Source organism: Vibrio paucivorans (assembly GCF_054053395.1).
Map to the genome: position 1 here is coordinate 1034359 of NZ_CM133230.1, position 57671 is coordinate 1092029.

The window sequence follows — 57671 nt, forward strand, 5'->3', positions numbered from 1 at the left end:
GTGATCATTCTAGGCGGTATCTACGGTGGTATTTTTACTCCGACTGAAGCTGCCGCGGTTGCTGCTGTATATTCGTTCTTCATAGCGAACTTCATTTACAAAGACATGGGGCCGTTTGCCGATAAGCAAAACACCAAACCTATGTTGGTAAAAGTATTCGAGACTTTTATTCACAAAGACACCAAGCACACCCTATATGAAGCAGGAAAGCTTACCATCATGCTGCTGTTTATCATTGCTAATGCCTTGATCCTTAAACATGTGCTGACGGAAGAGCGTATTCCGCAAATGATCACTGAATCGATGCTGTCAGCAGGTTTAGGCCCTATCACTTTCCTCATCGTGGTGAACTTATTGCTTCTGATTGGTGGTCAGTTTATGGAGCCGTCTGGGCTGCTCATCATCGTTGCGCCATTGGTGTTCCCAATAGCAATCGCACTTGGTATCGACCCAATTCACCTAGGCATCATGATGGTGGTGAACATGGAAATAGGCATGATCACACCGCCAGTGGGCTTGAACTTATTTGTGACGGCCGGGGTCGCGAAGATGTCTATGATGCAAGTGGTCAAAGCGGCGCTACCATGGGTAGGTGTGATGTTCCTGTTCTTGATTATCGTAACCTACGTACCATGGGTATCAACTTGGTTACCGACGACCTTGATGGGACCAGAAATCATTACTAAGTAACGGTATCAATCTATATGAAAGGAGCAAATGGTATGGTGCCATTTGCTCCTTTTTATGTATGGACTTACCTAAAAACTACAGCTCAGAACATTGGTAATAGCCCGCTTTCACAAATTGCGGGTTCCAGTTTACCGAGAAAGTTGTAGTGGTGCCTTTGGAAATCAGGCCGTAAGTGTCAACTGTAGAAATCTCCATTGACGGAGAAAACTTTTCAATAGTCGTAACTTCAATATAGTTCGCATCATACTTTGCAGAAGTATTGGCAAACTTCTCTGCATTCACGACATATTGGTCGTATTCAAGCTGTGCTTGGTCTTCGAATAAGCCAGCTTTTGGTTTCGGTATCTTATAATATTCGGTCTCGTGAACCATTTGACAACCGAGTTTGTCGTCTGGTGCAAACTGGCTGTAAGTCACCTCGTTTCCTTCTGGTGTCAGATATACGTTTTGATCCATCGAACTACACGCCGACAGCGCGATTGCAGTTCCCACTGCGAGTGACAGTTGAGCAATTTTCATGGTTGTTCTCTTAGTTATTATTAAGTTAGCAATATGCAAACGAAGGTTAATAAAAAAACAAACCGTAACAAAAGTAACCTGATGATTTGAATGGTATTTTTGGAATATCGCTTATTCCAAATAAAGGTTCTAATTGGAAAGGTAGGGATGAACTATAGTTAGAGAGTGTAATGGCAAACAGGATATTGGTTATGGAGCGTCATCAACACTCAATCCCTGAATTGTTTAAACAGCTTGGTTTAGGCCATTCTACTGAAGAAATTGCAGATTTCATTAATCAGCACAATGGACTCGTAGTGGGCACCTCTATCCATGAAGCGATATTTTGGTCGTCTTCACAGGCCGCTTTTCTCAAAGAGGCCATAGATGAAGATGCCGACTGGGCTGAGATTGTCGATCAACTTGATACGATGCTACGAAGCTAGTCTGCTTTGTAGTTATCTTTGTCTAGCCCGTAGCGCTGCATTTTGTCGTAAAGGGTTTTGCGCGCAACTTGCAGAACTGACATTGTGTCGTTGATGCGACCTTCGCACTCTATCAGCGCTTGTTCAATAGCACTTCGTTCAAATTCGGCTACTTGTTCGGCCAAGCCTGCTGAAGAGGGTGCTGTGTTTGTAGAGTCGTTCAGCTGCATCAATTTTCCAAGTAATACAAAGCGCTCTGCAGCGTTACGCAACTCGCGCACATTACCCGGCCAGTCATGGCTCAACAAAGTTGCAAGGTCGCTAGCGGGTAGAGAGGTTGCTGCTTTGCCATAGCGAGAGGCTGCCACAAGTAAGAAGTGGTGGAATAGAGCCGGAATGTCTTCTTTTCGTTCGCGTAGCGGTGGTAAATCTAGCGTGACAATATTGAGGCGGTAATATAGGTCTTGGCGGAAGGTGCCCTGTTGGGCGGCCAGTTTTAAGTCGACTTTGGTTGCGGCAATAACTCGGATATCGAGCGCATGTAGCTCGTTAGAGCCGACACGTTCGAAGTGACGCTCTTGAAGTACTCTAAGTAATCGAATCTGAGCTTGTATTGGCATTGACTCTATTTCATCCAGAAACAGCGTTCCGCCTTGGGCATGTTCCAGCTTACCAATTCTGCGACTTTCGGCGCCGGTAAACGCGCCTTTTTCATGCCCATACAGTTCACTTTCAATCAAGTTTTCAGGAACAGCGCCGCAGTTAATCGCAACGAAATTATGTTCCCGCCGCTGGCTCTGTTCGTGTAGAGAACGAGCAACTAACTCTTTACCTGTTCCTGTTTCGCCGAACAATAGAATATCGGCATCGGTATCGGCGACGTGGGTGATAGTGTCACGTAATTGTTGGATACTAGCCGTATCTCCAATGATTCGTGGGCCTAGAATCTGGCTGGCTTTGAGGTTTCTCTTGAGTTGCTGGTTTTCCAGTACCAATGTCTGTTTTTCTATGGCGCGATATACGGTTTCGATTAGCCTTTCTGGTGGAAAGGGTTTCTCTATAAAATCGTAGGCGCCGTTGTGCATCGCGTTGACCGCCATGCTGATGTCACCGTGCCCAGTGATCAAAATGATTGGGATATCATCGTGCTGGTGCATGACGGTAGTAAGCAAGTTCTCTCCCGACACACCAGGTAAGCAAATATCCGTTACTATAACTTTTGGTAGGCCATCCTGTTTAATAGCGAGTAAGGCATCTTCAGCCGAAGAGAAGAATCGCGCATTAATGTCTTCTAATTCGAAGCTTTGCTCAATTGCGATACGAATATCACTTTCATCGTCGATAAAGAAAACATCGCACATACATCATCCTTGCGTATAAATTGGTAACGATATGGAAAAGCAGGCCCCACCGAGATCGCTTGTTGACACTTCCATATGGCCTCCCATTGCAAGCAGGATTTGTTGCGAGATGGAAAGCCCAAGTCCAAGGCCGTTTTTCTTAGTGGTATAAAATGGTTCAAATAGGTGAGGGATTTTATCGCGCTCAATGCCCGGTCCATTGTCGGAAATACTGATAATCAGTTGTCCATCACACTCTTTAGTAGTGAGATCTATTCGTTTGTAGTCTTGCCCGTCCATAGCCTGAATCGCATTGGTGATCAGGTTAATTAGAACTTGTTCCATTTGGATTGGGTTAATCTCAACCACTGGGCTTGAAGACGCCAGTTGTATCTCAAGTGTCACCATATTTGATTTCAACTGAGCGGCCATTAACTCGTGTGAATAGCGGATAATGGAATCGACTTGAGTTACTTGAGTATCTTGGCTGTCAGATTTTCGTGCAAACGATTTAAGTTGCTCACTGATTTTCGCCATTCGCTCCGTTAAAGAGGAGATGCGTTCTAGGTTGTCGTCGACCCTTTCATATTTTTCGAGGCTTAAAAAGCGGCGACCATTATCAGCAAAGCTGCGAATGGCGGCTAGTGGATTATTGAGCTCGTGGCTGATACTTGCAGACATTTGCCCGAGCACCGCCAATTTAGCCGCTTGAATTAGCTCATCCTGGGTTTGTCTAAGCACTTGCTCTGTTCGACTACGCTCATCAATTTCGGCGTGCAATTCAGCGGTGCGATCCATAACCAAAAACTCTAATTTTTGTTTCGCTTCGGATTGTATCCGCTCGAGTTGGCGATGTTTTTGCCTACGGTGATACATAAGTAAAAAGGCCAGATAAAATATGGTGAATACCAAGCCCAAGATGACGACAAAACCAAATACACGCCAAAACAGCGCTATTTTGGGTGACAATACTCGGATATCTAGCGGTAGTAGGTCGAGCTTGCGTGATGACACTAAGAAATCACCTTTAATCCAACCCTTAAATGGGTTTTGGAGTTCGCTATATGGCTGGGAAAGATCGCCAGTCAAACCGAGTGAGCGAATATTGGTATCGAGATACTGGCGACTATTGAGGACTTCATTGCGCTGAGCATTGGTGAGTGTCGACAAGCTCTTGAATAGCCACTCTGGCTTACTCGACATGAAAATGACATTATTTGGGTCGGTGGCGACAAAGTAGCTTTGTTTGCTTTTCCAGTTCTCTTCTATCGCGGACAAATCCATTTTGACCACAACAACACCCATGGTTTCGGCCGCGTACTCAACTGGATAGGAGTAATAGTAGCCTCTTAGACCAGACGTTGACCCTAGGGCAAAATATTGACTTTCATTGCCCTCGATGGCTTGTTGGAAGTATGGACGCCAAGCAAAGTTCCGTCCGATAAATGAGCGGGAAATATTCCAGTTACTCGACGCAATGGTGTTACCTTCGCGGTCGATGAGGTAACTGTCAGCTGCTTGAATCACGGAGTTAACCTTTTCAAGGTAGCGGTTAGTGATATCTATTTGAGCTGGATTGTCTGGAGAGCGAAGGGCGTCAATCAGTTCGGTATCTTTTGAAAGAAGCCTAGGGATATGGGCGTACTTATCAAGTTTGCTTGAGATATGATCGGCGAATCGATCTAACTGCGCTTGGTGTTCAGTTCGCACTTGCTGGTAGTGGTTGTCCCAAACTAAATGAGCGCCTATTACCGAGATAAAGGTAAAGGACAACAAAAAGAGCAGGTTAATACGTCGAATTAGCAACTTCAAATATCCTCTGGGTCTCTATTTGTAGCGTAAATGTTTCAACACTTTTCTGGGCAAAAAGATAAGAAATATGAGGGGTAAAACAGGAGCGAGATCTCTTTTTATACATTCAGACAAAAAAAAGCATCGACTCCCTTGAAATAGCCGTTATTGTCCCCATTTCATCGAATACCATCGCTAATATGGTGGATTTTGTAGCAGTTAGACAAGATTTTGGAAATCTGGGCACCTGATAACGGTGTACGGGTCGACAGCATTGTTTCAGCTCGTTAGAATGCTGCGTCTAAAATTTTGTCCTGAGGCTAATCGGAGATACCTTTCGCTTTTAATCGCAAAGATATCGCTGATTAGTCCGGTTCCAGTTTTGGCTGGGCCGATGCTCAATTTAACAACGTGCCCACGGTGCGGAACAAGGATGCAGCCACACAATATTGTTATTCGTGGTGGCTCACATGCTCAGGTTACTGAGCCATTTTTGAGGTTTAAAAATAATGCAAGTTACTGTTGAAACGCTAGAAGGCCTAGAGCGCCGTCTTAATATTACTGTTCCTGCTGCTAACATCGAAGACGCTGTTACTGCAGAACTACGCAACATCGCAAAAAACCGTCGTTTCGATGGTTTCCGTAAAGGCAAAGTGCCTCTAAAAATGGTTGCTAAGATGTACGGCAAAGCAGTACGTCAAGACGTGATGGGCGAAGTAATGCAACGTCACTTCATCGAAGCAATCGTAAAAGAAAAGATCAACCCAGCGGGCGCTCCAACTTTCGCTCCAGTTGAAAGTAACGAAGGTGCAGACCTAGTTTTCAACGCTACTTTTGAAGTTTACCCAGAAGTAGAACTAAAAGGCCTAGACAGCATCTCTGTTGAGAAGCCAGCAGTTGAAGTAAACGACGCTGACGTTGAAGAGATGATCGAAACTCTACGTAAGCAACAAGCAGCTTGGGCTGAAGTTGACACTGCAGCTGAAGAAGGCACTCGTGCAACTATCGACTTCGTTGGTTCTATCGACGGTGAAGAGTTCGAAGGTGGTAAAGCTGAGAACTTCCCACTAGAAATGGGTGCTGGTCGTATGATTCCTGGTTTTGAAGACGGTATCACTGGTAAAACAGCGGGTATGGAATTCGAAATCGACGTGACTTTCCCAGAAGATTACCACGCAGAAAACCTTAAAGGTAAAGCAGCTAAGTTCGCAATCAAAGTGAACAAAGTAGAAGCTCGTGAACTTCCAGAAATCAACGACGAGTTCGTTGCTAAGTTTGGTGTTGCTGAAGGCGGTGTTGAAGCACTTAAAGCTGAAGTACGCAAGAACATGGAGCGTGAGCTTAAGCAAGCTGTTAAGAACCGCATCAAAGAGCAAGCGATCGACGGTCTAGTTAAAGAAAACGACATCGACGTACCAGCTGCACTTATCGACCAAGAAATTGGTACTCTACGTCAGCAAGCTGCACAGCGTTTCGGTGGTAACCCTGAAGCAGCAGAACAGCTTCCTCGTGAGCTATTCGAAGAGCAAGCTAAGCGTCGCGTAGTAGTTGGTCTTCTTCTTGGTGAAGTAATCAAGTCTGAAGAGCTAAAAGCTGACGATGAGAAAGTTAAAGCGCTTATCGAAGAAATGGCTACAGCATACGAAGATCCATCAGAAGTGATTGCTTACTACGAGCAAAACGAGCAAATGATGAACAACATGCGTAACGTTGCTTTAGAAGAGCAAGCTATCGATGCGATCATTGCTAAAGCTCAGGTTTCTGAAAAAGAAGTTAGCTTCAACGAGCTAATGAACCAACAGCAGCCAGCTCAATAAGCAATATATTGCGTAGGTAGTTGACTTAGCGTTAACTATTCTGCTAACAATGGTCCGTATGATGCTAATCATCCGGACCATTTATTTTAGGGACATAAGAATATGAGCTATCAAGAAAAAAATGCAATGTCGCCGATTTTAGACGCGTTAGTACCTATGGTGGTTGAGCAAACTTCCCGTGGTGAACGTTCTTACGATATTTATTCTCGTCTACTCAAAGAACGCGTTATTTTCCTTACCGGTCAAGTGGAAGACCACATGGCGAATCTCGTCGTGGCTCAACTTCTTTTCTTAGAGTCTGAAAACCCAGACAAAGATATCTTCCTTTACATCAACTCACCTGGCGGTAGCGTAACAGCGGGTATGTCTATCTATGACACAATGCAGTTCATCAAGCCAAACGTGAGCACAGTATGTATGGGGCAGGCGTGCTCAATGGGCGCATTCCTACTAGCTGGTGGCGCACCAGGTAAGCGTTACGCGCTACCAAACTCGCGCGTAATGATTCACCAACCGCTAGGTGGATTCCAAGGCCAAGCGTCTGATATCCAAATTCACGCACAAGAAATTCTATCGATTAAGCAAAAGCTTAACTCGTTACTTGCTGAACACACGGGTCAGCCATTAGAGATTATCGAGCGTGATACTGATCGTGATAACTTCATGTCATCAGATCAAGCTGTAGAATACGGTTTAGTGGATGCAGTTTTGAACCACCGCGGTGAGTAAATCCATACGGATTGTCTAACGCAATTTGGTTTAAATTGATATACACTCAAACATAAAGAGTAAAGGCTAAGAGGTTAGCGAATGACAGACAAAAGCAAAGAGAGTGGTAGCAGCAAATTACTGTATTGCTCTTTCTGTGGCAAAAGCCAGCACGAAGTTCGCAAGCTAATCGCCGGCCCTTCAGTTTACATTTGTGATGAATGTGTCGACTTATGTAACGACATCATTCGTGAAGAAATCAAAGATGTTCTGCCTAAGAAACAATCTGAAGCGTTACCAACGCCTAAAGAAATTCGTGAACACCTTGATGACTATGTAATTGGCCAAGATTACGCGAAGAAAGTGCTCGCTGTTGCGGTATATAACCACTACAAGCGTTTACGTAACGGTGATACAACGAGCGAAGGGGTTGAACTTGGTAAGAGTAATATCTTGCTTATCGGCCCAACAGGTAGTGGTAAGACACTCCTTGCAGAGACGCTCGCTCGTTTCCTAGATGTACCTTTCACTATGGCAGACGCAACGACGCTTACTGAAGCGGGTTATGTTGGTGAAGATGTAGAAAACATCATTCAGAAGCTGCTGCAAAAGTGTGACTACGACGTAGCGAAAGCAGAACGTGGTATTGTGTACATTGATGAAATCGACAAGATTTCTCGTAAAGCGGAAAACCCATCTATCACACGTGACGTATCGGGTGAAGGTGTTCAACAAGCACTACTTAAACTCGTTGAAGGAACGGTAGCTTCAGTTCCACCTCAAGGTGGCCGTAAGCATCCTCAGCAAGAATTCTTGCAAGTTGATACTTCTAAGATTCTATTTATCTGTGGCGGCGCATTTGCTGGCTTAGATAAAGTGATAGAGCAGCGCGTTGCAACCGGTACAGGCATTGGCTTCGGCGCGGAAGTTCGTTCTAAAGATGAAACTAAGACTGTTGGTGAACTGTTTACTCAAGTTGAGCCAGAAGATTTGGTTAAATATGGCCTTATTCCTGAGTTTATTGGTCGTCTTCCGGTTACTACAACGCTGACAGAGCTCGATGAAGAAGCACTGATTCAGATTCTTTGTGAACCAAAGAACGCTCTGACGAAACAGTATGGCGCACTCTTCGATTTAGAAGACGTTGAACTTGAGTTCCGTGAAGATGCCCTACGCGCTATCGCTAAGAAAGCGATGGAGCGTAAAACTGGTGCTCGTGGTCTGCGTTCTATCTTAGAAAGCGTGCTTTTAGAAACCATGTATGAACTTCCATCAGCGACGGACGTAAGTAAAGTCGTTATTGATGAGACGGTGATTAATGGTGAGTCGGAACCATTACTGATCTACAGTAACACCGATAATCAAGCCGCTGGCGCTGAGTAAAAATAATCAAAATGTTCAAAGGAGGTATTAAATACCTCCTTTTTTTTATTCTTTCATTGAATCCAATGGATTAGCCCCCATATACTGCTTAACAAGTTATGCGTTAAACATGAAAGCGGAAGAGAGAAATATATGAACTTGGAACGTTCCGAGCGTATCGAGATCCCCGTACTGCCACTACGTGATGTGGTCGTTTATCCTCATATGGTTATTCCTTTGTTTGTTGGTCGTGAAAAGTCTATTAGCTGCTTAGAAGCGGCGATAGATAACAACAAGCAAGTCCTTCTAGTTGCTCAAAAGCAGGCTGAAACCGACGAACCAACTCAAGATGATTTGTTCGAAGTCGGGACAGTCGCAACGATTTTACAGTTGCTGAAATTACCTGATGGCACAGTTAAGGTACTCGTCGAAGGTCAACAACGTGCCAAGATTACGCAATTTAAAGAGAATGAATTCTTCTTGGCGGATGCAGAGTTCCTGCAAACTCCCGAGCTCGACGACAAAGAGCAAGAAGTGGTTGTGCGCAGTGCGATTAACCAGTTCGAAGGTTTCATCAAGCTAAACAAGAAAATCCCACCAGAAGTACTGACATCTCTTAATGGTATTGATGAAGCGGCGCGTTTGGCGGACACCATCGCAGCGCACATGCCCCTAAAACTTGTTGATAAGCAACAAGTGTTAGAAATCCTAGATGTAACCGAACGCCTTGAGTTCCTGATGGGACAAATGGAGTCAGAAATTGACATCCTTCAAGTTGAGAAACGCATCCGTGGTCGCGTTAAAAAACAGATGGAAAAATCTCAGCGCGAGTATTACTTGAATGAGCAAATGAAAGCCATTCAGAAAGAGCTTGGTGAGACTGAAGATGGCGTTGATGAATTCGAAGTTCTTAAACAGAAAATCGAAGAGTCAAAGATGCCTCAAGAAGCTCGTGAGAAAACTGAGCAAGAGCTGCAAAAGCTTAAAATGATGTCACCGATGTCTGCAGAAGCAACTGTGGTACGCAGCTACATCGACTGGATGGTCGGCGTCCCTTGGGCAAAGCGCTCGAAGGTGAAAAAGAATTTAGCTAAAGCAGAAGAGATTCTGAACGAAGACCATTATGGCTTAGAGCGTGTTAAAGAACGTATCCTAGAGTATTTAGCGGTACAAAATCGTATCAACAAATTGAAAGGTCCAATCCTTTGTCTTGTTGGTCCTCCAGGTGTAGGTAAAACATCTCTGGGTCGTTCTATCGCTGCAGCAACGGGCCGTAAGTACACTCGCATGGCACTAGGTGGCGTGCGCGACGAAGCTGAAATCCGTGGACACCGTCGTACTTACATCGGTTCACTACCGGGTAAGCTGATTCAGAAAATGTCGAAAGTCGGGGTTAAAAACCCATTGTTCCTTTTGGATGAAATCGACAAGATGTCTTCAGATATGCGTGGTGACCCATCTTCAGCGCTGCTTGAAGTATTGGATCCAGAACAGAACAATGCATTTAATGATCACTACCTAGAGGTGGATTACGATTTATCAGATGTTATGTTCGTGGCGACATCTAACTCGATGGATATTCCAGGCCCACTACTAGACCGTATGGAAGTGATTCGTCTGTCTGGTTACACCGAAGATGAAAAACTGAACATTGCGAAGCGTCACCTTGTGGATAAGCAAGTTAAGCGCAACGGTCTGAAGCCAAACGAAATAACCATCGAAGATTCAGCGATCATCGGCATCATTCGTTACTACACGCGTGAAGCGGGTGTGCGTAGCTTAGAGCGTGAGATTTCTAAGATCTGTCGTAAAGCAGTGAAGAACATTCTGCTTGATACAAGCTTGAAGTCTGTAACAGTCACGATGGATAACCTGAAAGAGTATCTAGGTGTTCAACGTCATGACTTTGGTAAGGCGGACGACAGCAACCGTATCGGCCAAGTGACAGGCCTAGCTTGGACACAAGTAGGTGGTGACTTGTTGACCATCGAAACAGAAGCGATGCCTGGTAAAGGTAAGCTGACGCAAACGGGTTCTCTTGGCGACGTAATGAAAGAGTCGATCCAAGCGGCAATGACTGTTGTTCGTTCACGTGCTGAAAAGCTGGGTATTAACTCAGATTTCTATGAGAAACGTGATATCCATGTCCACGTTCCGGAAGGTGCAACACCTAAAGATGGCCCAAGTGCAGGTATCGCAATGTGTACAGCGCTTGTTTCTAGCCTTACAGGTAACCCTGTTAAAGCAGAAGTAGGCATGACGGGTGAAATTACCTTACGTGGTGAAGTTCTACCTATCGGTGGTCTAAAAGAGAAATTACTCGCGGCACACCGTGGTGGCATCAAAACGGTATTGATTCCGAAAGACAACGAACGTGATTTGGAAGAGATTCCAGACAATGTTATTGCTGACCTAAAAGTAATTCCAGTTCAATGGATTGATGAAGTTCTTAAAGTTGCACTAGAGCGAGACCCGTCAGGGGTTGAGTTTGTCGCTAAAAAATAGTGATGTGCAGCAAAAATAAGTAAAAGATTACGCTGATTCGCCCAAAAAGGCTTGTCAGCGTTTTTTTTGGGCGCTAACGTTACCGACTAAGGCTGAAGCCTTTTGTAACAAGGCTTCAGCTAACATGAAACGTAAATGGAACGAAAGCTACCTTTAAAAATAATAAATCGGTAGCACAAAGGGGAATCACAGTGAATAAAACACAATTAGTAGAAAAAATTGCCGAGAACGCTGACATTTCTAAAGCATCAGCAGGCCGCGCTCTAGACGCATTCATCGAAGCAGTAGGTGACACTCTACAATCTGGCGATCAAGTAGCGCTAGTTGGTTTTGGTACTTTCAGCGTACGTACTCGTGCTGCACGCACTGGTCGTAACCCAAAAACTGGTGAAGAGATCCAAATCGCAGAAGCTAAAGTACCAGCATTCAAAGCAGGTAAAGCGCTTAAAGAATCTTGCAACTAATCAAATAGGTTGCGCATTGATTAAAAATGCGAACTTATTTCGAACCTTTTTAAATTATGCGCATCATACTGATGCGCATTTCTTTTTCTGGTATTATCGCGCAATAGATTTTTGTTGTAGAAGTACAATGCTTCATTTGTGGAGAACAGTTAAATTATGATGGATCGATTACGCGAAGGCGTGAACAGCATCGCGGTCAAAATTATCCTAGGATTAATCATCCTTTCTTTCGTATTTGCCGGTGTTGGTAGCTATATCGTTGGTGGTAGTAATAACGCAGCGGCAAAAGTTGGCAATACTGAAATCGCACGTGGTGAGTTTGAGCAAGCGTACCAAAATGAGCGAAATCGTATGCAGTCTCAGCTAGGTGATTATTTTTCTAACCTACTGGCAGACCCATCGTATGTTGCATCATTTCGTAAATCTGTTCTTGACCGTATGGTTAATGACGTGCTTTTAGAGCAGCATGCTGAGTCTTTAGGTCTTCGTGTAAGTGATGCTCAAATCCGCACCATGATTCTTGAAATGCCTCAGTTCCAAAGTGACGGTAAATTCGATCAAGAAATCTATCAAGCAGCACTGCGTCGTGCAGGCTTCTCGGCTGAGAGCTTTGCTCAGTATTTACGTAAAGATCTTGTCCGTAATCAGTTACTGACAGCTCTACAGGGCAGCGACTTCTCCCTTCAAGGTGAGATTGACTCTCAAAGTAAGCTAATTACTCAGACTCGTGATATTCGTACAGTAACTCTTTCTCTTGAAGAATTTGCAAACAAAGTGACGCTTGATGACGCGCAGATTGAAGAGTATTACAAACAAAACCCTGAGCGCTACACTCGTCCAGAACAGGTGAAAGTCGCTTATGTTGAATTATCTGCTCAGCAGTTAAAGCAGCAAGTCGCTATTAGCGATGAACAGGTTAAGCAATACTACCAAGAGCACCTTGATAAATATTCTTCGGAAGAGCAACGAAAAGTTAGCCATATTCTAATTCAAGGTGAAGACGAGTCAAAAGCACAAGCGATCTTGGATGAATTGAATTCAGGTGCTGACTTTGCAGCTTTGGCCGAAGAGAAGTCAGAAGACCTTGGTAGCTCAGAAGAAGGTGGTTCACTGGGTTGGATTGAACGCGACGTAATGGACCCAGAATTTGAAAAGGCAGCATTTGCTCTGAAAAATGTTGGTGATGTTACTGGTTTAGTTAAGTCTAACTTTGGCTACCACATCATTAAGCTTGACGAGCTGAAAGATTCAGTAGCGAAACCTTATGAAGAAGTTGCCGCTGAAATTAAGCAAGAGCTGACTGATCAAGAAGCGATTGACCAGTTTTACGAGTTGCAAAGTGAACTTGAAACGGTTGCTTTTGAATACCCTGACTCACTTGACGATGCAGCGAATGCCGTAAGCCAGAAAATTCATACTACAGACTTTATATCTCAGCAAGATGCGCCAGATGTACTGAAGACGCCTGCCGTTCTTCAAGCTATCCTAAGCCCAGAAGTGAAAGAAGATGGTTTGAACTCAGAAGTAATAGAAATTGCTCCTGAGCACGTGATTGTTGTGCGTGTCGAAGATGCACGTGACGAAACGGTTCTGCCTCTGGAAGAAGTTCGAGAGCAAGTTGTAACACAGTTAGCTAAAGTGAAAGGTGAGCAACAAGCTATAGAACTTGCTGAGACGGTTATTGACGGCCTTAAGTCGGGTGATGTTTCTGTTCTAGAATCTAACTCACTGGAGTTTGGTGAGACAGAAACTATCGATCGTAGCTCAGCATTCGCTGACACTGTATTTGCTTTAGCTAAGCCAGAAGCAGGTAACTCTGTTTATGCTCAAACTAAAGATTTCGAAGGTAATATCGTATTGGTATCACTGGATAAAGTTGAAGCGAAAGTAGACTCTCAATATGGTGAGCAAATTGGTACTCAGCTAACACAGTTGAACTCGCAACAAGATTTGTCTGGTGTGTTGAGCATTCTTCGTAGTAGTACAGATATCGAATATTACGCAGTGAGCCAATAACACGCTTTAGTGTAATTTATATAACTATTAAAAACGGACTGCCTATGCAGTCCGTTTTGTTTTTACGCTCTGCCAGGTTATTAATCAGAGTAATGGATTTACAGTAAGCCTTTTCAATCAAAAGGAGGTTTTATGTACTTTAAATCTATTGTTCTTGCTGCCTTGTTAATGATGGGCGTGTCGAGTGGGTTGGCGGTTGCGGATAGTGACCAATACGAAGGTATCGAAATTACGGTCAATATCAACCAAGCGAACGCCGACGAATTGGCTACGTTGCTAAAAGGCATCGGAATCAAAAAAGCACAAGCGATAGTGGATTACCGAGATAATAACGGAGACTTTAAGTCTGCAGATGAGCTGGTTGGTGTTTCTGGAATAGGTCAAACAACGGTAGATAAGAACCGAGAACGCATACAACTGTAAATGTAATATTGTGCCGCTTAACTCAAAAGCCAGCTGAACCGGGATTGAGTAAGCGGTACTTTCGTTTTTACTCCTTACTTAAGTATAACGAATCATCGCTAGCAGGATTCATCTAGAAGCATTATAATTTTGCGCCGATAACAGCCAAGGCATACGTATCTTGGTTTGAAACCACGTGGAGTAAAACATGTCCTCTCAAACACCGGTGATAACCGTTGATGGACCTAGTGGCGCCGGTAAAGGCACACTATGTATGTTACTGGCTAATAAATTAGGTTTTAGTCTTCTTGATTCCGGAGCAATTTATCGTGTGCTTGCCTTGGCTGCAATCCACCATGGTGTCGATACCGAATCAGAAGATGGACTCGTTCCGCTTGCTACACATTTAGATGTTCAGTTCATCGCAGAGGGTGACTTGGTAAAAGTTATCCTTGAAGGTGAAGATGTTTCCCAAGAACTAAGAAAAGAACAAACAGGGATGGCTGCATCTAAAGTTGCGGCTTTGCCGCGTGTACGTGAAGCATTGCTTCGTAGACAAAGAGCATTCTCCGAGGGAAATGGCCTAGTTGCCGATGGTCGTGACATGGGTACTGTCGTTTTCCCATCTGCAGAAGCAAAAATCTTCCTTGATGCGAGTGCTGAAGAGCGTGCTAACAGACGCCTTAAACAGTTGCAAGGCAAGGGGTTAGATGTTAAATTTGACGACCTTTTGAGCGAGATCCAAGAGCGAGACGATCGAGATCGTAATCGCCCAGTGGCGCCTTTGCGCCCTGCTGAGGATGCGCTGGTGCTTGATTCTACGTCGATGGGTATCGACGAAGTTGTCGAAAAAGCACTACAATATATCGAATCAAAACTGATTAAGTAAACTATACTCAATCAGCTGAGAACGTTGGTCGCAAGGATGATGACCGGCGAATTTAATAACCCCATGTGGTAGGAAACCCGTGGACGTTTAATTTATTGAAGATTAAATAAATGACTGAATCTTTTGCCCAACTCTTTGAAGAGTTTCTAAACGAAACAGAATTCCAACAAGGCAGCATCGTTAAAGGTACTGTAGTAGCTATCGAGAACGGTTTCGTTCTTGTTGACGCTGGTCTTAAGTCTGAATCTGCTATCCCTGCTGAACAGTTCAAGAACGCTGCTGGCGAACTTGAAGTTGAAGTTGGCGCTGAAGTAGACGTAGCTCTAGACGCTGTTGAAGATGGTTTCGGTGAAACTCAACTTTCTCGTGAGAAAGCTAAGCGTCACGAAGCTTGGATCGTTCTTGAGAAAGCTTACGAAGAAGCTGAAACTGTTGTTGGTATCATCAACGGTAAAGTTAAAGGCGGTTTCACTGTTGAACTAAACGGTATCCGTGCTTTCCTTCCAGGCTCTCTAGTAGACGTACGTCCTATCCGTGACACTGCTCACCTAGAAAACAAAGAGCTAGAGTTCAAAGTTATTAAACTTGACCAAAAGCGTAACAACGTAGTTGTTTCTCGCCGTGCTGTTATCGAATCTGAGAACAGTGTTGAGCGTGACGAGCTTCTAGAAACTCTACAAGAAGGTTCTGAAGTTAAAGGTATCGTTAAGAACCTTACTGACTACGGTGCATTCGTTGATCTTGGTGGTGTTGACGGTCTTCTACATATCACAGATATGGCTTGGAAGCGTGTTAAGCACCCATCTGAGATCGTTAACGTTGGTGACGAGATCCAAGTTAAAGTTCTTAAGTTCGACCGTGAGCGTACTCGCGTATCACTAGGTCTTAAGCAACTAGGCGAAGATCCATGGGTAGCTATCGCTAAGCGTTACCCAGAAGGTCACAAGCTTTCTGGTCGCGTTACTAACCTAACTGACTACGGCTGCTTCGTTGAAATCGAAGAAGGCGTTGAAGGTCTAGTACACGTTTCAGAAATGGATTGGACTAACAAGAACATCCACCCATCTAAAGTTGTTAATGTAGGCGACGAAGTTGAGGTTATTGTTCTTGAGATTGACGAAGAGCGTCGTCGTATTTCTCTAGGTCTGAAACAGTGTAAAGCTAACCCATGGCAGTCATTCGCTGAAGCACAAGCTAAAGGCGACAAAGTTACTGGTAAGATCAAGTCTATCACTGACTTCGGTATCTTCATCGGTCTTGACGGCGGCATCGACGGTCTAGTTCACCTATCTGACATCTCTTGGAACGTTCCAGGTGAAGAAGCTGTGCGTGAGTACAAGAAAGGTGACGAGATCTCTGCAGTAGTTCTAGCTGTAGATGCAGAGCGTGAGCGTATTTCTCTAGGCGTTAAGCAAATGGAAAACGACCCGTTCAACGCATACGTTGCTGACAACAAGAAAGGTACTCTAGTAAACGGTACTGTTACTGCAGTTGACGCTAAAGGCGCAACTATTGAACTTGTAGATGGCGTTGAAGGTTACATCCGCGCTTCTGAAGTTTCACGTGACCGTATCGAAGATGCATCTCTAATCCTAAGCGTTGGTGACAGCGTTGAAGCGAAGTTCACTGGTGTAGACCGTAAGAACCGCGTAATCAACCTATCTATCAAAGCGAAAGATGAAGCTGAAGAGCAAGAAGCAATGGCAACTCTGAACAAAGCTGAAGAAGGCGCGTTCGGTAATGCTATGGCAGATGCATTCAAAGCTGCTAAAGGCGAATAATAGTTTCTCGATAAGAGATTAATAGCTATTAGCTAAGAAGGGAGCCGAAAGGCTCCTTTTTTTTTGCTTATTTTCTTGATAGGTCTATAATTTCTAAAAAGAAACCAATGAGGGAAACTATGACTAAGTCTGAACTGATTGAACGACTATGTGCCGAGCAAACGCATTTATCCGCCAAAGAGATTGAAGACGCTGTGAAAGACATACTAGAGCACATGGCTTCAACACTTGAAGGTGGTGACAGAATCGAAATCCGTGGGTTCGGTAGCTTCTCTTTGCATTACCGTGAACCTCGTGTTGGTCGTAATCCTAAAACGGGTGACAAAGTGGAATTAGAAGGCAAGTATGTCCCTCACTTTAAACCTGGCAAAGAATTACGTGAACGTGTAAATATCGGTTAACCTCGATCTTACAAGAACAATAAGAAGCGGCATACTTTATCGTATGCCGCTTTTTTAAAGCCACAATATTTGCAATAGCCATGGTTTGTAAGCGTGTTTTCCTGCATAATCGTACCTGCCATTAATATTAGGGGTAGTGGATTATGAAAATTATAAAAATCGTTCTGGTACTGGCTCTGTTTCTTATTGCGCTTGCGTTAGGCTCTCAAAATCAAGCGGTCGTAACATTTAATTATTTGCTCGCACAGGGTGATTTCCATCTTTCCACACTACTTGGTAGCGTATTTGTTGTAGGCTTCGCTGTGGCGTGGGCTATTTTTGGCAGTTTGCATTTGAAATCTCGTCTTGAAGTTAGGAAGTTGAACAAACAACTGAAAAAGCTAACACCAGTGACGGATACCACAGAAGTAAAGTCTTAGTTTAAACGGTAGATTTTTAATGCTTGAGATACTCTTCTTGTTACTCCCTATTGCCGCCGCTTATGGCTGGTACATGGGTAATCGCAGTGCGAAACAAGACAAGCAAAAACATTCCAATCAGATATCTCGTCAGTATGTGACTGGCTTGAACTTACTGCTTTCCGATCAGTCTGATAAAGCGGTCGATCATTTTATCGAACTGTTGCAAGTCGATGATGAAACCATCGATACTCATTTAGCCCTCGGTAATCTATTTCGCTCTAGAGGTGAAGTAGACCGCGCCATTCGTATTCACCAAAATTTGATCTCTCGTTCAGGGTTGACCATCGACCAAAAGAACATCGCGCTTCAGCAACTAGCAAAAGATTATATGGTTTCGGGTTTTCTCGATCGCGCTGAGAAGATTTTTGAACAATTGGTCGATGAGCCCGATCACAAGGAAGCAGCACTACAGCAGTTGGTAGCGATTTACCAACAAACGAGAGAGTGGAGTAATGCGATTCATTATGCGAGCTTGCTGGTAAAACTGGGTCGCAAAAGAATGAAATCGACAATCGCCCACTTTTGGTGTGAGCTTGCGATGCAAGAGAAGTCCGACGGACAACACGGCAAAGCAATTCAGTATTTTCAGCGCGCGCTCTCAGAAGACCCGAAATGTGTTCGAGCAAGTATTTCCCTTGGTAAACTTTTTCTTGAAGCAGAAGATTACGCAAAAACCGCCCAATATATGGAAATGGTGCTAGAGCAAGATATAGACTTTATTGGGGAAGTGCTTCCAACTCTCGCAGATTGTTACCACCATCTAGGGCAAGAAAGTGGTTTAGTTGAGTTTCTAAGGGAATGCATCTCTCGTAAAGCCGGTGTATCTGCCGAATTAATGCTAGCCCAGTTAGTCGCTCAGCACGATGGCGTTGGAGCGGCGCAGGAGCTGTTGACTCGTCAGTTGGTAAAAAACCCGACGATGAAAGGTTTTTACCGATTAATGGATTATCACCTAGCGGATGCAGAAGAAGGGAGGGCGAAAGCCAGTCTGAGCACGCTACAAAAGCTTGTGGGTGAACAGTTAAAAGTTAAGCCTCATTATCGATGCCGTAAATGTGGGTTCTCTACCCACTCTATGTATTGGCACTGTCCTTCCTGTAAGGGGTGGGGAACCATTAAGCCAATACGTGGGCTAGATGGTGAGTAAAGTATTGATTGGCTATGCCAATCCAAATTTAGCAGCGGCGATCCCGCTGCTTTTTTTCGAGTTTCAAAAAGTAATTAGGAGATGAAATGATCGACCAAAAAGTTATTGTAGCGCTGGATTACGACAACCAAGCTGACGCACTCGCTTTTGTTGACAAAATTGACCCGTCGTTATGTCGGCTTAAAGTGGGCAAGGAGATGTTTACGCTATTTGGTCCTGATTTCGTTAAAGAGCTTCACAAGCGTGGGTTTTCAGTGTTCCTAGACCTAAAGTTTCATGACATTCCAAACACGTGTTCTAAAGCGGTACGTGCTGCAGCGGAAATGGGCGTGTGGATGGTGAATGTACATGCAGGTGGTGGAGAGCGTATGATGAGCGCTTCACGAGAGATTTTAGAGCCATACGGAAAAGATCGCCCACTCCTTATTGGTGTAACCGTACTGACCAGTATGGAACAAAGTGACTTAGCTGGGATTGGCTTGGATATCGCTCCACAAGAGCAAGTTATTCGTCTCGCTAACCTTACTAAGAACTCTGGTTTAGACGGCGTAGTCTGTTCAGCGCAGGAAGCTTCAATGCTTAAACGTGAACTGGGTAAAGAGTTTAAACTTGTTACACCTGGCATCCGTCCTGCGGGCGCAGCGATGGGTGACCAGAAACGTATTATGACGCCAGTTGATGCGATTCAAGCGGGTTCTGACTATTTAGTGATTGGCCGACCTATCACACAAGCTCAAGACCCTGATTTAGTGTTACGTGAGATCAACCTGTCGCTAAGTTAATGATTTATTAAACCTAAAATAGCCAGCACTTGCTGGCTTTTTTTTGTGTTTGATTTGCCTTGTTACTGGTGATTAACACTTTTTTTCTATTAGGTTTGTATATGGTAATAACAAAACTATAAATAAGGATGTTTTTATGCCGCACCAAGGTAGCGCAGCAGAAAGTGAAGTTTTGTCGTCTCCTGCGAGCAAAATGGTTAGTGCAGGTGATGTAGCTAAAATTAAATCAGAAGTGTTGAAGAGAATTAATCAATCGACCCATTTATCTCAGGGCTTTCGATTGGTGAACCAGAAAGAGTATCAATCTAGCCTTGCCGAATTGAAAGGAATGCTCAAATCCAAGAGTTTACTCGATAGCGAAGAAGGGAAAATGTGCAAGCTCATGCACGATATTCTCACTGATGACGCGCACTTAGTCGAGTATCTTGATGAAGACTTAGCCAAGTACTTGGAGAGTAATGCTGCTGGCAAGCAAGTGCTTAACACCAAGGCGATGAGTTTTAAAGAGAAAAGCCAAGTAGCAAATGCAAAGCTCAAGCGTAAGCAGCTGTTTTTAATGTTCAAGGAGATCATTCAAGCGCAGGTAGAGCTTAACCAGTTTGCAGAGCAACTGCGGGCTGCATTTGGAGCTGAAATTAGCTTTCCTCCCGGGGCCTATGGTGGCATAAAGAGCTACAGTGGCGCTCTGGCAAAGATTACTACGCGAGTTCGTAACAATGACGTAGGGGATTTAAAGGATTGTGCCCGTATTACTGTAAAAGTGAAAAGCTTTAAAGAACTACAGAGTGCGAAATTATTCATTTGTAGCACTAAGGAGTTTCGTGCGGTATCCACTTATCAAAAAGCGTTAAAAGATCGATATCAACTCGCGGCGGTGGGGAGTGGGCTGGAACAATTTAATGTTGCCGCCGACGACAGTGGTTATAAAGATATCAAATTTTTCTTGAAGATGAATAACGGTCAGATAGCAGAGCTTCAACTCAACATTCCGGGCATGCTGGTTGCAAAGAAAAAAGCGCACATAATTTATGACATTGCACGGACTAATCAAGACGCTTTCGACAACCGCCAGCAATTCCAAGTGATGAGTCAGGAAGTGATCGAAAAAGTTAAACGGAAAATGGATGATGATTGGTTTGGTTTCATTCGGGAAAAGCTCCCGGAACTGGGCAATGACACTAACTGTATTGAAGCTATGATGGACGTTTTAAAAAGCAAAGGCACTCTAGTAATTGGCCCAAATGAAGCGGAAGCGCTTAATCGAGTCAGCAAGAAATTGTATGCATCAGGTCTAGGTTCTGCTCTGTTGGACTCTAAGTAAACTAAAGTAAAAAGGATGCTAAAGTGCATCCTTTTCAATAAATGCTATAGGGTAGGGATACCGCTATGGAACTTAAAGTCTGAGTCTGGAGAGGATATCAACTCAGCTTCTAATTGCCCAAAAAAGTGAACTCGTTCGCTAATATCACATCCGGCAACTTGTTCGGCCAACGCAAGGTAATCTTGGTAGTGACGTGCTTCTGAACGCAACAACGATACGTAGAACTTACCTATATCGTCATCGAGGTGAGGGGCAAGCTTAGCAAATCGTTCACAGGACCGCGCCTCGATATACGCTCCGATAATGAGCTTATCTACCAGAGTTTGAGGTTCATAAGTTGCCATGTGAGACAACAACCCTTTTGCATAGCGACTAGCTTGGATTGGCTCATAGTCGATGCCGCGTGCGTCCATAATCTCAAGCACTTGATAAAAGTGGTGAAGCTCCTCTTTGATAAGCAACACCATTTTGTCGATCAGATCTTGACTATAAGGGGAATCAGATTTCGCCATTATGGATTTGGAAATGTTGCTTTTCCCTTTGAGTGTTTCTAACGAGCCAGTTTTACGATAGGCAAAATCTTCATAAGGCTTAAACCAGTCGAGCAAAGCATGAGCGCTACTTTTGTCGACCGCGTATTTACGAATCAGGTACATTGCAGATTGCCCTGCTTTCAGTTCACAAAGCAGGTGGTCGAGTAAGATCGTTTTTAAGTTCTCTGGCTTTTTAGCCTCTGTTACCCACTCATCCGGAGTGTGGCACTGAAGGAATTGATAAATGGGCTCGAGGAGTTGTTGGTATTCTTGTAGTTGTTTCATTTTCGTTTACACATAAATAAGGCCGCATTAGCGGCCTTAATTTCATAATTCAATCGTGGCAGTTTACCACTTTTTCTTCTGACCAAAGAGTGCTTCCATATCGTCGTCGCGCTCTTTTTCTTCCATTTGCTGTAAGTCTTCTGCTGATTTGCTTTGTCGCTTTTGCTCCAAGTCATCAAACATTGATTTAAGTTTCTCACGGGCCTGATTGGAGTATGCGTCGTTTTTGGTCGTCAACGCATCGATGCCTTTACGCAATAGTTGGACTGCTGTACCAGGTTGCCCACGAACGATAGCATCGTTGGCACGTTTAATTACGTTCTCGATATTGATTCGAACTTGAATGGTCTCAAGACGTGCATTTTCTGCCACAAAGGCTTGGGTTTCAAAGCGACCTTTGTTGTGCTCACTGCGAATGGTATCGCGTAGGCGTTTAACTAACTTAAGCATGACAATTGCTTGTTTGTCACTACTCGGTACTTTGAATGTTGTGCTTTCCCCACCTTGGTAGTTATCTTTAAGCTGGGTAATCTGCTGCTTCATGTTTTCGATACGCTGAGCGAGTTGTTTGTTCTTGGGATCAAGCTCATACATACTCTCCAGAGCATCAAGAATCCGACCGTTAAGGCAAACAAGCAAATCCTTACTGTAAGGCATATGGTGCGCATTACCGATCAGCTCTTCGGTAGCATCAATAATGGCAACGTGTCGCGCAGACTCTTGCTTCCTAACTGTCTCAACCTTCACTTTGTACTGAAGCATGATGTTGTAGCCAAGAACTAACACCAACAAAATAGCGACAAGAGCAATAATTAAACCAATATTCATAAAATCCGTGTCTTTGTTGTTTCGATGGCTAGCCGATAAGGATACACGATCCCATCAGTTCCCTGCATCAATAATTTGTGTACTTTATTATTCCTTGTTGCCTTTTGATTATTAACCAAAAGTTCGAATTAGCACAGCAATATGAGCTATGGGTTGCAAAATATGCGGTCCTAAAAGCTGTTTATCTTTGATTCCTCGCGGATAACACTGACTTTTTCTACCATTTTGTTTGGAATAACGTTATAACTAATAATTATAAACCATTCTAACCGTCTTGAACGTCGATAAGGGATTACGAGGTCAAAATGAAGCTACAGCAGCTGAAATATATTGTCGAAGTGGTAAATCATAATCTGAATGTTTCTGCTACTGCAGAGAGCCTGTATACCTCTCAACCTGGGATAAGTAAGCAGGTTCGTCTTTTGGAAGATGAGCTCGGTATCGAGATCTTTGAAAGAAGCGGAAAGCATCTTACTCAGGTAACTTCAGCAGGCGAAGACATAATTCGCATCTCGCAGGAAATTTTGGCTCGCGTAGAGAGCATCAAAGCGGTGGCTGGAGAGCACACTCATCCTGAAATGGGGACGCTGAATATTTCGACCACTCACACTCAAGCTCGTTATGCTCTACCTGACGTAATTAAAGGCTTCACTAGCCGATATCCGAAAGTTTCATTGCACATGCACCAAGGCACACCAAGCCAAATGTCTGAGGCGATCGCTAAAGGTACGGCTAACTTTGCGATTGCGACTGAAGCTCTGCATTTGTATCAAGACGCAATTATGTTGCCATGCTATCACTGGAATCGTTCTATCGTTGTGACAAAAGATCATCCATTGGCGCAGAAATCTCATGTTTCGATTCAGGATCTAGCCGCGTATTCATTGGTTACTTATGTGTTTGGCTTTACTGGTCGCTCAGAATTGGATACGGCTTTCAACAAAGTAGGGCTTACGCCTAGAGTAGTATTTACAGCAACGGATGCTGATGTAATCAAGACTTATGTCCGTATGGGGATTGGTGTTGGTGTGATTGCAAGTATGGCGATTGACGAAGGACAAGATTCAGACCTTGTTGCTATCGATGCAAGCCATATCTTTGGAGCGAGTACCACCAGTATAGGGTTCCGCCGAGGCACATTCTTACGCTCATACATGTACGACTTTATGGAGCGCTTTGCACCTCATCTGACAAGACCGGTTGTAGAACAAGCTATTTCCTTGAAATCCAATGCGGAAATTGAAGAAATGTTCAAAGACATCGAACTTCCAGTCCGCTAAATTCCTTTCTAATCTTACTGCTTCCCCCTAAAATAGAGCAATGCAAGGGGGAAGCATGTCGTCTCAATATCTCACTCTATTTAACACTCTCGATACCTTTCTAAATCAGACCCAAGAGTTTTGGCGTTTTGAACCATTTCATCTGAGCTATGCTGACTGTGAGCTTACCGCTAACAATTCATTAGGACGATGGTTGTTTTCCCTGTCAAATCAAGAGATTTGTGAGCTAAAAGAATCTCCAGAATTAGTTACGCAATCTATTTCTCAGTACATTCCTTCCCTTGCTGAAACCATTGTTGATACTCAAGTTCTGAGCCTCAATAGCTCTGAGCTTGAATTACCGCGCGGCGTGTCCGAGGGGGTTCCTGGTAGGAAGTTGGACCAAATTGTTGCTATGGGAAGCGCAGTTTTGGAGCGCCATGTGGGAGAAGAATGGTTAGAGTGGTGCTCTGGGAAGGGCTTTCTGGGCCGGATATTAGCAGGGCAATCAAATCAAAAAGTGACCAGTTTTGAATATCAGCAAGCGCTGTGTGATTCTGGCCAATCCGAAGCAAACAGACTTGAGTTACCGATGGAGTTTGTCCAAGGCGACGCGTTTTGCTCTGACTCTGCTGCCGTGTTTAACGACAAACAGCATGCAGTGGCACTTCATGCCTGCGGTGACCTGCATGTTACTTTACTGCAACGAGCGGTGGCAGCCTCTCTTCCGGCTGTGACATTTTCTCCTTGTTGTTACCACCTGATTAAACATGACAGCTACCAGGCGTTATCATTACCCGCAAAAGGCTCTTTATTGAGGCTAAACAAAACTGAGCTGCGTATCCCCTTGCAGGAAACCGTGACAGGTGGCGAGCGAGTGAAAAGGCATCGTCAAATGGAAATGACTTATCGCTTGGGGTTAGATTATTTGCTTCGTATTGAACTTGGTAAAAACGAGTATGTTCCAATCCCAAGTATCAAGAAATCTTTGCTTTCCGATGGGTTTGAGGCATTTGCTCTATGGGCATTTGAGCAAAAAGGGTTCAATTACTCGGATACTTTCCCGCTAGACAAGTATCTGAAGTTGGGAGAAGAACGCTTCTGGCGAATGGAGAGGTTAAGCCTCATCCAGCAGCCATTCCGTCGTTTGATCGAACTCTGGCTTGCGTTGGATAAAATACTTTATTTGGAAGAGCATGGTTATCGCGCATCGATTCATGAGTTTTGCTCGCGAAGTGCTACACCAAGGAATTTGCTCATCCATGCAGAGAGATAGTCGAAGCTCATTTTTTAGTCAAGCAACCGAACTCTCTTTTTGTTGCTTAAATGTTAAAACTTTCTTCCCTTAGTTCTAAGTAGCTGGTAATAATGGTGCTATGTGTACACAAAGTGCACAGCTGAAAATAACATAACATTCGCATCACCGTTGCTTATATCAAGGAGTTAAGATGAAAGCAGGCAAAGTCATTGCGACCGCTGTTCTAGCGGGCGCTGCATTACTCTCTTCTACAAGTATCATGGCCAAAACGGCAAAAGTTGCTGTCTCTCAGATTGTTGAACACCCTGCCTTGGATGCCGCTCGTCAAGGGTTACTGGATGGGCTAAAAGCAAAAGGTTATGAACAAGGAAAAAACTTAGAGTTCGATTATAAAACAGCACAGGGGAATCCAGCGATCGCGGTACAAATTGCGCGCCAATTTGTTGGTGAAAACCCAGATGTATTAGTGGGTATTGCAACGCCAACAGCTCAAGCTTTGGTTTCCGCAACTCGTTCGATTCCAGTTGTGTTTACGGCTGTAACCGACCCTGTTGGCGCAAAGCTAGTCAAAAAAATGGAACAGCCGGGTAAAAACGTAACAGGCTTATCCGACTTATCTCCGGTGAGCCAACATGTGGAATTGATCAAGGAAATCCTGCCGAATGTTAAGTCGATAGGTGTGGTATACAACCCAGGAGAGGCCAACGCGGTAACACTTGTCGAGCTACTCAAAGAAAGTGCAAAAGCGCAAGGTATCGAGGTTGTTGAGGCAACGGCTCTTAAAAGTGCTGATGTACAGTCTGCGACTCAAGCGATTGCAGCGAAGTCTGACGTGATTTATGCACCGACTGACAATACGGTCGCGAGCGCGATTGAAGGTATGATTGTTGCTGCTAACCAAGCGAAAACTCCTGTTTTAGCAGGTGCGACTTCTTATGTAGAGAAAGGAGCGATCGCAGGACTTGGTTTCGATTACTACCAAGTTGGTGTTCAAACAGCGGATTATGTAGCCGCAATTATTGAAGGCAAACAGCCAGGTGAGTTAGATGTGAAAGTTGCTAAGGGTTCTGACTTAGTAGTGAATTCCGGTGCTGCTGACAAACTTGGTGTGACGATTCCGCAATCTGTATTAGACCGCGCTACAAGCGTTAAGTAATAACTCAAGCACAGCCAGCAAGATTCTTGCTGGCTTTTTTCCGAGCAGAAAAGGAGTAGTTATGTCTGCTTTTGCATTTTTTGGTGCACTGGAAATTGGTTTATTGTACGGGCTCGTCGCGCTTGGAGTTTATCTGACTTTTCGAGTACTGGACTTTCCTGATTTAAGCGTCGATGGCAGCTTCCCTATGGGGGCTGCGGTTGCAGCGACCGCCATTGTCGCTGGGATTAACCCGTGGTTGGCGACCGGAATGGCAATCCTTGCTGGGGCCGCTACCGGTTGGGTAACCGCATTCTTAGCAGTAAGGTGTGGGATTTTGCACTTGCTCGCTTCTATTCTCACCATGATTGCTGCGTTTTCCATCAATATTCGAATCATGGGGCGCCCCAATATGGCGCTGTTGGGAGAGGAAACGATACTGACACCATTTGAAGCAGTGGGGGATGCGATGTATATCCGTCCACTAGTGGTCGGGATACTGGTTCTGATTTCAGCATGGTTTATCGTTCGCTTGCTTAACAGCGATTTTGGACTCGGGCTAAGAGCGACAGGTGTGAACGCGCGAATGGTCTCCGCACAAGGTGGAAGTACTGCATTCTATACATACTTTGGTTTGGCTTTGTCCAACGGCTTTGTCGGCTTTGCAGGCGCACTGTTTGCACAAACAAATAGCTTTGCAGATGTGACATCCGGGGTTGGTACTATTGTTGTCGGCTTAGCTGCGGTGATTCTAGGCCAAACGCTTATTCCAGGTCGGAAAATTTGGGTGGCGGTGACTGCTGTTATTGTGGGTTCGGTGTTGTACCGATTAGCCGTTGCATTCGCCTTGAGTACCGGTATGTTTGGCTTACAAGCATCCGACTTGAACCTAGTCACGGCCGTTCTGGTCGCAATAGCCCTCATTGCCCCGAAAATTAAAGGGAACCTCAAAGCAAAAAAGGCCAATAGCCCTGCTGCTAAAGGCTCGTCGACTAAGCAGGGTAAAGAGTCAGGAGAAGCGGTATGATTCGACTTGAAGATATTGAAGTGACCTTTAACCCAGGTACGATTCTGGAGAATCGAGCACTTAAGGGAGTTTCGTTGGAGGTTCCTGAGCATGAATTTTTAACCGTGATTGGTTCAAATGGTGCAGGAAAGTCGACATTACTTGGTGCAGTGACTGGCGAAACGCCTATGGCCGGAGGCAGAGTCATTATTGATGAACTAGATGTGACAAGCCGAACGGTCGATCAAAGGGCCAACCAGTGCGCACGGGTGTTCCAAGACCCGTTAGCCGGGACTTGTGGTGACTTAACCATCGAAGAGAATATGGCTCTGGCTTATATGCGAGGTAAGCGACGAGGGTGGAGCCTATCGCTTTCTTCTAAAAGACGTAAGTTGTTCCAAGAGCGGATTAGTATTCTCGGACTAGGGTTAGAAGATCGTTTGGGAGATAACATTGGTTTACTCTCTGGGGGACAAAGACAAGCGGTAAGTTTGGTTATGGCAACCTTATCCGACAGCAAACTCTTGTTGCTTGATGAGCATACTGCTGCACTGGATCCGAGAATGGCCGCGTTTATTATCGATCTAACTAAAACCATTGTCAGTGAATTTAACCTGACAGTGATGATGGTTACGCACTCGATGAAAGATGCACTAGCGTGTGGTGATAGAACGGTAATGCTGCATCAAGGAGAAATAGTGTTAGATGTGGCTGGTAAGCAGCGAGCTAACATGACAGTACCCGACTTACTCGAGATGTTTACTAAGGTAAGAGGCGAAGAGCTTGCCGATGATAGTTTGCTTCTGAATTAACCTAATGTCGTTAGGTTTCGTTAAATCAAGTATGTGATTTTATTGCCTAAATCAAGTATGTGATTTTATTGCCTAAATGCATTCACAAAGTGTATTAAGCCCGTCAAATGTATTAAGCTTTTGATGGGCTTTTTATTTTCCGGCTCTGAGGTAACTAGATTTAATGAAAGCAAAACGACACTTTAGTCTTGGCTTTGTACTGCTGACCCCACTCATTGCGTCCATATTGATTTTGGCACTCACAGCCAAGAATTATTATGACTCAGTGAATCGTGATATTAGCAGTGAGTATGAGCGTATTACCGACTCGTTAGAGCGAGCAACTAAAGTGATCACTGCATTAGATTACAGTTTTACCAATTCTTACCAGTCTAAATCGGCGTTATTGCTTGAACATAACCGTCAGATTATCGATGATGAACTGTGCCAGATGTGGCCAATAGACGTCTTGTTGCTCGCCGAAGGGAAAAACCTCAGTATTCCCGCCGTTGATATTGACTATATGTTGGTGGGAGATAAGTCTCTTTGTTTAGCGGGGAGCCCGCTTTATGAACGCGCTTCTACACAAGTTTCTTTAGCTCCAGTGCTCTCTTTTCTACACGATTTAGACGATTACCTATACGGTGTGCACTACATCGATAGAGAAGGCTATGTGATTTCATCACCAGAAACAATCGCAGAAAATATTACTAAAGAGTTGCTGTCGACTTTGAAAGCTCGCCCTTACTGGCAAATAACAGCAACCAATAGGGAAAAAATTACCGTCTCAGGCCCCGCGAAAATGTTTATGCTGGATCAGCCTATTATCACAATGACGATGCCAGTATTTGGTCACGGAGAACACCAAGGGATGCTCTCACTGGACGTAGATGCAGACATGCTACTGGATAGTGGTAGTAACCCTCCAAGCAATATACGTATCATTCAAACAAAAGTTACTCCAATGCCAAACGATGCTGTGCGCATACTTCCGCTAAAGATGGATGGGGTAGTATTCAACCATGCGCTGTACTATGAACTCGATATGGAAAAGGAAGTGAAAAACTTTTTCGTGTTCGAAAAATACAGTATTGCCACGATCATCATCATCTATGTGTTATCAGTCGTTATTCTTTTTTACGTCAACAGCCATGTAGAAAAACGTTACCTGAAAGAACTGGCTGCAAAAGACCCAATGACGGGGCTATTGAATCGTCGCGGGATGGAGATCTTTTTGAAGAACACCACGCATGGTGATTACATTGCGTTAGCCGTATTAGATATTGATGATTTCAAAAAGGTCAATGATACCTATGGGCACGATGTTGGTGACGCGGTCATTTGCTATATGGCAGATAAAATAGAAAGCAATATTCGCCAAACTGACGCGGTTGCTCGCTTTGGCGGCGAGGAGTTTGTGCTCTACTTGCGTGGTCAAGATAAAGACAGAATGTGCGAAACGATTGAACGCGTCAAAACGGCAATTTCCGCCCAATCGCACGAGGCTGTAGAAGGCGGGTTTACCGTTTCGGTTGGGGTAGAAGTCGTGGCGACTGATCAAGAGCACGACTTTGACACACTATTTAAAGCGGCTGATGAAAAGCTGTATCAGGCCAAAACCACAGGAAAGAACAAGGTGGTGTTCTAGTCCGTTAGCTCTCTATCTTTTTTATAACTTTCAATATGTTCCACGATTGGTGCCGCTTTATTGAAAGTTCGAATTTCTTGGAAAAGCTGCTTGGCCTCGGGATATTCCTGCCTTAAATAGGAAAACCATTGTTTTACGCGGTTAGGGTAGTAAAGGCCTTTGTCACCTTTCATCTCGTACTGAGAGTACAGCAACAGAAGATCAACAACGTCTGACCATGGCATTTTTGCGTGGTTAAACTTCACCACGTTTCCTAGGTTAGGAACATTAAATGCGCCTCGGCAAACCATCAAAGAGTCAACACCGGTGGTTTCAATACAGGCGAGAGCATCTTGGTGATCCCATATCTCACCATTAGCAATCAAAGGTAAGCTTGTCTTTTGGCGAATTTTATCGATGTATTCCCATTTAATTTCACTTGCTTTGTAGCCTCCAGTTTTGGTTCTGGCATGCACTGTGAGCTCATCTGCCCCGGCGCTTTCTATGGCACTAACAATCTCGAAGCAGTCCTCAGGGTTTTCCCAACCTAAGCGGATTTTAGCGCTGACTGGCACGTTGGTTGGCACAGCATCACGACAGGCTTTCACGACTTGGTAAATGAGTTCTGGATGTTGTAGTAAGGCTGCGCCACCTTTACTTTTATTCACGAGCTTGGCAGGGCAGCCAAAGTTGATGTCTATCCCCTTCGCGCTTAGCCCTGCAGCACGGACGGCGTTTTCTGCCATCCAATGAGGGTCTTGTCCCAGTAACTGAATATGAACAGGCACACCAGATTTAGTTTGCGAACCTTGTGCGAGCTCAGGACATAAACGATGAAACACATGGTCAGGTAGGAGTTGGTCTACCACTCGAACAAATTCAGTGACACAAAGATCGTATTGATTGATCTCGGTAAGAATTTCTCTCATTAAGTGGTCTAATACGCCCTCCATCGGGCCTAGTATTACGCGCATGATTGGTGCCTCTATCGTTGGAGGCGAGATTGTAGAGGCTTCGTATTGGAATGTCACTAACGATATAATCGACACTAACGTTATGCGGTCACTAGCGGTATAATGACGTTAGATTTAGATTAATGCATACCAAATATGACCTACCATTTTATTTCGCTTGAAAACATCGCCGTTGAAGAGTCAGCTACTTTTATCGAAGGCGCTATTCTCGCTGCCAACTTTGCAACAAAGCCACTTCAGCCAGAAAGTTGGCTGCCATCTGTTATCAATGAAAACTCAGACTCAGCAAAACCGCTGGTGGTTGAACAGATTAACAAGCAATACAGTTTACTAAAACGTAGTGAATACCAACTGACCACATTGCTCAATCAAGAAGAGCTAAAAACTGATCTTGCTGACTTTGCTGAAGGCTTTATGACAGTTTGGCCTACTATTGAAGAACAATGGCAAGAGGCTCAAGTCGGTGACGGTACTTTGCGTATGTTACATGCGTTATTAACCACATTTATGCTAGCCATCGATGAAGAGCAAACTCAGCTACAAATGAAACAAGCTGGCATTGATACGCCGCCAAGCTTAGACAGCTTGATTGAACAAGTTGACTTAATGATTGCGGAAGTGGCTCTAGCCGCTGATGAAGCGATGGTGGGAGCGAAGAGCCAAAGTGTGAATCCCTTTAAAAACATTGGCCGTAACGATCCGTGTCCTTGCGAAAGTGGTAAGAAGTTTAAACAGTGCTGCGGAAAATAGGTCGAACTTTTTTAACTTTTCTTGTACTAAATGAAAGACGGTGAATATCCCCACCAATGTCTGACTAAACTCGGTCAATCTCAATTTAGTTTCTAAGTAGAATAGAAATTTCAATAAAGGTGGAGTTTTCGATAACCGCCATCATATTAAGTTTGTATTGTCATAATTTTTAGGCCTCTAGGAGCCATACGAATGAAAAAGTTGTTAGTACTACTCTGTTTGAGTTTCTCGGTAATCGCTGCACCTAAAGACGAATTGAGCAGCCGTTTAGCACTCAACGAAGGTTTCAGTGCCGATTTTTCGCAAAAAGTTGTGAGCCCAGACGGTGAAACAGTGATGGAAGGGGAGGGGACAGTGGAAATTGCACGTCCGAGCTTGTTCCGTTGGACAACATCACTTCCTGATGAAAACGTACTCGTTTCTGATGGTAAAACACTCTGGTATTACAGCCCATTCATTGAGCAAGTCAGCATCTTTTGGCAGGAGCAAGCTACGGAGCAAACGCCATTCGTACTTTTGACACGCAATCGAGCAAGCGATTGGGATAACTATAAAGTTTCGCAACAAGGCGATCGTTTCACTCTAATACCGACGGCTGTAGACTCTAATCAAGGCCAGTTTCAAATTGATATCAATGAAAAGGGCGTTGTAAACGGCTTTAATGTTATAGAGCAAGACGGACAGCGCGGACTGTTTACCTTCCAAAATGTTAAAGTAGGTAAGCCAAATGATGATCGTTTCACCTTCATTATCCCCGATGGCGTAGAGGTAGATGACCAAAGGAACTGAGATTGAGTAATTACAGTTTAGATTTTGCAGGGGACGAAGATTTTCGTCCCCTTGCTGCTCGTATGAGGCCTGAAACGGTCGAACAGTATATTGGGCAGCAACATATTTTAGCGCCAGGTAAGCCGCTACGCCGAGCTTTAGAGGCTGGACATATCCACTCAATGATTCTGTGGGGGCCGCCGGGTACCGGCAAGACAACCCTAGCGGAGGTGGCTGCTAATTACGCCAACGCAGAGGTTGAGCGTGTTTCAGCAGTGACTTCAGGCGTCAAAGAAATTCGAGCGGCGATTGAGAAAGCACGTGAGAACAAAATGGCAGGTAAGCGAACTATTCTGTTTGTAGACGAGGTGCATCGTTTCAATAAGTCTCAGCAAGATGCGTTCTTACCCCATATAGAAGACGGCACTGTTACTTTTATTGGCGCAACAACAGAAAACCCCTCTTTCGAACTGAACAACGCTCTACTCTCTAGAGCAAGGGTTTATAAGCTAACCTCGCTAACCAAAGACGAAATCATGCTGGCTGTCCAACAAGCGTTAGGCGATGAGAAGCGCGGCCTTGGGGGGCAAAAAGCGACGTATCACGACAATGTATTGGAAAGATTAGCTGAACTGGTGAATGGCGATGCGCGTATGTCGCTTAACTACCTTGAATTGCTGTTCGATATGGCTGAGGAAGAGCAAGGGGTCAAGCAGATCACACTGAAACTGCTTGCCGAGGTGGCCGGTGAAAAAGTGGCTCGTTTTGATAACAAAGGTGACATTTGGTACGACCTAATTTCAGCCGTGCATAAATCGATTCGAGGCTCAAACCCAGATGGCGCTTTGTACTGGTCGGCGAGAATGATCGCGGCGGGGTGTGATCCGTTATATATTGCTCGTCGCCTATTAGCTATCGCTTCAGAAGATATTGGTAATGCTGACCCAAGAGCAATGCAAGTCGCCTTGTCAGCATGGGATTGTTTCACACGCGTGGGGCCAGCAGAAGGGGAGCGCGCGATTGCTCAAGCCATTGTGTATTTAGCATGTGCACCGAAAAGCAATGCAGTGTATACCGCTTGGAAGCAAGCTTTACGCGATGCGCATAACCAGTCCGAATATGAAGTTCCTCATCATCTCAGAAATGCGCCAACCAACTTAATGAAAGACATGGGCTATGGTGCAGAGTATAGATATGCCCATGACGAGCCCGGCGCATTCGCCGCGGGTGAGAAGTATCTTCCTCCTGAAATGGTAGGAACGCGTTACTATCAGCCAACAAATCGGGGCTTAGAAACCAAAATTGGCGAAAAGTTAGATTACTTGGCTAGTTTAGACGCAAAAAGCCCACAAAAGCGCTATGAATAAGCGCGCATTTTAGATACATTTATCCAATTGTCCCTTCATACTTGAAGCCGCAGCTTTGTTAACTGCACCAATTCATCCTAATCACATAGAACACCTATGCTCATAGGGCTGAATTGGTTTGTTGCCGCGCTGCAACTCCAACTATTTTGGGAAATATTTTTTGGCGCTTGAGCAAGATGTTCGAGCGCAATTTCACAACTAAAAAAGCATAGGATTAACAATGCTGGATTCTAAATTACTTCGTACAGAGCTGGATGAAACAGCTGCAAAACTAGCACGTCGTGGCTTTAAGCTAGACGTAGAGACAATCCGTACACTTGAAGAGCAACGTAAGTCGATTCAAGTCGAAGTTGAAAATTTACAATCCACTCGTAACTCCATCTCTAAGCAGATCGGCCAAAAAATGGCAGCTGGTGATAAAGAAGGTGCAGAAGAGATCAAGAAGCAAATCGGTACTCTAGGTAGCGATCTTGATGCTAAAAAGGTTGAACTTGATGCTGTAATGGCACAACTGGAAGAGATAACTCTATCTGTTCCAAACCTGCCTGCTGATGACGTTCCACAAGGTAAAGATGAAGACGACAACGTTGAGATTTCTCGTTGGGGTGAGCCAAAAGCTTACGATTTCGAGCTGAAAGATCACGTTGATCTTGGTGAGTTGGGCGGTGGCCTAGATTTCGCGAGCGCGACAAAAATCACTGGTGCTCGCTTTATCGTGATGAAAGGCCAGTTTGCGCGTCTACACCGTGCAATCGCTCAGTTTATGCTGGATCTTCACACAGATGAGCATGGCTACACTGAGATGTACGTGCCTTACCTAGTAAACTCAGACAGCCTATTTGGTACTGGTCAGCTACCTAAATTTGGTAAGGACTTGTTCCACACTGAGCCACTAGAAGAAAAAGTGAACGATGAAGAACCACGTAAACTGTCTCTGATTCCAACAGCTGAAGTACCTGTAACAAACATGGTTCGTGACACTATTTCTGATGAAGCAGACTTGCCATTGAAGATGACGGCGCATACGCCATGTTTCCGTTCTGAAGCGGGCTCTTACGGTCGCGATACTCGTGGTCTGATTCGTATGCACCAGTTCGACAAAGTTGAGCTAGTACAAATCACTAAACCAGAAGATTCAATGGATGCACTTGAAGAGCTAACTGGTCACGCTGAGAAAGTTCTGCAACTTCTAGAGCTTCCTTACCGTAAAGTGGTTCTATGTACGGGTGACATGGGCTTCGGCGCGCGTAAGACTTACGACCTAGAAGTTTGGGTTCCAGCTCAAGAGACTTACCGTGAGATCTCATCTTGCTCAAACATGTGGGACTTCCAAGCTCGTCGTATGCAAGCGCGTTTCCGTCGTAAGGGCGAGAAGAAGCCAGAGCTAGTGCACACACTAAACGGTTCGGGTCTAGCAGTAGGTCGTACCATGGTTGCTATCCTAGAAAATAATCAAGAAGCAGACGGCCGTATTTCTATTCCTACTGTTCTTCAGAAGTACATGGGTGGCGCTACACACATTGGTTAACTGCCATAACCACTAAAGAAAAACCGACTCAATTGAGTCGGTTTTTTATTTCAAAGATCGGGCTATTAGCCACAGCACTTTTTAAACTTTTTCCCGCTGCCACAAATACAAGGGTCGTTGCGCCCAATTTTCAAAGAGCTAACCGGCTGCTGTAGTCTTACGTCTGGCTGTGGTGGCTGTTCTTCTGGGAAAGTCCCGTCGATATAGAACCACAAGCCATTCTCTCTTACAAAACGCGAACGTTCTTCTAGGCAGTATTCTTTACCAGCGTCTGTAAAGTAAGCTTTAAATGTAACGTACCCTTCGTCTGAATGAGAGCCAGGTTCTACGCTAGTGACTTCTAAGCCTTTCCAGTCACTGTCGATAGATTGAGCGATATCATCCCTTTGTTCTTCGGCATGGCAGCTTGGGTGGTAGGTTGCGACGACAAAATCAACTAAGCCATGAACATGGGCACAGTAGCGAGATCTCATCAACTGCTCTGGTGTTGCAGCATTCGCGTGATTGGTATGAATGGGTTGGCAGCAATCTTGGTAGTTTTTGCCGCTATTACATGCGCACTGGGTCATAAACTTGGGTACTCAAAGATTCAATGCGGCAAGTGTAGAGGCTACGAAAGTTGTTGTAAACGGGGAGAGGTTTAGTGGAGATCTAATACACCACAGATAGTAACTCAGCCGTCCAACGTACCGCGTCGTCGTAACACTCTTTCAATGTATCATCACTAAGCTTTAGGCGTTGATTGACTGAAGCGACACTTTCCCAATCAGCTCTCTCGTATGCACGGGTCAAAAACAGAATATCTCCAAGCAATCCTTCACCACTAGTAAGCGCGCTTTTTACCGCTTCATCGATAGGCATTTCTTCTACAAGAGATTCCAGAGGCCTATCGAGCAAGCTGTCGAGTAGCGAGAACATACCCGCTAAGAATGCTGAGCCTTCTTCTATATGACTGTCGCAACGTGCACAAATCAACTCACAATAGCGAGCACGTTGAATCGAAAGGCCATATAGGTAGTCTGGCTTGGCTTCTTGAGTAGAAGCGATGGCAACTAAAGAAATGAACTTTCTTAGCTTTTGCTCGCCTAGGTAAACTAAAGCCTGCTTGAACGACTGTATTTGTGTACTCACGTGGGCAGACGAGTTGACGAACGTTAATAACTTATAGGATAAAGAGACGTCTTGTGCGACGAGTTCTTCAATAGCGCGATAGTCCATGTCTTCACGGGCGACTTCTTTACACAACTGAATAACGGTTAGAAATGAGGGTTCAAGAGCTTTCCTCTGGATGATCTCGGGTTTACTGAAGAAATAGCCCTGAAAGTAGTGAAAGCCAGCGTCTTTAGCTTGATTAAATTCCTGATACGTTTCCACCTTTTCTGCTAAAAACTCTATTTTGGTTGCGCTGAGTTTGTGGATGAAAGCTTGTGCTTTATCGATGGAAACTTGGCGAATATCGAATTTAATGATTGAAACATAAGGCAAGAAAGCCTTCCATTCAGGGGAGGGTATAAAATCGTCTAAGGCAATCTTATAACCGGCCTGCGCCATTTCTTTGATAGCTTCAAGTAACTCTGCCGTTGGCTCGCAGTCCTCCAGTACTTCCACGATCAAGTTGTCAGAAGGAAACAGGGTGGGGATACGGTTCAATAAGCTTTGGTAGGGGAAATTTACAAACCCAACGCTATCACCAAGAGTGCTGTAATGAGTCGATAGGAAATGATCAGATAACAACCTGCTGGTGGCTTCATCAGGGTCAATATCTGGAAATGTGTTTTTAGGCCCATCACGAAACAGTAATTCGTAACCGATCGTTTTTTTGTCTCTGTCGAGGATAGGTTGCCGTGCAATATAGGAATATTTCAATGTTAAATTCTTTTATACCTGTTACGTGTTAGACCCATTTTATAGTAAGGCCTAACAACGTGAGTGGCCGACTTATTGCGATTGAAATGGGCGAGTTTGTAACTCAAATCCCTCTTTAGCATAGACTAAAACCGAGCCTTGGGTGTACCAATCACCAAGAACAATTCGAGTCTTATCACCGTCTTGACTATTGATAGAGTGCACATTTGGTCGGTGGGTATGACCGTGAATCATAAGGTTCACTTGGTGCTTAGTCATCACGGATTCGACTTCGCTCTGGGTGACGTCCATGATGTCGAGTGACTTGGTGTGTTTGTCTTCTTTGATGTCTGTCTGTACCTTCGCAACAATTTTCTCTTTGATGAAAAAGGGAATGCGATTAAAAATCCATTGTAACCACGGCATGTGAACTTTTTGTCGATACTCTAGGTACTTAACATCTTGAGTGCATAAGGTATCACCGTGTAAAACAACGGCTTTAGTGCCATAGATGTCGATAACAGTTTCATCCCCTAGCAATTGCACACCCGTTTGCTTGGCAAACTTTTTTCCGACTAAGAAGTCTCTATTACCCTGGGTGAAAAAGCAGGGTACACCGGAGTCTGTGAGGGTTTTGAATTCTTGTCTAATTTGCTGAGCAAATTCAGAACGGTCGTCATCGCCTATCCAGAATTCGAAAAGGTCACCCAGGACGTAGAGCGCATCTGCGCTTGGAGCTTCTTCTCGCATAAAGCGAATAAAGCATTCCGTAATTTCTGGAGCTGAAGGGGTAAGGTGAAGATCTGAAATGAATAGTGTAGTCATAATAGGTCGATGGAAAAAGAGAGCGGTAGCCGCTCTCTTTTCAATGATTACTCTTCGATAGTTGTGCCAGTAATAACAACTTCTTCAAGAGGAACGTCTTGGTGCATGCCCATTGAGCCAGTGCTAACACCTTTGATCTTATTGACTACGTCCATGCCTTCAACCACTTCTGCGAATACACAGTAACCCCAGCCATCTAGGCTTTCACTACGGAAGTCTAGGAAAGTGTTGTCGTTCACGTTGATGAAGAACTGAGAACTTGCTGAATGCGGTTCCATTGTACGAGCCATTGCTAACGTACCCACCTTGTTGCTTAGGCCATTGTTTGCTTCGTTTTTGATTGAAGCACGTGTCGCTTTCTCACGTAGGCCTGATTCCATGCCACCACCTTGGATCATGAAACCATCGATTACACGGTGGAAAAGAGTGTTGTCGTAGAAACCGTCACGGCAGTACTGTAGGAAGTTTGCGCTTGTTTCTGGTGCTTTTTCTTCATTAAGTTGAACTTTGATGTCACCAAAATTTGTGTGAAGGATGATCATGACGAATACCTTTATTAATGTTTTTGATTTGAAGCTGAGATTCTAGCGTAACTTCTAGGAAGTTTATACGGACAAATTGACAGAAAGCATGATTCAGGCGGCGATTATGATGAGATTTTGCACGACTTGGGATTACCTATCATCGCTTCAGTTGATATACTGAACCACTATTTGTTTCACCCACTAATTTTAGATAGAGATCATGTTAAAAATATATAACACACTCACAAGACAGAAAGAGGAATTCAAACCAATCAATGCCGACAAAGTAGGCATGTATGTCTGTGGAGTAACCATTTACGATCTCTGTCATATTGGTCATGGTCGCACATTCGTGTCTTTCGATGTTGTTTCACGTTATTTGCGTTACTTAGGTTATAACTTAACCTTCGTGCGTAACATCACGGATATCGATGACAAGATCATCAAGCGTGCCGCTGAAAACGGTGAATCGTGTGATTCACTTACTGAACGCCTAATTGGTGAAATGCATGCAGACTTTGATGCATTGAACATGAAACGTCCAGACGTTGAGCCACGAGCAACGGGCTACATCCAGGAGATTATTGAACTGGTTGAGAAGCTTATTGAGCGCGGCTTTGCCTATGTTGCGAGCAATGGCGATGTTATGTTTGAAGTTCGCAAGTACGATGAGTATGGCAAGTTGTCTAAGCAAGACTTAGATCAGTTGCAAGCGGGTGCTCGAGTGGATGTTGAAATGGCTAAGCGTAGCCCGCTAGACTTCGTTTTGTGGAAAATGTCTAAGCCGGGTGAACCTACATGGGAATCACCATGGGGACCAGGTCGTCCTGGGTGGCATATTGAGTGTTCTGCAATGAACTCATCCATTCTGGGTAACCATTTTGATATTCATGGTGGTGGTTCAGATCTTCAGTTCCCACACCACGAAAACGAAATTGCACAATCATGCTGTGCGCACGATACCCAGTACGTAAATACTTGGATGCACAGCGGTATGGTGATGGTTGATAAAGAAAAAATGTCTAAGTCTTTAGGCAACTTCTTTACTATTCGTGATGTACTACAGCACTATGATTCTGAGACTGTTCGTTACTTCTTGATGTCGGGTCACTACCGTAGTCAGCTAAACTACAGTGAAGAGAACCTTAACCAAGCTCGAGCTTCATTGGAGCGCTTATATACTTCACTACGCGGTTTGGACTTGTCTGTTCCTGCGGCTGGTGGCGAAGAGTATGTATCGCGCTTTACAGCAGCAATGAACGATGACTTTAATACGCCTGAAGCATACTCTGTGCTGTTTGACATGGCGCGTGATATCAACCGCATCAAGACAGAAGATGTACAGAAAGCAAGTGAACTGGGTAGCCTAATGCGTGAACTTGCTGATGTTATCGGCATTCTGTATCAAGAGCCTGAAGCATTTCTAAAAGGTGATGCTGGCAGCGATGATGAAGTTGCTGAAATCGAAGCGCTAATTAAACTTCGTAATGACTCTCGCGCAGCGAAAGATTGGGCAAATGCTGATATGGCACGTGATAAGCTGACTGATATGGGTATCGTTCTGGAAGATGGCCCAGAAGGCACAACGTGGCGTCGCAAGTAAATCCTAGAGGGCTGACTTTTCAGCCCTTTTTTCTATTTTGTAATTTAAGCTTATAGGTAGCATTCAGTGGCTCAGATGTATTTCTATTACTCAGCGATGAACGCGGGTAAATCCACCACTCTTCTTCAATCCTCTTTTAACTACCAAGAACGCGGTATGACACCGGTGATTTTCACCGCCGCACTAGATGACCGTTATGGTGTCGGAAAAGTGAGTTCACGAATTGGTCTTCAGTCTGAGGCGCAACTATTTCGTACTGATACCAACTTATATCAAGAAATAGCAGCGCTAAATGAAGCTGAAAAGCGTCACTGTATTCTGGTTGATGAGTGTCAGTTCCTGTCCAAAGAACAGGTATATCAGTTAACTGAGGTTGTCGATAAGCTACATATTCCGGTGTTGTGCTATGGATTGCGAACCGACTTTTTAGGTGAGTTGTTTGAAGGCAGTAAATATCTACTGTCTTGGGCTGATAAATTGGTCGAGCTGAAAACAATCTGTCACTGTGGGCGCAAAGCAAACATGGTTATTCGAACGGACGAGCACGGTAAAGCGATTGCAGAAGGCGATCAGGTTGCTATCGGTGGTAATGATAAGTATGTGTCGGTGTGCCGCCAGCATTACAAAGAAGCGCTGGGTAAGTAGAGAATAAGAGACAACAAAAAACGGAGCCATTGGCTCCGTTTTTTGTTGTATTCGATTAATTCAGAATGCGCTAGGCAGTCAGAGATTAACGAGCACGGAAGACGATGCGACCTTTAGATAGGTCGTATGGAGTCATCTCTACAGTTACTTTGTCACCAGTAAGAATACGGATGTAGTTCTTACGCATTTTACCAGAGATATGAGCAGTAACCACGTGACCGTTTTCTAGTTCAACACGAAACATTGTGTTTGGTAGAGTATCAAGAACAGTGCCTTGCATCTCAATTACGTCTTCTTTAGCCATTTAATCCTCTTTAGAAACTTGGCGGTTTTTAACGGACGAATTCTGCCGTCAAAATCTAAATATGTAAAGTTGGGGCGTATTCTACCCTTGCCAACGCTGATTTACTAGCCTTTGATGGCGATGAAAACGGACTTTATAGTTCATAGCTGGACATTCATCAATTTGATAGCCCAAATAGAGCCATTGTTTTCCTTCAAGTTGGCAGTATTGAACCTGAAACAAGACCCCAATTGTACCCAAGGAAAGCTCTATATCTGGATCGTAAAAGGTATAAAAGGCGCTGGCACTATTGCTCATTACATCCGTTACAGCAACCGCCGCTAACTGGTGGTCGATATAAATATGCAGGTATTGAGTATTGAGCCAGCTACAGCGAGAAAATTTGGAAAACTCGTCTTTTTTCGGAGGGTACATGGTCCCGTTGCGGTGGCGGGCTTCAATGTATCTAGAATACAAATCGAACCAGTTTTCATCCATCTCGTCCTTTAACGCCCAAGTGAAGCTTTTCGCCTTGTTAAGCAGTCTTTTCTGGCTTTTGGATGCAAAGAAGTCGGGTACTGAAAGTCGCAAAGCGTTGCAGGCATTGCACTGGTCGCAGTGAGGTTTATAGATGGTATCACCGCTGCGCCTAAACCCATTGGCAAGCAGAACCTCATAGCTTGATGCTGTATGCAGATTAGCATCGAGCGCGACAGCAACTCGTTCACTTTTATCGGATAAATAGCTACATGGGTGGCTGTCGGTCAAGCCGATGCGAATTTGCTGAATATCCGAGCTCATTGAGTCTCCTCAGAAGGTAAAGTCAGCCATTGGGTGTCAAAGCATCCGGCTGAAATGGACTGTTCTCTAAAGGATAGCAATGAATCCAAAAACTCGTCACGCTCCATTTCAAAAGCGCCTAAGGACTCCAGATGAGGGTTCATGACTTGGCAATCGATAAGTTGACCACCATGAGCTGTAAAATGTCGACACAAGTACCATAACGCAATTTTGGACGCGTTTGTCTCTAAGCTGAACATCGATTCGCCACAAAACAGCTTACCAACTTGAATACCGTAGAGCCCACCAATCAGTTTATCTTCTAGCCAAACTTCTACTGAATGACAATGCCCTTGCAGCGCGAGTTCTGAATAGGCGTCACGCATCTCTTGGTTTAGCCAAGTTTCCTCTGCAGGGCGCAACTTGGCACAAAGCGTAATCACTTCACGCGTTGCTTTGTTTATACTGACTCGATAAGGCGTTTTACGATAAAATTTCTTAAGACTTTTCGCTGGTTTGAATGTCTTAGGATCAAACACTGCTCTTGGTGAAGGGCTCCACCAAAGTATTGGCTCTCCCGGGCCATACCATGGGAATATACCGTTATGGTAGCCAGTTAGGATTCTCTCAGGTGATAAATCACCACCAAACGCAAGTAATCCATTTGGCTCATCTAACGCTTCATAGGGTGAAGGAAAGGTATAGTCACTATCATCGAGTTCGGTGAGGTAAATCGTCATTTCTAATTTTAGTTACGCCATTTTAAGAGGAGTTTACAATGAAAAACTGGTTCTGGATCTTATTGATTTTTCCTCTGTTTGCCAACGCAAACTATCAGCGCAATCAAGCAAGAGAAGTGAATCAAGTCGTATTTGGGACGATAGATACCGTTCGCTACATTACCCAACAAGAAATAGTGCAATCGGAAGCCAATGGTTGGGAGACTCTTCTTGGGGCAGTCGTCGGTGGTTTGGTGGGTAATCAATTTGGTGGCGGCACAGGAAAAGAGGTGGCAACGGCTGTTGGTGCGGTAGCAGGGGCAGGCATTGCCAGGCATAACGGTCAACGTGAATATCGAGTCGAATATCGTTTGGTTGAGCTACTGATAAAAACCGATGAAGGTAAACTAATCGATATCATTCAAGACGTTGACAATACGATGCTATTTGAGAAACAAGAGAAGGTGCGCATACTCTATTTTGATAATGGCGTCCGAGTGGATAAAGCGTTTTAGCATCATTTTTTTCGAGTGACTAATTATTCATCTTTTCACGTAGATTTGCTCTGGAGTTCAGTAGCAAAGTTAGTTAGTCTGCAAGTACGAAGAATTTTTCATCACTATATAAAGAAGCCATAGTGATCCAAGGAATAACAACTTTAATGGAAAGCCTTACGTTACAACCGATCAATAAAGTTAATGGCGAAGTCAATTTGCCGGGTTCAAAAAGCGTCTCTAACCGTGCGCTACTGCTTGCGGCACTTGCGAGCGGAACCACACGTCTTACCAACTTATTAGACAGTGATGACATCCGTCATATGCTCAATGCGCTGACTCAACTCGGTGTCACTTATCGCCTATCTGATGACAAAACTGTGTGTGAAGTCGAAGGGCTAGGCAAGCCGTTTGATGCGCCAGAAGCGCTAGAACTGTTTCTGGGTAATGCCGGTACCGCAATGCGCCCGCTAGCAGCAGCATTGTGTCTGGGTAAAGGTGAATATGTTCTCACTGGTGAGCCACGTATGAAGGAGCGACCGATTGGTCACCTTGTTGACGCATTGCGTGATGCTGGCGCTCAGGTTGAGTATTTAGAGAACGAAAATTATCCGCCGCTGAAAATTACCGGCACAGGGCTTCAGTCAGGTACTGTATCGATCGACGGTTCTATTTCAAGCCAATTTTTGACTGCGTTTTTGATGTCTGCCCCCCTTGCTGAAGGTGAAGTGAAGATTAAGATCGAAGGCGAGCTCGTATCTAAGCCATACATTGATATTACGCTTCACATCATGAAGCAATTCGGTGTAGATGTGATAAACAACGACTACCAAGAGTTTGTTGTTCCAGCAGGGCAAACTTACAAAGCTCCTGGTGACTTTCTCGTTGAGGGTGATGCTTCGTCAGCCTCTTATTTCCTAGCCGCTGCAGCAATTAAAGGTGGTGAGATTAAGGTAACGGGCATCGGCCGAAATAGTATCCAAGGCGACATCCAGTTTGCTGATGCGCTCGAAAAAATGGGCGCGGAAATTGAATGGGGCGATGACTACGTAATTTCTCGTGTAGGTCAACTTAAAGGCATTGATATGGACTACAACCATATCCCAGATGCAGCGATGACGATTGCAACAACAGCACTATTTGCTGAAGGCACAACGGCTATTCGTAATGTCTATAACTGGCGTGTCAAAGAAACTGACCGATTGTCAGCCATGGCAACAGAATTACGTAAAGTTGGTGCAGAGGTTGAGGAAGGCGAAGACTATATCATTGTTAAGCCAACAAACGACTTAAAACACGCTGCGATCGATACTTACGATGACCACCGCATGGCGATGTGCTTTTCATTGGTTGCATTAAGTGATACTCCAGTAACCATCAATGACCCTAAGTGTACATCGAAGACATTCCCAGACTACTTCGATAAGCTAGAAGCGCTAAGCTGTTAAAGGAAAAAGCCAGAGTAAACATTCTGGCTTTTTTGTATACCTATGATTCCTCATGGCGCTCTTTACGCACTGATTGCATGGGCTTCGGGCTGTATTAATCATCTAGCGTGAATTCTTTAGAAAGGTGGTGTGCCAGGTATTTGAACATATTGAAAACAGCGGTTGTATTCGCTGTGGGCAAACCTTGATCATCTAGGAAATATTCACCTTTAAACACTAATACACCGTCTTTTTCTTCAACGGCATCTGCTCTCATACCTTCTATGTAGTCATCGTGTTCTTGGATGATTTGGTTAGCAATAAGTAGCAGGTCAAAGCTAGAGATGGCCTTTTTCTCACTCATGTGGGATTCCTAACGGTTATTTTTAAACTGCGAATATGCGTAAGGTGTGGAGTGTTACGCATTGATTGCATAGTGTAGGGTGCCCAAACGGAAATTCAATCTTTAATAATGCAAAGACATTTTGTGACTTCCGGCATAAATTTCTATGCCGCGCTAGAAGCGGTGATGTTGGCACGTTTAGTATGTGGCACTTTCAGGCTAGCCACCAATTTCATGAGGTGAGTTCATTGTGAGAATTCGCCCAATTGTCGAGCAGTTGAATTTAATTTTTAAAAAAAGATATTGATCTTCTTGTAATCTCGCTCGATAGTAAAAAAGAAGCAATATTTAAGTACGTCATGCGATAAAAATCGCACCAGCGATTAAGGACATTTAAGTCAATTATGGGTAAATCTCTTGTTATCGTGGAGTCTCCTGCCAAGGCGAAAACAATTAATAAATATCTTGGTAAAGATTTCATAGTTAAATCCAGTGTCGGTCACGTCCGCGATCTTCCGACTGCGGGCCAAAGCACGGGCAAAAAAGCAGCAGCTGTTTCGACCAAAGGGTTAAGTGCTGAAGAAAAAGCGCGTATTAAGAAAGAGAAGGACCGCAAATCACTAATCAAGAAAATGGGTATCGACCCATTTCATGGTTGGGAAGCAAACTACCAAGTGCTTCCGGGTAAAGAAAAAGTCGTTGCAGAGCTACAGAAGCTCGCTAAAGATGCGGATAGCGTCTATCTCGCAACCGATTTGGATCGCGAGGGAGAGGCTATCGCTTGGCACCTTCGTGAGATCATCGGTGGCGATGAAGAGCGATACAAACGTGTAGTCTTCAACGAGATTACTAAGAATGCGATTCAGCAGGCTTTTGAAGCGCCTGGTGAATTAAACATGGATGGCGTAAATGCCCAGCAAGCCCGTCGCTTTATGGACCGAGTGGTAGGCTTTATGGTATCGCCGCTATTGTGGAAAAAAGTGGCTCGTGGTTTGTCTGCAGGTCGAGTTCAGTCGGTCGCGGTTAAATTGCTGGTCGAAAGAGAACGACAAATTAAAGCGTTCATCCCAGAAGAATTTTGGGACATTCACGCGAATACAGCGACAAAAGACAAAACCGACTTCCGTTTGCAAGTAGCGCAGAAAGATGGCGTGGCTTTCAAACCCGTAAACGAGGCGGAAACTAACTCGGCTATTAGCGTGTTAGAAAAAGCAGCGTACGAAGTATGCAAACGCGAAGATCGTCCTACATCGAGCAAGCCATCTGCACCATACATCACGTCGACGCTTCAGCAAGCAGCAAGCACGCGTTTAGGCTACGGCGTGAAAAAGACCATGATGTTAGCTCAACGTCTATATGAAGCGGGTTACATCACCTATATGCGTACTGACTCGACTAACTTGAGTTCAGAAGCTGTAGGTGCGGTTCGTGATTACATTGGTAGTGAATTTGGAGATGCTTACTTACCGGCTAAGGCGAATGTCTACGGTAGCAAAGAAGGAGCGCAAGAGGCACACGAAGCTATACGCCCTTCAAGTGTGGATGTAACGGCAGACGACCTACAAGGTATGGAAGCGGATGCTCACAAACTTTACTCGCTTATCTGGAATCAGTTTGTTGCTTGTCAGATGACGCCAGCAAAATACGACTCAACTACGGTAAGCGTCAAAGCTGCAGAATACACACTAAAAGCGAAAGGACGTATCCTTAAGTTTGATGGTTGGACTCGTGTACAGCGCCCACTGGGTAAAAACGAAGACCAAATTCTCCCAGCCGTTCAGGTTGGTGATACGCTAAGCCTTAAAGATCTCGAGCCAAAGCAACACTTCACTAAGCCACCTGCGCGCTTTACTGAAGCTGCATTGGTTAAAGAGCTTGAAAAGCGTGGTATTGGCCGCCCTTCTACGTATGCGTCAATCATTTCAACGATTCAAGACCGTGGCTACGTGAAAGTAGAACAACGTCGATTCTATGCTGAAAAAATGGGTGAGATCGTTACAGACCGCCTAGATGACAGCTTCGATGATTTGATGAACTATGACTTTACAGCCCGTATGGAAGAGAAGCTCGACCAGATTGCAGAAGGTGACGCAAACTGGAAAGGTGTGTTAGATGGTTTCTTTAGCGATTTCAGCGGCGATCTAGAAAAAGCGGAACAAGACGAAGAACATGGCGGTATGAAGCCAAATCATATCGTTGAGACTGATATCGAGTGTCCTACGTGTTCTCGCCCTATGGGGATTCGTACTGCATCTACAGGCGTATTTCTAGGTTGTTCAGGTTATGCACTGCCACCTAAAGAGCGTTGTAAGACGACAATTAACTTAGGTGACGAAGAAGGCATTATCAACGTTCTTGAAGAAGACGTTGAAACAGCAGCACTTAGAGCGAAAAAACGTTGTCCAATTTGTGAAACTGCGATGGACGCGTATCTGATTGACGATAAGCGTAAGATGCATGTGTGCGGTAATAACCCTAACTGTGACGGTTATGTGGTTGAGCACGGCGAGTTCAAAGTTAAAGGTTACGACGGCCCGTTGGTTGAGTGCGACAAGTGTGGTTCGGACATGGTTCTGAAGAATGGTCGATTCGGTAAATATATGGATTGTACTAGCGACGACTGTAAGAACACGCGTAAGATTTTGAAAAATGGCGAAGTCGCTCCTCCGAAAGAAGACCCTGTACACTTCCCTGAGCTTCCATGTGAAAACTCAGATGCTTACTTCGTATTGAGAGACGGCGCGTCAGGCCTATTTATGGCGGCGAGTAATTTCCCTAAATCGCGTGAGACTAGAGCACCATTAGTTGAGGAGTTGGTTAGATTTAAAGATCGAATCTCGCCAAAGTTCATGTACCTTACTGATGCACCAACGGAAGATCCAGATGGTCGTCCAACGGTGGTTCGATTCAGTCGTAAGACTAAAGAGAATTACGTGCGATCAGAAATAGATGGTAAACCATCTGGCTGGACGGGGTTATATGTTGACGGTAAGTGGGAAATTACCGATAAACGTAAGAAGCCAAAGAAAGAAGCGTAATCGCGAAAAAAGCAGCCAATAGGCTGCTTTTTTATTTGGTACTAAAGTATGACTTTCTCGGCGTAAATTAGACTTAATACGCAATTTGTCACTAGCTAGGTTTGACAATTAGACATAGGGTTTCTATTGGTTATTTAGTCAACACAAGTGGCTAGGTATGAAACTCGAACAAAAAATCGCATACGCGTTTATTGTAGCTACAGTAATCGCTATTTTTTCGACCCTGTCTTCCGTGCATTGGTTTGCTAAACAAATCTCTGCTGATTTACTGTGGAAGTACGGGCGAGTTGTATCAGCCTATGATGTTGATACTGTATTTTCTCCTATCGTTAAAGAAGTTGAGTTGGTGCGTGAGTTAGCTTCACATCCCAACATCATTTCGTGGGCCTATCACCCATATGATCCCGTCTATATTTCGGTTGCACAGGAAACTCTGGAAACCTACCGCTGGCGCTTCTCTTCCAACAATGCTTTTGTCGCGTTGGATACGAGTCGCGACTACTACTTCATCAGTACCGAATCAATTCGCACAGAAAGCATGTATCGGTATACCTTAGATGAAGCAAATCAAGGTGATAAATGGTTCTTTGCGCATAAACTTTCCAATCGAGAAGTCAGCTTGGGTGCCGATCACGATGATCACTTAGGACTCACTAAACTATGGGTTAACTTTAGCCTGATGCATGACGGTGAGTTTTTGGGAGTGATAGGCACTGGGTTGGCGCTTATGCCGATTGTTCATCAACTATACGATGAGCAATTCCAAGGTGTCGAAACTATGTTTGTCGACAGCGATCTCAAAGTACAGCTTCACCGGGAGTCGGGCACCTTTAACCAGCTGCCTGAGCGATCATTATCCGACTTTTTTAGTCAAAGTGATTACCAACAAGTGCTTGATCTAATGAACCAGCAGCGAGAAGGGAAGGAATCTAGTGCTCTGGTGGTCAGTAGGGGGGAAGGGTCATTTATCGTATCCATTGACTACATTAAAGATCTAAATTGGTATGAAGTGTCGTTTATCGATATCGGTTTATTACTCAAAGATCAGCTTCTTTACGCCGTTTATGCGTTTGCCTCGTTGGCAATCATTACCGTGTTTTGGGCGCTCTACCTTGTGGTTCTCAATGTCTATGTTCGCCCTGTGGAATCTTTGCGAGCGAGGCTCCAGAGTATTGAAGTCACACAACACCACAAAAATTCTGTTAAAGATATTGAGTCAAGTATTAGTCAGCTTGCAAAAGAGCTGCACGCGTATCGAAATGATATTGATAGCATCATTAAAGAGCGAACCGCAGCGATATCACTGCTGACTACGGTGGATAGCCAAACGGGTTTGTATAATCGTTTAGGGATGGAAAAAGAGATACTCCATGAGCTGGCTAGAGGAAAAAGAGAAAGCTCCCAATTTAGTCTTTTGTGGGTGGATGTTCAGATATTACAAATAGAGCAGATAGACCAAGCAATCACATTTGTTTCTAAGGCGATTAAAACCGCTATTCGTGAATATGATTCAGTCTGCCGTTGGGCAGACAACGAGTTCTTGATCTTAGTTCGAACCGACAATGAACAAGCATTGCATAATTTATCTGAGCGAATTAGAAAGGAATCGCAATGTCAGGCAGGAGACAGTATAGACTGTAATATCGCAATTGGTGGTGCAGTGATAGACCCTCACAGTACTTTAGGTGAGGCAATAGCGAAAGCAGATGGTGCTTTGTATTTAACAAAGAAATCGTCAAGTTCGGCCATTACCATTTGGTCACCAACGGGGATTGAACAACCTTCTAGCTGAACTATTTTGGATCAATAAATCTATTCATCCCTATTTATTAATATTATCAATTTCACCGCTTTCATACTGTCACGTGGATGTAACGGGCGTTTTATACAATCTGCCTTTCGATAAGTTGAATTTATTATCACTTTAATGTTCTTATTGTGTTAAAAGCTTGTTTTTCTCGACGGTCTTAATGTGACCAAAGCAATATAGTAAGAAAGTAATCAATGTTTACCCTACGGTATCGCATTTTTGAATTTGTAATCTTCTGACAAGCCGTTAAGTTATAGGAAACTGGTTGCGTTTTTCATTTCGCGCGGCTGGTTAGAGAAAGGAAAGGTAGTCCCCCAATAATTACTTTGAAGCTACCGATACAATATAAAAATATGGAGAATAAAATGGCTGGTGTTTTAGGAATGATCCTTGCTGGTGGAGAAGGCTCACGCCTTCGTCCTTTAACGGAATCTCGGAGTAAGCCGGCAGTGCCTTTTGGAGGCAGCTATCGCTTAATTGATTTCGCATTAAATAACTTCGTTAATGCGGATTTAATGAGGATTTACGTCCTAACTCAATTTAAATCCCAATCTTTGTTCCATCACATGAAGAAAGGCTGGAATATTAGCGGTATCACCGACCGCTTCATTGACCCTATCCCAGCGCAGATGCGCACAGGAAAACGTTGGTATGAAGGTACTGCGGACGCTATCTATCAAAACTTACGCTTTATGGAGCTGTCTGAACCGGACCAAGTTTGTATCTTTGGATCTGACCATATTTATAAAATGGACATCAAACAGATGCTGGACTTCCACAAAGAGAAAGAAGCATCCCTGACTGTATCAGCATTAAGAATGCCTTTATCCGAAGCGTCACAGTTTGGTGTTATCGAAGTCGATGTTGATGGCCGAATGATTGGTTTTGAAGAAAAACCAACCAATCCTAAGCCAATTCCAGGTGATAGCGAACATGCGTTAGTGTCAATGGGCAACTACATTTTTGAAGCTAAGACGCTATTCGCAGAGCTGATTGAAGACGCGGATAAAGAAGATTCTTCACACGACTTTGGTAAAGATATTATTCCAAACATGTTCCCACGTGGTGATGTGTTTGTTTACGACTTTAGCACCAACCGTATTACCGGTGAGCGTGAAGAAGTGTATTGGCGAGATGTAGGTACGATTGATGCGTACTGGCAAGCGCATATGGACTTATTAGAGAAAGATGCACCTTTCTCACTGTATAACCGTAAGTGGCCTTTGCACACTTACTACCCGCCACTTCCTCCTGCAACATTTACCGACTCAGTCAACGGTCGAGTTCAGATTATCGATAGCCTAGTGTGTAATGGCAGCTATGTTCGCGGATCAAGGATTGAAAAGTCAGTGCTTGGATTCCGTAGTAACATTGCTTCTGCCTGTGACATCAGCGAGTCCATTTTGTTAGGGGATGTGAAAGTTGGTGAAGGGTGTATACTGCGTCGAGTGATCGTTGATAAAAATGTCGATATAGCACCGGGTACGCAAATCGGTGTGAACCTCAAGGAAGATAAGAAGCACTTCCATGTTTCTGACGAGGGTATCGTTGTTATTCCTAAAGGAGCAAGAGTTGGCTACTAAGAATTTTTCTGTTCTATTTGTAGCGTCTGAGGTTGAAGGATTGATTAAAAGTGGTGGTTTAGCGGACGTGGCTAAAGCACTACCCGAAGCACTTCTTCACCTCGGGCAAGATGTTCGTATAGCACTTCCCGCATACAGTAAGATTCAAGGTATTGAAGACGCAGAAGTCGTACTCGACACTCAGCTAGAGAGTTGGCCACATACTGCTTACCGAGTTCGTAAGACACAGTCTGGAGATGTTCCAGCCTATGCGATTGAATGTGAGCAGTATTTTAATCGCTTAGAAATGTATGCTGAAAACAATTCCGCATACGCTGACAATGGTGAACGATTTGCATTTTTTAGTGCGGCTAGCTTAGACATGTTGCCTAAGTTGGGTTTTCAGCCAAATGTCATTCATGCCAATGATTGGCATACGGGGTTAGTACCGTTTTTACTGAAACACCGTTACAGTGAAGACTCGTTCTTCAAACCTATTCGCAGTGTCATCTCAATTCATAATGCGGTATTTAAAGGCGTATTTAGCTATGAAGAGTTGAACTGCTTACCAGAGTTTCATTCTCGACACGCGCCAGATGCTGCAGTGAGCGACACACACGTAACTATGCTTAAAGCTGGGGTTATGTGCGCTGACAAAATCAACGCCGTGAGTCCCACCTATGCTAAAGAGCTAACGACTCACTTGGGAAGTCATGGAATGGAGCGTGAGTTCAGCTCGCGTCAAGGGGACTTAGTCGGCATTCTTAACGGGTGTGACTATTCGGCTTGGTGTCCTGAAACAGATAGTTACCTGCCTAAAAACTATCGAGCGACTCATCAAAGTATGTTGCGTGGGAAAAAGGCTTGTAAACAAGCACTCCAGAGCGAAGTAGGGCTCCCGCTTGAAGATGTCGCTATGTATGGCATGGTTTGCCGTTTAACCAACCAAAAGGGCGTTCATTACTTACTGCCGATACTAGAAGAGTTCTTGAAAAATGACGTTCAGTTGGTGGTTGTTGGTACAGGTGACCCGGTACTTGCAAGTCAGTTGAAAGAGGTGGCAGCGATTCACTCTGACAAATTTGTGTTTGTTGAAGCGTATGACAATAAGCTAGCGCACTGGGTAGAAGCGGGCTCCGATTTCTTTCTAATGCCTTCTGAGTTCGAGCCATGCGGCCTTAACCAAATGTATAGTATGGCTTACGGCACATTGCCGATTGTTCGAGGTGTTGGTGGTCTAAAAGACAGCGTGGAGCATTATGACTCAAATAAGGAATCTGCCACAGGATTTGTTTTTAATGAACCTAGTGGAGATGCCTTGTTAAGAGTCATGCTACGTTCGCTACTACTGTACGCACAGCAACCTTCGGAAGTAAGGCGTATCCAGCTTCAAGCAATGGATAAGAAATTCAGTTGGACGGATGCAGCCAACCAGTACTTAGAGCTGTATTGCCAAAGTTTGGATTCATAGCATAACGATAAAAAGTATTTAAAAGGTGCACAGAGTGCACCTTTTTTATTGTGTGATTCAATGCAAATACATGCACACCGAATTCTATGTGCTGCAATCTCTTGTTACATTTAATGCTCAAAAGTGTACGAATTCGTCAATCTTTGACTTTTGGGGAATAGAATCGGCATCAAGTTATGGTAGTCTTCTAACCCTATTACCAAATTATAAATAACCACACTGAGAGTTATGTCTGATACCTTGCTATTTCACAAAACTTACCAGCACCCAACTAGCGATGAGTGGGTTGTGTTCGTGCATGGTGCGGGTGGTAGTTCATCGATTTGGTTTAAACAGATCAAAGCGTACAAAGAGCACTTTAATATTCTTCTCGTAGACCTTCGTGGCCATGGGAAGTCGAATCGATTACTACGTGAATTGATCTCAAATCAATATACCTTCAAAGCTGTCACTCAGGATATATTAAGAGTGCTCGATCACCTTAAAATTCGTTCAGCGCATTTTGTAGGAATGTCACTCGGCACCATTATTGTACGTAACCTTGCTGAAATCGCTTCTGAGCGGGTTAGAACCATGGTTCTTGGAGGCGCTGTGACACGTTTTAATACTCGTTCTCAAGTGCTGGTTAAGCTAGGTAACTTGAGTAAGCACATTATCCCTTACATGTGGTTGTACAGCTTGTTTGCTTACATTGTAATGCCACAGAAAAGCCAGCGTGAATCCCGACACTTGTTTATCCGTGAAGCCAAAAAGCTGTGTCAAAAAGAGTTTAAGCGCTGGTTTATCCTAACTTCAGAAGTTAACCCGTTGATGCGGTATTTCAAAGATAGAGAGTTACCTATTCCTACACTTTATCTGATGGGAGAAAGGGACTACATGTTTATACAACCCGTCAAAGAGATGGTCGCTGCGCACCAAGGTAGCGAGTTGTGTGAGTTACCGAATTGTGGCCACGTTTGTAACGTCGAACAGCCGGAAGCATTTAATCGAGTTTCCATCGAATTCATAAAAAAACACACTGCATAGGCAGTGTGTTTTTTTATTTACGAGGGTCTGTTGATCTTTCGTGATTAAGTTTTGTTCGAGATAAAATCGTTTTAGGCGAGGCGAAGACTGTGTAGCCTAGTCATTCTAAGCAAATAGTCTTCAACAAAGCATAAAACGATTTTAGCCGAACCCTTCGGGCAGCCTTTGTGGTTCATTTCTAAAGCCTTTGCCTTGTATGAACTTCCCACAAAGTGCTGCAAAAAACAGCTCGAAAGGTCAACAGACCCTAATCTAATTACTTTACTTGTTGCCGACCTTTTCCGCTTGAGGCGAGCCACATTTCCAACATGCTCCAAACTGCCCCTCATTGTCTTCTTGGCAGCTATTACACACCCAGGTGGCATAACTGGATGCTTCTTTGTTATGAAAGCCCTCTACGATTGATTTGGCTTTGCTAAGCTGCTCTGCTTCAAGAAGCCATACATATGGGGCAGAATCTTCTCCAAATGGCAATTCGCCCTGCAAACCAAATAACCCCTCTCCCCGAACTTCACAGGGAATGTTTTCTGCTCGTAAAAGTTCACACAAGATATGAGCTTGAACGGGATTGGAGGCAGTGAAGATATTCATTAAGCGTTTCCATTGTGTGCTTTAGGGGACACTTTGATTCTGGCCATGATCCATTTTGCGATAATAGGGAAAACACCGAGTAGGGCAAAAGAGATCAACACTGTTGGCGAAACAATACCTGATAGGCTGTCAATTTGGGCTAGTTGAGTACCAGCATTTAGATAAACTGCTGTGCCGGGTAGCATACCTAGCTGACTAACCAAGTAGAAGCGGCTAGTACGAATTGGGCTTAAGCCCATTAAAAGGTTAATCAAAAAGAAAGGGAATACGGGAATAAGCCTTAACGAAAATAGATAAAATGCGCCGTCTTTCTCTACACCATTGTTGATGACTTGCAGCTTCTCGCCAAACTTATTTTGTACCCAGTCACGCAATAGGTAACGTGAGCTTAAAAACGCGAGGGTAGCACCAATAGAACTGGCAAATGAAACCAGCAGTAGACTGGTCCAAAAACCGAATAATGCAGCGCCTAGCAGTGTGACGACAGCAGCTCCTGGAATTGAAAAAGCGGTGATGGCGACGTAAGCCAGAAAGTAGCTGATCGCTGCAATGAGGAAGTTTTGCTCAATAAAGCTACCTAAAGCTTCTTGCTGTGCTTTAGCGTTTTCAAGCGTGAAGTATTGACCAAAATTCATGGCCAAAATAATAATCAGTGCGACGAATACCACGCCAAATACTAGCTTTTTGTTCATTTTTTATTCTCCGACCTAAAGATACGTTGGCCGCTCTACCTGCTATGTCTTCTTAGTATAAAAGTAGATAAAGTACTTGCAGAGAGATTGGTGGCGAATTCTCGCCTAGTATCAAGAAACTGTTTGAATTAAGACAGGTTAAGTGGAAAGAAAATTTCAGCAGATACAAAAAAACCGGCACAGAGTGCCGGTTCTATGAACTTTTCTTGGGTTAGCTGAGTCGATTAGCCAACTCTTCACGACGCGATTGTGGAATGACTGACCAATGAGTCCCCTTAATTGCCCCTTCAAGTGCCCATAGAAGCTCTAAACCAACATCCGAAGTATGGGACTGCTTAATGGCTTTAAATGCTTCTACCGCGCCAGCTTCTTCCAATTGCTCAACAGACTCGATTCCTGCCTTCTTGAGCATCCTTTCGGTCGCTAGTCTTAGGTTTGGAAGATCTTTTAGTCGATTCGGTTTCGACTGAGCTTGAGACTCTTTTTCAACCTTTGCTGCTTTAAGAGCTGCAATGGCCTCATCGAGCGTAGCTTTTGGGTTTGCCTGCCAATCGTCTGGCAATGCGAAGTATTTTGTAACGACAGGGAATCCACGTTTCTTATATACATAAGGCTCGTAGCCTTGTCCTTTGTATTTTTTTGCGGCTGAATCGTCTGCTCGGATGTGCAACTTATCATTTACAACAAGAGCGAACATTGTCTCGTCAACAAAGATGCCGAAACCGCCAAACATTGAACGGGATTTTACACGGCCTAGTTGTTCAAACAGCCGCATTGAGTCTTTTAGTACTGGTTTGTCCATGCTGTATATTCTCGGTGTATGTGAATACGCCACCAAATCAGGTCCGAGAGGTTAGCAAAAAAATGCAGAAACTGTGTCAGTAAGGAGTAAAGTTGTGTATGCATAGTTTGCCATCGGCAACCCCGCTACCATAGCAAGTAAATGCCGTAGGCCGGAAGCTTTGCGTCCCAAACTTTCGAATGGTTTGCCCTGTGCGTGACTTCTAATTCAAGAGTAATTAAAAATCTGAATAAGTATCACATTTGGATGTTGTAAATGTGATATGTGTTCCATAAATAAGACTAAGCTATGCGCCTTGCGTATCTCTGAACTACCACGTAAAGCACATAGGTTATTAATCTTGCTAACTATTTAGTCAGGTCTTTTACGGTACTACGCTCAACAATCTCTGGATGCATTTCAAAGACACGCTTTTCGTGTTCTTTGTCTTTAATACGCTCTAGCAAGATCTCAAAGGCATTTTTACCCACGCGACGTTTCGGTTGGTGGACCGTTGTTAGCGGAGGAGAGAAGTACTCAGCAAGTTCGATATTGTCGTAACCAATAACAGACATATCTTCTGGTACTCGAATCCCTTTTTGTTGTAGACGGCTCATCAAGCCAAATGCCATGGTGTCATTGAAACAGAATACGGCAGTTGGTTTGTGGTCCATTGCTGCAATTTTATCTGCGGCAAGCACAGCGGTATCACACTCAAAGTTACCTTCTAAGATCCAATCTTCGTTAACCGATAGATTGGCTTCACCTAAAGCACGTTTGAATCCTTGGATACGTTCTTGGCAGGCTGCTTTCTCAAAGTGGCCACTTAGGCAAGCAATGTCTGTGTGACCACGATCGATAAGGTACTTAGTGGCTAAGTAGCCACCTTCTTCCGAATTATCGATAATTTTATCGGCTTGAGAGCTTTCAGGGCCCCAGTCCATGATTACTTTTGGAATATCGGCATGTCGATCCAACATTTCTAGTAGCTCTTCAGTTAAGTCAGAACACATGACCAAAATACCATCTACGCGCTTTTCAGCTAGCATGCGGATATAGTCACGCTGCTTTTCGTAAATGCCACCGGTGTTACACAAAATGAGCGTGTAGCCTTGGCGGTAACAGTAGCTTTCAACACCATCGATTACTTCCGAGAAGAATAGGTTAGTTGATTGAGTTACTAACATGCCGATGGTACGGGTCGTATTACATTTCAAGCTACGAGCAACGGCACTTGGAGCGTAGTTAAGCTCTTTAACTGCTTCCATCACTTTTTCTTGGGTTGCTTCAGCAACAAAGCGAGTTTTGTTGATTACATGGGAAACAGTGGTAGTTGATACGCCAGCTAAGCGAGCAACATCTTTAATTGTGGCCATAAGGTTCTGTCCTATTGAGAACTGCTGCATATACTGGCTTACCCCTTGGCTCACCGCAGCAATCATTATTGTCAGCTCCTAGTTAATGGTTACATCAAAGTAGTAAAAACACAAAAACCGCTTTTAGCCAGCGGTTCGTATTTCTACCCAGGAAACTGAGTCAATTTCATTTTTAATCGTTTGCGGTCACGATTCTAGACCTCAAACGTGGCGCAAGCAATGAAAAAACCGTCAATAGCAGTGATCTATCACTACAATTGACGATTTTGTCGCTAGCTAGGGAGTGGTGAAATTACTCGCCGGCGAGGTAGTGGCAATCTAGCTCTAGGAAAGACACTAATAGAGATGCTACCGCAGCGTAGAAGCCGAATTCATCGAGTGACTGACACTTGGTCGAAAATTGTGGAACCCAAGAAAGGATCTTTTCTCGGATGAACTTTTCTTGTTCGAGCAGTGCATCATCAAGGTGCTGTTCTTGTTCAAGTTCGTTAGAGCGAATAATCAAGTTACCAAGGAAGTCTAATTCGATCGCAATGTGATCTGCTGGCTCGTTAAGTGAAGCGCTGACAGCAATACTATGTTCAGCCATTAATGACGCCATTTCTTTGGCGGGCTCGTCATTCAATAGACCCGATTTACCGATGTACATAGACGCATAAGGCAAAGCGGATTCTTTGTCTGATTTCAAAAATAGGTCGCAGAAATCTGCAGAGAGCTCTAACTGTGCGTCTTCACGGTCATTTAGACGGTTGAGCGCGTCAGTCATCTTGTCGATAGACGGTTTTAGAGTTTCATTTTCACCAAGCCCTGCGAGGAAAGAGCGAATTTCTGGGGTTTGATACTGTTCAATATCCGTTTCGGTCAGTTCTTTAGCAAATAAGCTAGATAGCCACCAGTATATTTCAGCTCTTTTTTCGTTAAATGCTT

54 protein-coding genes and 1 riboswitch (2 of these 55 only partly in view) are annotated in these 57671 nt (G+C 44.2%); of the genes, 35 read left to right on the forward strand and 19 right to left on the reverse strand.

The genetic code is table 11. The features are described from left to right. Positions 1–690, forward strand: the 3' portion of a protein-coding gene (locus ACXABW_RS04940) for a TRAP transporter large permease (RefSeq protein WP_457524302.1). The gene continues 672 nt to the left of window position 1, outside the view; only the last 690 of its 1362 coding nucleotides appear in the window; its start codon lies off the left edge, out of view; the stop codon is at positions 688–690. Positions 691–765: 75 nt separating this feature from the next. Here ACXABW_RS04940 and ACXABW_RS04945 read toward each other — a convergent pair whose 3' ends face one another. Further along, on the reverse strand, positions 766–1209 hold the full coding sequence (locus ACXABW_RS04945) for a hypothetical protein (protein ID WP_265687350.1): 444 nt from the start codon (positions 1207–1209) through the stop codon (positions 766–768). 191 nt (positions 1210–1400) lie between these two features. Between ACXABW_RS04945 and ACXABW_RS04950 the strand changes: the two genes are divergently transcribed. Beyond that, positions 1401–1634, forward strand: coding sequence for a DUF2789 domain-containing protein (locus ACXABW_RS04950; protein WP_265687357.1), 234 nt, complete (start codon positions 1401–1403; stop codon positions 1632–1634). On the opposite strand, the gene ACXABW_RS04955 is transcribed toward ACXABW_RS04950, so the two are convergent. Together ACXABW_RS04955 and ACXABW_RS04960 are read right to left on the reverse strand one after the other, a co-directional pair. Then, positions 1631–2974: a sigma-54-dependent transcriptional regulator gene (locus ACXABW_RS04955; RefSeq protein WP_457524304.1), complete on the reverse strand. Its 1344-nt coding sequence runs from the start codon at positions 2972–2974 to the stop codon at positions 1631–1633. The genes ACXABW_RS04950 and ACXABW_RS04955 overlap by 4 nt on opposite strands. Positions 2975–2977: 3 nt before the next feature. Next, the gene (locus ACXABW_RS04960) at positions 2978–4759 is read right to left on the reverse strand and encodes a sensor histidine kinase (protein WP_457524305.1); all 1782 of its coding nucleotides are present in this window, start codon (positions 4757–4759) and stop codon (positions 2978–2980) included. 494 nt (positions 4760–5253) lie between these two features. Between ACXABW_RS04960 and tig the strand changes: the two genes are divergently transcribed. The 14 genes from tig (at position 5254) to ACXABW_RS05030 (ending at position 20800) form a co-directional block, all read left to right on the forward strand. After that, positions 5254–6561 carry a trigger factor gene (gene tig / locus ACXABW_RS04965; protein ID WP_457524307.1) on the forward strand — a complete coding sequence of 436 codons (1308 nt, stop codon included), beginning with the start codon at positions 5254–5256 and terminating at the stop codon, positions 6559–6561. Positions 6562–6663: 102 nt separating this feature from the next. Then, positions 6664–7290, forward strand: a complete 627-nt coding sequence (clpP, locus tag ACXABW_RS04970) for an ATP-dependent Clp endopeptidase proteolytic subunit ClpP (protein WP_252030179.1) — start codon at positions 6664–6666, stop codon at positions 7288–7290. A gap of 81 nt (positions 7291–7371) precedes the next feature. Beyond that, positions 7372–8652, forward strand: a complete 1281-nt coding sequence (gene clpX, locus ACXABW_RS04975; protein ID WP_252030181.1) for an ATP-dependent protease ATP-binding subunit ClpX — start codon at positions 7372–7374, stop codon at positions 8650–8652. Positions 8653–8784: 132 nt separating this feature from the next. Continuing rightward, positions 8785–11136 (forward strand): endopeptidase La, encoded by a 2352-nt coding sequence (gene lon / locus ACXABW_RS04980; protein ID WP_457524309.1) that lies wholly within the window; start codon positions 8785–8787, stop codon positions 11134–11136. A 191-nt stretch (positions 11137–11327) separates the two neighbouring features. Then, the gene (locus ACXABW_RS04985) at positions 11328–11600 is read left to right on the forward strand and encodes an HU family DNA-binding protein (RefSeq protein ID WP_252030185.1); all 273 of its coding nucleotides are present in this window, start codon (positions 11328–11330) and stop codon (positions 11598–11600) included. A gap of 156 nt (positions 11601–11756) precedes the next feature. Further along, a complete protein-coding gene (gene ppiD / locus ACXABW_RS04990) occupies positions 11757–13616 on the forward strand; it encodes a peptidylprolyl isomerase (protein ID WP_457524311.1) in 1860 nt (619 codons plus the stop codon). Between the two features lie 168 nt (positions 13617–13784). Continuing rightward, a complete protein-coding gene (locus ACXABW_RS04995) occupies positions 13785–14039 on the forward strand; it encodes a ComEA family DNA-binding protein (RefSeq protein ID WP_457524950.1) in 255 nt (84 codons plus the stop codon). Between the two features lie 187 nt (positions 14040–14226). Beyond that, positions 14227–14907 carry a (d)CMP kinase gene (gene cmk / locus ACXABW_RS05000; protein ID WP_252030191.1) on the forward strand — a complete coding sequence of 227 codons (681 nt, stop codon included), beginning with the start codon at positions 14227–14229 and terminating at the stop codon, positions 14905–14907. A 110-nt stretch (positions 14908–15017) separates the two neighbouring features. Next, complete coding sequence (rpsA, locus tag ACXABW_RS05005; RefSeq protein WP_457524314.1) at positions 15018–16688, forward strand: 30S ribosomal protein S1; 1671 nt, start codon at positions 15018–15020, stop codon at positions 16686–16688. Positions 16689–16807: 119 nt separating this feature from the next. Beyond that, positions 16808–17089, forward strand: coding sequence for an integration host factor subunit beta (ihfB, locus tag ACXABW_RS05010; RefSeq protein WP_252030196.1), 282 nt, complete (start codon positions 16808–16810; stop codon positions 17087–17089). Between the two features lie 143 nt (positions 17090–17232). Beyond that, a complete protein-coding gene (locus ACXABW_RS05015) occupies positions 17233–17508 on the forward strand; it encodes a LapA family protein (RefSeq protein WP_252030198.1) in 276 nt (91 codons plus the stop codon). A 19-nt stretch (positions 17509–17527) separates the two neighbouring features. After that, positions 17528–18697, forward strand: a complete 1170-nt coding sequence (gene lapB / locus ACXABW_RS05020; protein ID WP_252030199.1) for a lipopolysaccharide assembly protein LapB — start codon at positions 17528–17530, stop codon at positions 18695–18697. Positions 18698–18783: 86 nt separating this feature from the next. Further along, positions 18784–19479 (forward strand): orotidine-5'-phosphate decarboxylase, encoded by a 696-nt coding sequence (gene pyrF / locus ACXABW_RS05025; RefSeq protein ID WP_252030201.1) that lies wholly within the window; start codon positions 18784–18786, stop codon positions 19477–19479. A gap of 136 nt (positions 19480–19615) precedes the next feature. Beyond that, positions 19616–20800 carry a hypothetical protein gene (locus tag ACXABW_RS05030; protein ID WP_457524316.1) on the forward strand — a complete coding sequence of 395 codons (1185 nt, stop codon included), beginning with the start codon at positions 19616–19618 and terminating at the stop codon, positions 20798–20800. A gap of 44 nt (positions 20801–20844) precedes the next feature. Here ACXABW_RS05030 and miaE read toward each other — a convergent pair whose 3' ends face one another. Beyond that, positions 20845–21618, reverse strand: a complete 774-nt coding sequence (gene miaE, locus ACXABW_RS05035) for a tRNA isopentenyl-2-thiomethyl-A-37 hydroxylase MiaE (RefSeq protein WP_457524317.1) — start codon at positions 21616–21618, stop codon at positions 20845–20847. Between the two features lie 63 nt (positions 21619–21681). Then, positions 21682–22446, reverse strand: coding sequence for a DNA repair protein (locus ACXABW_RS05040; RefSeq protein WP_457524318.1), 765 nt, complete (start codon positions 22444–22446; stop codon positions 21682–21684). Between the two features lie 305 nt (positions 22447–22751). On the opposite strand from ACXABW_RS05040, the gene cysB reads away from it, so the two are divergent. The 6 genes from cysB (at position 22752) to ACXABW_RS05070 (ending at position 29543) form a co-directional block, all read left to right on the forward strand. Beyond that, a complete protein-coding gene (gene cysB, locus ACXABW_RS05045) occupies positions 22752–23726 on the forward strand; it encodes an HTH-type transcriptional regulator CysB (RefSeq protein ID WP_252030209.1) in 975 nt (324 codons plus the stop codon). A 55-nt stretch (positions 23727–23781) separates the two neighbouring features. Beyond that, positions 23782–24981 carry a methyltransferase gene (locus ACXABW_RS05050; RefSeq protein WP_457524321.1) on the forward strand — a complete coding sequence of 400 codons (1200 nt, stop codon included), beginning with the start codon at positions 23782–23784 and terminating at the stop codon, positions 24979–24981. A gap of 172 nt (positions 24982–25153) precedes the next feature. After that, positions 25154–26119 carry an ABC transporter substrate-binding protein gene (locus tag ACXABW_RS05055; protein ID WP_252030213.1) on the forward strand — a complete coding sequence of 322 codons (966 nt, stop codon included), beginning with the start codon at positions 25154–25156 and terminating at the stop codon, positions 26117–26119. Between the two features lie 61 nt (positions 26120–26180). Then, positions 26181–27125, forward strand: a complete 945-nt coding sequence (locus tag ACXABW_RS05060) for an ABC transporter permease (RefSeq protein ID WP_265688783.1) — start codon at positions 26181–26183, stop codon at positions 27123–27125. Then, a complete protein-coding gene (locus ACXABW_RS05065; RefSeq protein ID WP_265688782.1) occupies positions 27122–27916 on the forward strand; it encodes an ABC transporter ATP-binding protein in 795 nt (264 codons plus the stop codon). Before ACXABW_RS05060 ends, ACXABW_RS05065 begins: the two co-directional genes overlap by 4 nt. A gap of 163 nt (positions 27917–28079) precedes the next feature. After that, a complete protein-coding gene (locus tag ACXABW_RS05070; RefSeq protein ID WP_457524324.1) occupies positions 28080–29543 on the forward strand; it encodes a sensor domain-containing diguanylate cyclase in 1464 nt (487 codons plus the stop codon). Here ACXABW_RS05070 and dusC read toward each other — a convergent pair. After that, positions 29540–30496 (reverse strand): tRNA dihydrouridine(16) synthase DusC, encoded by a 957-nt coding sequence (dusC, locus tag ACXABW_RS05075; RefSeq protein ID WP_457524325.1) that lies wholly within the window; start codon positions 30494–30496, stop codon positions 29540–29542. The two genes, ACXABW_RS05070 and dusC, sit on opposite strands and share 4 nt — an antisense overlap. A gap of 135 nt (positions 30497–30631) precedes the next feature. On the opposite strand from dusC, the gene ACXABW_RS05080 reads away from it, so the two are divergent. From ACXABW_RS05080 to serS, 4 genes are all read left to right on the forward strand, one after another. Further along, positions 30632–31246: an SEC-C metal-binding domain-containing protein gene (locus ACXABW_RS05080; protein WP_457524327.1), complete on the forward strand. Its 615-nt coding sequence runs from the start codon at positions 30632–30634 to the stop codon at positions 31244–31246. 192 nt (positions 31247–31438) lie between these two features. Further along, the gene (lolA, locus tag ACXABW_RS05085; protein ID WP_265688778.1) at positions 31439–32035 is read left to right on the forward strand and encodes an outer membrane lipoprotein chaperone LolA; all 597 of its coding nucleotides are present in this window, start codon (positions 31439–31441) and stop codon (positions 32033–32035) included. After that, a complete protein-coding gene (locus tag ACXABW_RS05090; protein WP_457524952.1) occupies positions 32032–33381 on the forward strand; it encodes a replication-associated recombination protein A in 1350 nt (449 codons plus the stop codon). Before lolA ends, ACXABW_RS05090 begins: the two co-directional genes overlap by 4 nt. Positions 33382–33601: 220 nt before the next feature. Beyond that, positions 33602–34909 carry a serine--tRNA ligase gene (gene serS, locus ACXABW_RS05095; protein WP_265688776.1) on the forward strand — a complete coding sequence of 436 codons (1308 nt, stop codon included), beginning with the start codon at positions 33602–33604 and terminating at the stop codon, positions 34907–34909. A 65-nt stretch (positions 34910–34974) separates the two neighbouring features. On the opposite strand, the gene ACXABW_RS05100 is transcribed toward serS, so the two are convergent. The 4 genes from ACXABW_RS05100 to ACXABW_RS05115 all read right to left on the reverse strand — a co-directional run bounded on the left by ACXABW_RS05100 (position 34975) and on the right by ACXABW_RS05115 (position 38121). Beyond that, positions 34975–35478, reverse strand: a complete 504-nt coding sequence (locus tag ACXABW_RS05100) for a YchJ family protein (protein ID WP_457524329.1) — start codon at positions 35476–35478, stop codon at positions 34975–34977. Between the two features lie 82 nt (positions 35479–35560). Then, the gene (locus ACXABW_RS05105; RefSeq protein WP_457524331.1) at positions 35561–36775 is read right to left on the reverse strand and encodes an EAL and HDOD domain-containing protein; all 1215 of its coding nucleotides are present in this window, start codon (positions 36773–36775) and stop codon (positions 35561–35563) included. A 72-nt stretch (positions 36776–36847) separates the two neighbouring features. Beyond that, entirely contained in the window at positions 36848–37579 is a 732-nt protein-coding gene (gene lpxH, locus ACXABW_RS05110; RefSeq protein WP_265689240.1) for a UDP-2,3-diacylglucosamine diphosphatase, read from the reverse strand. A 47-nt stretch (positions 37580–37626) separates the two neighbouring features. Further along, entirely contained in the window at positions 37627–38121 is a 495-nt protein-coding gene (locus ACXABW_RS05115) for a peptidylprolyl isomerase (RefSeq protein WP_252030236.1), read from the reverse strand. A 202-nt stretch (positions 38122–38323) separates the two neighbouring features. Between ACXABW_RS05115 and cysS the strand changes: the two genes are divergently transcribed. Both cysS and ACXABW_RS05125 read left to right on the forward strand, forming a co-directional pair. Continuing rightward, positions 38324–39706: a cysteine--tRNA ligase gene (gene cysS / locus ACXABW_RS05120; RefSeq protein WP_265689244.1), complete on the forward strand. Its 1383-nt coding sequence runs from the start codon at positions 38324–38326 to the stop codon at positions 39704–39706. 66 nt (positions 39707–39772) lie between these two features. Then, positions 39773–40351 carry a thymidine kinase gene (locus tag ACXABW_RS05125; protein WP_252030240.1) on the forward strand — a complete coding sequence of 193 codons (579 nt, stop codon included), beginning with the start codon at positions 39773–39775 and terminating at the stop codon, positions 40349–40351. A gap of 85 nt (positions 40352–40436) precedes the next feature. On the opposite strand, the gene infA is transcribed toward ACXABW_RS05125, so the two are convergent. The 3 genes from infA to aat form a co-directional block, all read right to left on the reverse strand. Then, positions 40437–40655: a translation initiation factor IF-1 gene (gene infA, locus ACXABW_RS05130; RefSeq protein ID WP_001040192.1), complete on the reverse strand. Its 219-nt coding sequence runs from the start codon at positions 40653–40655 to the stop codon at positions 40437–40439. Positions 40656–40736: 81 nt separating this feature from the next. Next, complete coding sequence (locus tag ACXABW_RS05135) at positions 40737–41435, reverse strand: arginyltransferase (RefSeq protein WP_252030243.1); 699 nt, start codon at positions 41433–41435, stop codon at positions 40737–40739. Continuing rightward, complete coding sequence (gene aat / locus ACXABW_RS05140; protein WP_457524334.1) at positions 41432–42154, reverse strand: leucyl/phenylalanyl-tRNA--protein transferase; 723 nt, start codon at positions 42152–42154, stop codon at positions 41432–41434. Before aat ends, ACXABW_RS05135 begins: the two co-directional genes overlap by 4 nt. Before the next feature lie 38 nt (positions 42155–42192). Between aat and ACXABW_RS05145 the strand changes: the two genes are divergently transcribed. Continuing rightward, positions 42193–42648: a glycine zipper 2TM domain-containing protein gene (locus ACXABW_RS05145; protein ID WP_457524335.1), complete on the forward strand. Its 456-nt coding sequence runs from the start codon at positions 42193–42195 to the stop codon at positions 42646–42648. 146 nt (positions 42649–42794) lie between these two features. After that, positions 42795–44075 (forward strand): 3-phosphoshikimate 1-carboxyvinyltransferase, encoded by a 1281-nt coding sequence (gene aroA, locus ACXABW_RS05150; RefSeq protein ID WP_265689404.1) that lies wholly within the window; start codon positions 42795–42797, stop codon positions 44073–44075. A gap of 94 nt (positions 44076–44169) precedes the next feature. Here the strand turns inward: aroA and ACXABW_RS05155 are convergent, their stop codons facing one another. Continuing rightward, positions 44170–44418, reverse strand: a complete 249-nt coding sequence (locus ACXABW_RS05155) for a YciN family protein (protein WP_252030248.1) — start codon at positions 44416–44418, stop codon at positions 44170–44172. 383 nt (positions 44419–44801) lie between these two features. On the opposite strand from ACXABW_RS05155, the gene topA reads away from it, so the two are divergent. From topA to ACXABW_RS05180, 5 genes are all read left to right on the forward strand, one after another. Beyond that, positions 44802–47435, forward strand: a complete 2634-nt coding sequence (topA, locus tag ACXABW_RS05160) for a type I DNA topoisomerase (protein WP_457524337.1) — start codon at positions 44802–44804, stop codon at positions 47433–47435. Positions 47436–47592: 157 nt separating this feature from the next. Next, positions 47593–49227, forward strand: a complete 1635-nt coding sequence (locus ACXABW_RS05165) for a GGDEF domain-containing protein (RefSeq protein WP_457524339.1) — start codon at positions 47593–47595, stop codon at positions 49225–49227. Positions 49228–49610: 383 nt separating this feature from the next. Further along, positions 49611–50828, forward strand: coding sequence for a glucose-1-phosphate adenylyltransferase (gene glgC / locus ACXABW_RS05170; RefSeq protein ID WP_252030251.1), 1218 nt, complete (start codon positions 49611–49613; stop codon positions 50826–50828). Beyond that, a complete protein-coding gene (gene glgA, locus ACXABW_RS05175; protein WP_457524341.1) occupies positions 50818–52278 on the forward strand; it encodes a glycogen synthase GlgA in 1461 nt (486 codons plus the stop codon). Before glgC ends, glgA begins: the two co-directional genes overlap by 11 nt. A gap of 228 nt (positions 52279–52506) precedes the next feature. Further along, entirely contained in the window at positions 52507–53304 is a 798-nt protein-coding gene (locus tag ACXABW_RS05180; protein ID WP_252030253.1) for an alpha/beta fold hydrolase, read from the forward strand. Positions 53305–53565: 261 nt separating this feature from the next. On the opposite strand, the gene ACXABW_RS05185 is transcribed toward ACXABW_RS05180, so the two are convergent. The 5 genes from ACXABW_RS05185 to torD form a co-directional block, all read right to left on the reverse strand. Continuing rightward, positions 53566–53895: a putative signal transducing protein gene (locus ACXABW_RS05185; protein ID WP_252030254.1), complete on the reverse strand. Its 330-nt coding sequence runs from the start codon at positions 53893–53895 to the stop codon at positions 53566–53568. After that, entirely contained in the window at positions 53895–54587 is a 693-nt protein-coding gene (locus tag ACXABW_RS05190) for a TVP38/TMEM64 family protein (RefSeq protein ID WP_457524343.1), read from the reverse strand. The genes ACXABW_RS05185 and ACXABW_RS05190 overlap by 1 nt, the downstream gene beginning before the upstream one ends. 211 nt (positions 54588–54798) lie before the next feature. Beyond that, positions 54799–55389 (reverse strand): TfoX/Sxy family DNA transformation protein, encoded by a 591-nt coding sequence (locus ACXABW_RS05195; protein WP_265688335.1) that lies wholly within the window; start codon positions 55387–55389, stop codon positions 54799–54801. Positions 55390–55501: 112 nt separating this feature from the next. After that, a riboswitch (cyclic di-GMP riboswitch) is annotated at positions 55502–55588 on the reverse strand. 148 nt (positions 55589–55736) lie between these two features. Beyond that, the gene (gene purR, locus ACXABW_RS05200) at positions 55737–56744 is read right to left on the reverse strand and encodes an HTH-type transcriptional repressor PurR (RefSeq protein ID WP_252030786.1); all 1008 of its coding nucleotides are present in this window, start codon (positions 56742–56744) and stop codon (positions 55737–55739) included. 292 nt (positions 56745–57036) lie between these two features. Continuing rightward, a protein-coding gene (torD, locus tag ACXABW_RS05205; RefSeq protein ID WP_457524345.1) for a molecular chaperone TorD crosses the window boundary here: on the reverse strand, positions 57037–57671 show its 3' portion. The gene runs 13 nt beyond the window's last position; the window shows 635 of its 648 coding nt (coding positions 14–648); the start codon falls outside the window, past its right edge; it ends in the stop codon at positions 57037–57039.

Coding starts and splice junctions, on each gene's coding strand:
- lapB (WP_252030199.1), top strand. CDS start 17,528: ATGCTTGAGATACTCTTCTTGTTACTCCCTATTGCCGCCGCTTATGGC.
- clpX (WP_252030181.1), top strand. CDS start 7,372: ATGACAGACAAAAGCAAAGAGAGTGGTAGCAGCAAATTACTGTATTGC.
- ACXABW_RS05165 (WP_457524339.1), top strand. CDS start 47,593: ATGAAACTCGAACAAAAAATCGCATACGCGTTTATTGTAGCTACAGTA.
- clpP (WP_252030179.1), top strand. CDS start 6,664: ATGAGCTATCAAGAAAAAAATGCAATGTCGCCGATTTTAGACGCGTTA.
- ACXABW_RS05100 (WP_457524329.1), bottom strand. CDS start 35,478: ATGACCCAGTGCGCATGTAATAGCGGCAAAAACTACCAAGATTGCTGC.
- lon (WP_457524309.1), top strand. CDS start 8,785: ATGAACTTGGAACGTTCCGAGCGTATCGAGATCCCCGTACTGCCACTA.
- ihfB (WP_252030196.1), top strand. CDS start 16,808: ATGACTAAGTCTGAACTGATTGAACGACTATGTGCCGAGCAAACGCAT.
- tig (WP_457524307.1), top strand. CDS start 5,254: ATGCAAGTTACTGTTGAAACGCTAGAAGGCCTAGAGCGCCGTCTTAAT.
- ACXABW_RS04995 (WP_457524950.1), top strand. CDS start 13,785: ATGATGGGCGTGTCGAGTGGGTTGGCGGTTGCGGATAGTGACCAATAC.
- purR (WP_252030786.1), bottom strand. CDS start 56,744: ATGGCCACAATTAAAGATGTTGCTCGCTTAGCTGGCGTATCAACTACC.
- ppiD (WP_457524311.1), top strand. CDS start 11,757: ATGATGGATCGATTACGCGAAGGCGTGAACAGCATCGCGGTCAAAATT.
- ACXABW_RS05135 (WP_252030243.1), bottom strand. CDS start 41,435: ATGAGCTCGGATATTCAGCAAATTCGCATCGGCTTGACCGACAGCCAC.
- lpxH (WP_265689240.1), bottom strand. CDS start 37,579: ATGACTACACTATTCATTTCAGATCTTCACCTTACCCCTTCAGCTCCA.
- topA (WP_457524337.1), top strand. CDS start 44,802: ATGGGTAAATCTCTTGTTATCGTGGAGTCTCCTGCCAAGGCGAAAACA.
- ACXABW_RS05050 (WP_457524321.1), top strand. CDS start 23,782: ATGTCGTCTCAATATCTCACTCTATTTAACACTCTCGATACCTTTCTA.
- pyrF (WP_252030201.1), top strand. CDS start 18,784: ATGATCGACCAAAAAGTTATTGTAGCGCTGGATTACGACAACCAAGCT.
- rpsA (WP_457524314.1), top strand. CDS start 15,018: ATGACTGAATCTTTTGCCCAACTCTTTGAAGAGTTTCTAAACGAAACA.
- ACXABW_RS05185 (WP_252030254.1), bottom strand. CDS start 53,895: ATGAATATCTTCACTGCCTCCAATCCCGTTCAAGCTCATATCTTGTGT.
- serS (WP_265688776.1), top strand. CDS start 33,602: ATGCTGGATTCTAAATTACTTCGTACAGAGCTGGATGAAACAGCTGCA.
- lolA (WP_265688778.1), top strand. CDS start 31,439: ATGAAAAAGTTGTTAGTACTACTCTGTTTGAGTTTCTCGGTAATCGCT.
- ACXABW_RS05195 (WP_265688335.1), bottom strand. CDS start 55,389: ATGGACAAACCAGTACTAAAAGACTCAATGCGGCTGTTTGAACAACTA.
- ACXABW_RS05070 (WP_457524324.1), top strand. CDS start 28,080: ATGAAAGCAAAACGACACTTTAGTCTTGGCTTTGTACTGCTGACCCCA.
- glgC (WP_252030251.1), top strand. CDS start 49,611: ATGGCTGGTGTTTTAGGAATGATCCTTGCTGGTGGAGAAGGCTCACGC.
- ACXABW_RS05115 (WP_252030236.1), bottom strand. CDS start 38,121: ATGATCATCCTTCACACAAATTTTGGTGACATCAAAGTTCAACTTAAT.
- aat (WP_457524334.1), bottom strand. CDS start 42,154: ATGACGATTTACCTCACCGAACTCGATGATAGTGACTATACCTTTCCT.
- ACXABW_RS05055 (WP_252030213.1), top strand. CDS start 25,154: ATGAAAGCAGGCAAAGTCATTGCGACCGCTGTTCTAGCGGGCGCTGCA.
- ACXABW_RS05180 (WP_252030253.1), top strand. CDS start 52,507: ATGTCTGATACCTTGCTATTTCACAAAACTTACCAGCACCCAACTAGC.
- ACXABW_RS05015 (WP_252030198.1), top strand. CDS start 17,233: ATGAAAATTATAAAAATCGTTCTGGTACTGGCTCTGTTTCTTATTGCG.
- ACXABW_RS04950 (WP_265687357.1), top strand. CDS start 1,401: ATGGAGCGTCATCAACACTCAATCCCTGAATTGTTTAAACAGCTTGGT.
- ACXABW_RS05145 (WP_457524335.1), top strand. CDS start 42,193: ATGAAAAACTGGTTCTGGATCTTATTGATTTTTCCTCTGTTTGCCAAC.
- dusC (WP_457524325.1), bottom strand. CDS start 30,496: ATGCGCGTAATACTAGGCCCGATGGAGGGCGTATTAGACCACTTAATG.
- aroA (WP_265689404.1), top strand. CDS start 42,795: ATGGAAAGCCTTACGTTACAACCGATCAATAAAGTTAATGGCGAAGTC.
- cysS (WP_265689244.1), top strand. CDS start 38,324: ATGTTAAAAATATATAACACACTCACAAGACAGAAAGAGGAATTCAAA.
- ACXABW_RS05060 (WP_265688783.1), top strand. CDS start 26,181: ATGTCTGCTTTTGCATTTTTTGGTGCACTGGAAATTGGTTTATTGTAC.
- ACXABW_RS05065 (WP_265688782.1), top strand. CDS start 27,122: ATGATTCGACTTGAAGATATTGAAGTGACCTTTAACCCAGGTACGATT.
- cmk (WP_252030191.1), top strand. CDS start 14,227: ATGTCCTCTCAAACACCGGTGATAACCGTTGATGGACCTAGTGGCGCC.
- ACXABW_RS04955 (WP_457524304.1), bottom strand. CDS start 2,974: ATGTGCGATGTTTTCTTTATCGACGATGAAAGTGATATTCGTATCGCA.
- ACXABW_RS05030 (WP_457524316.1), top strand. CDS start 19,616: ATGCCGCACCAAGGTAGCGCAGCAGAAAGTGAAGTTTTGTCGTCTCCT.
- cysB (WP_252030209.1), top strand. CDS start 22,752: ATGAAGCTACAGCAGCTGAAATATATTGTCGAAGTGGTAAATCATAAT.
- ACXABW_RS05040 (WP_457524318.1), bottom strand. CDS start 22,446: ATGAATATTGGTTTAATTATTGCTCTTGTCGCTATTTTGTTGGTGTTA.
- ACXABW_RS05080 (WP_457524327.1), top strand. CDS start 30,632: ATGACCTACCATTTTATTTCGCTTGAAAACATCGCCGTTGAAGAGTCA.
- ACXABW_RS04945 (WP_265687350.1), bottom strand. CDS start 1,209: ATGAAAATTGCTCAACTGTCACTCGCAGTGGGAACTGCAATCGCGCTG.
- ACXABW_RS05155 (WP_252030248.1), bottom strand. CDS start 44,418: ATGAGTGAGAAAAAGGCCATCTCTAGCTTTGACCTGCTACTTATTGCT.
- infA (WP_001040192.1), bottom strand. CDS start 40,655: ATGGCTAAAGAAGACGTAATTGAGATGCAAGGCACTGTTCTTGATACT.
- ACXABW_RS05190 (WP_457524343.1), bottom strand. CDS start 54,587: ATGAACAAAAAGCTAGTATTTGGCGTGGTATTCGTCGCACTGATTATT.
- miaE (WP_457524317.1), bottom strand. CDS start 21,618: ATGAAACAACTACAAGAATACCAACAACTCCTCGAGCCCATTTATCAA.